The 57,312-nt window shown below is 69.9% G+C and carries 51 protein-coding genes (2 of these 51 only partly in view); 24 read left to right on the top strand and 27 right to left on the bottom strand.

Features of this window, described 5'->3' with window-relative positions; all coding sequences use genetic code 11:
• Both C6C15_RS16670 and C6C15_RS16675 read right to left on the bottom strand, forming a co-directional pair.
• Positions 1-417 carry the 5' end (the start) of an ABC transporter permease gene (locus tag C6C15_RS16670; protein ID WP_058631931.1) on the bottom strand. Its footprint begins 645 nt before the window's first position, so 417 of the gene's 1,062 nt are visible here — the first part of the coding sequence; it begins with the start codon at positions 415-417; its stop codon lies beyond the left edge, outside the window.
• Positions 418-427: 10 nt separating this feature from the next.
• Positions 428-2,011, bottom strand: coding sequence for an ABC transporter substrate-binding protein (locus tag C6C15_RS16675; protein ID WP_105950685.1), 1,584 nt, complete (start codon positions 2,009-2,011; stop codon positions 428-430).
• Positions 2,012-2,162: 151 nt separating this feature from the next.
• Between C6C15_RS16675 and C6C15_RS16680 the strand changes: the two genes are divergently transcribed.
• Positions 2,163-2,750 carry an Lrp/AsnC family transcriptional regulator gene (locus tag C6C15_RS16680; protein ID WP_234024180.1) on the top strand — a complete coding sequence of 196 codons (588 nt, stop codon included), beginning with the start codon at positions 2,163-2,165 and terminating at the stop codon, positions 2,748-2,750.
• A gap of 1 nt (position 2,751) precedes the next feature.
• Here the strand turns inward: C6C15_RS16680 and C6C15_RS16685 are convergent, their stop codons facing one another.
• Positions 2,752-3,111, bottom strand: coding sequence for a hypothetical protein (locus C6C15_RS16685; protein ID WP_231919542.1), 360 nt, complete (start codon positions 3,109-3,111; stop codon positions 2,752-2,754).
• Positions 3,112-3,176: 65 nt separating this feature from the next.
• Between C6C15_RS16685 and C6C15_RS16690 the strand changes: the two genes are divergently transcribed.
• On the top strand, positions 3,177-4,082 hold the full coding sequence (locus tag C6C15_RS16690) for a hypothetical protein (RefSeq protein ID WP_105950686.1): 906 nt from the start codon (positions 3,177-3,179) through the stop codon (positions 4,080-4,082).
• Positions 4,079-5,167, top strand: a complete 1,089-nt coding sequence (locus C6C15_RS16695) for a hypothetical protein (protein ID WP_105950687.1) — start codon at positions 4,079-4,081, stop codon at positions 5,165-5,167. Before C6C15_RS16690 ends, C6C15_RS16695 begins: the two co-directional genes overlap by 4 nt.
• 224 nt (positions 5,168-5,391) lie before the next feature.
• Here the strand turns inward: C6C15_RS16695 and C6C15_RS16700 are convergent, their stop codons facing one another.
• Positions 5,392-6,705, bottom strand: a complete 1,314-nt coding sequence (locus C6C15_RS16700; protein ID WP_105950688.1) for a glycosyltransferase — start codon at positions 6,703-6,705, stop codon at positions 5,392-5,394.
• A 63-nt stretch (positions 6,706-6,768) separates the two neighbouring features.
• Between C6C15_RS16700 and C6C15_RS16705 the strand changes: the two genes are divergently transcribed.
• Positions 6,769-7,407, top strand: coding sequence for a TetR/AcrR family transcriptional regulator (locus tag C6C15_RS16705; protein ID WP_105950689.1), 639 nt, complete (start codon positions 6,769-6,771; stop codon positions 7,405-7,407).
• Between the two features lie 4 nt (positions 7,408-7,411).
• Here C6C15_RS16705 and C6C15_RS16710 read toward each other — a convergent pair whose 3' ends face one another.
• Together C6C15_RS16710 and C6C15_RS16715 are read right to left on the bottom strand one after the other, a co-directional pair.
• Positions 7,412-8,158 (bottom strand): 3-hydroxybutyrate dehydrogenase, encoded by a 747-nt coding sequence (locus tag C6C15_RS16710; RefSeq protein ID WP_105950690.1) that lies wholly within the window; start codon positions 8,156-8,158, stop codon positions 7,412-7,414.
• A complete protein-coding gene (locus tag C6C15_RS16715) occupies positions 8,155-9,540 on the bottom strand; it encodes an MFS transporter (protein ID WP_060922062.1) in 1,386 nt (461 codons plus the stop codon). Before C6C15_RS16715 ends, C6C15_RS16710 begins: the two co-directional genes overlap by 4 nt.
• Before the next feature lie 103 nt (positions 9,541-9,643).
• Here C6C15_RS16715 and C6C15_RS16720 point away from each other — a divergent pair, with 103 nt between their 5' ends.
• Positions 9,644-10,555 (top strand): LysR family transcriptional regulator, encoded by a 912-nt coding sequence (locus C6C15_RS16720; protein ID WP_060922063.1) that lies wholly within the window; start codon positions 9,644-9,646, stop codon positions 10,553-10,555.
• A 7-nt stretch (positions 10,556-10,562) separates the two neighbouring features.
• Here the strand turns inward: C6C15_RS16720 and C6C15_RS16725 are convergent, their stop codons facing one another.
• From C6C15_RS16725 to C6C15_RS16750, 6 genes are all read right to left on the bottom strand, one after another.
• Positions 10,563-10,967 (bottom strand): arsenate reductase ArsC, encoded by a 405-nt coding sequence (locus C6C15_RS16725; RefSeq protein ID WP_105950691.1) that lies wholly within the window; start codon positions 10,965-10,967, stop codon positions 10,563-10,565.
• Positions 10,968-11,044: 77 nt separating this feature from the next.
• The gene (locus C6C15_RS16730) at positions 11,045-11,716 is read right to left on the bottom strand and encodes a hypothetical protein (RefSeq protein ID WP_105950692.1); all 672 of its coding nucleotides are present in this window, start codon (positions 11,714-11,716) and stop codon (positions 11,045-11,047) included.
• Between the two features lie 216 nt (positions 11,717-11,932).
• Entirely contained in the window at positions 11,933-12,379 is a 447-nt protein-coding gene (locus C6C15_RS16735) for a DUF779 domain-containing protein (protein ID WP_234024181.1), read from the bottom strand.
• Between the two features lie 14 nt (positions 12,380-12,393).
• Positions 12,394-13,944 (bottom strand): acetaldehyde dehydrogenase ExaC, encoded by a 1,551-nt coding sequence (exaC, locus tag C6C15_RS16740; protein WP_060922067.1) that lies wholly within the window; start codon positions 13,942-13,944, stop codon positions 12,394-12,396.
• A 171-nt stretch (positions 13,945-14,115) separates the two neighbouring features.
• Complete coding sequence (locus tag C6C15_RS16745; protein ID WP_105950693.1) at positions 14,116-15,438, bottom strand: GAF domain-containing protein; 1,323 nt, start codon at positions 15,436-15,438, stop codon at positions 14,116-14,118.
• Positions 15,439-15,517: 79 nt separating this feature from the next.
• Positions 15,518-16,084 (bottom strand): TetR/AcrR family transcriptional regulator, encoded by a 567-nt coding sequence (locus tag C6C15_RS16750; RefSeq protein ID WP_060922069.1) that lies wholly within the window; start codon positions 16,082-16,084, stop codon positions 15,518-15,520.
• Positions 16,085-16,154: 70 nt separating this feature from the next.
• Here C6C15_RS16750 and C6C15_RS16755 point away from each other — a divergent pair, with 70 nt between their 5' ends.
• The 5 genes from C6C15_RS16755 to treZ all read left to right on the top strand — a co-directional run bounded on the left by C6C15_RS16755 (position 16,155) and on the right by treZ (position 23,378).
• Positions 16,155-16,724, top strand: a complete 570-nt coding sequence (locus C6C15_RS16755) for a dihydrofolate reductase family protein (RefSeq protein WP_060922070.1) — start codon at positions 16,155-16,157, stop codon at positions 16,722-16,724.
• Between the two features lie 105 nt (positions 16,725-16,829).
• A complete protein-coding gene (locus C6C15_RS16760; protein WP_060922071.1) occupies positions 16,830-17,114 on the top strand; it encodes a hypothetical protein in 285 nt (94 codons plus the stop codon).
• A complete protein-coding gene (glgX, locus tag C6C15_RS16765) occupies positions 17,111-19,285 on the top strand; it encodes a glycogen debranching protein GlgX (RefSeq protein ID WP_060922072.1) in 2,175 nt (724 codons plus the stop codon). The genes C6C15_RS16760 and glgX overlap by 4 nt, the downstream gene beginning before the upstream one ends.
• The gene (gene treY, locus C6C15_RS16770; protein WP_105950694.1) at positions 19,282-21,630 is read left to right on the top strand and encodes a malto-oligosyltrehalose synthase; all 2,349 of its coding nucleotides are present in this window, start codon (positions 19,282-19,284) and stop codon (positions 21,628-21,630) included. The genes glgX and treY overlap by 4 nt, the downstream gene beginning before the upstream one ends.
• Complete coding sequence (gene treZ, locus C6C15_RS16775) at positions 21,627-23,378, top strand: malto-oligosyltrehalose trehalohydrolase (RefSeq protein ID WP_105950695.1); 1,752 nt, start codon at positions 21,627-21,629, stop codon at positions 23,376-23,378. The genes treY and treZ overlap by 4 nt, the downstream gene beginning before the upstream one ends.
• Before the next feature lie 88 nt (positions 23,379-23,466).
• Here the strand turns inward: treZ and C6C15_RS16780 are convergent, their stop codons facing one another.
• Complete coding sequence (locus C6C15_RS16780; RefSeq protein WP_105950696.1) at positions 23,467-24,894, bottom strand: CCA tRNA nucleotidyltransferase; 1,428 nt, start codon at positions 24,892-24,894, stop codon at positions 23,467-23,469.
• Positions 24,895-25,137: 243 nt separating this feature from the next.
• On the opposite strand from C6C15_RS16780, the gene C6C15_RS16785 reads away from it, so the two are divergent.
• The 9 genes from C6C15_RS16785 (at position 25,138) to C6C15_RS16825 (ending at position 35,490) form a co-directional block, all read left to right on the top strand.
• On the top strand, positions 25,138-27,699 hold the full coding sequence (locus C6C15_RS16785; RefSeq protein WP_060921351.1) for a purple acid phosphatase family protein: 2,562 nt from the start codon (positions 25,138-25,140) through the stop codon (positions 27,697-27,699).
• Between the two features lie 142 nt (positions 27,700-27,841).
• Entirely contained in the window at positions 27,842-28,867 is a 1,026-nt protein-coding gene (locus C6C15_RS16790) for an Lrp/AsnC family transcriptional regulator (RefSeq protein ID WP_158698582.1), read from the top strand.
• 115 nt (positions 28,868-28,982) lie between these two features.
• Positions 28,983-30,473: an aldehyde dehydrogenase family protein gene (locus C6C15_RS16795; RefSeq protein ID WP_105950698.1), complete on the top strand. Its 1,491-nt coding sequence runs from the start codon at positions 28,983-28,985 to the stop codon at positions 30,471-30,473.
• On the top strand, positions 30,470-31,228 hold the full coding sequence (locus tag C6C15_RS16800; protein ID WP_158698583.1) for a gamma-glutamyl-gamma-aminobutyrate hydrolase family protein: 759 nt from the start codon (positions 30,470-30,472) through the stop codon (positions 31,226-31,228). Before C6C15_RS16795 ends, C6C15_RS16800 begins: the two co-directional genes overlap by 4 nt.
• Positions 31,225-31,695, top strand: coding sequence for a DUF3830 family protein (locus C6C15_RS16805; RefSeq protein WP_105950700.1), 471 nt, complete (start codon positions 31,225-31,227; stop codon positions 31,693-31,695). Before C6C15_RS16800 ends, C6C15_RS16805 begins: the two co-directional genes overlap by 4 nt.
• 42 nt (positions 31,696-31,737) lie before the next feature.
• Entirely contained in the window at positions 31,738-32,820 is a 1,083-nt protein-coding gene (locus tag C6C15_RS16810; RefSeq protein WP_105950701.1) for an ABC transporter substrate-binding protein, read from the top strand.
• Complete coding sequence (locus C6C15_RS16815) at positions 32,817-33,644, top strand: ABC transporter permease (protein ID WP_060921346.1); 828 nt, start codon at positions 32,817-32,819, stop codon at positions 33,642-33,644. The genes C6C15_RS16810 and C6C15_RS16815 overlap by 4 nt, the downstream gene beginning before the upstream one ends.
• Before the next feature lie 2 nt (positions 33,645-33,646).
• On the top strand, positions 33,647-34,447 hold the full coding sequence (locus C6C15_RS16820; protein ID WP_234024182.1) for an ABC transporter permease: 801 nt from the start codon (positions 33,647-33,649) through the stop codon (positions 34,445-34,447).
• A complete protein-coding gene (locus tag C6C15_RS16825; protein ID WP_105950703.1) occupies positions 34,447-35,490 on the top strand; it encodes an ABC transporter ATP-binding protein in 1,044 nt (347 codons plus the stop codon). The genes C6C15_RS16820 and C6C15_RS16825 overlap by 1 nt, the downstream gene beginning before the upstream one ends.
• A 106-nt stretch (positions 35,491-35,596) precedes the next feature.
• On the opposite strand, the gene C6C15_RS16830 is transcribed toward C6C15_RS16825, so the two are convergent.
• Positions 35,597-36,445 carry a PrsW family glutamic-type intramembrane protease gene (locus C6C15_RS16830; RefSeq protein WP_105950704.1) on the bottom strand — a complete coding sequence of 283 codons (849 nt, stop codon included), beginning with the start codon at positions 36,443-36,445 and terminating at the stop codon, positions 35,597-35,599.
• Between the two features lie 83 nt (positions 36,446-36,528).
• Between C6C15_RS16830 and C6C15_RS16835 the strand changes: the two genes are divergently transcribed.
• A complete protein-coding gene (locus C6C15_RS16835) occupies positions 36,529-38,292 on the top strand; it encodes an alkaline phosphatase family protein (protein ID WP_105950705.1) in 1,764 nt (587 codons plus the stop codon).
• Between the two features lie 81 nt (positions 38,293-38,373).
• On the opposite strand, the gene C6C15_RS16840 is transcribed toward C6C15_RS16835, so the two are convergent.
• The 4 genes from C6C15_RS16840 to C6C15_RS16855 all read right to left on the bottom strand — a co-directional run bounded on the left by C6C15_RS16840 (position 38,374) and on the right by C6C15_RS16855 (position 42,202).
• Positions 38,374-39,024, bottom strand: a complete 651-nt coding sequence (locus C6C15_RS16840) for a dihydrofolate reductase family protein (RefSeq protein ID WP_060921341.1) — start codon at positions 39,022-39,024, stop codon at positions 38,374-38,376.
• A 73-nt stretch (positions 39,025-39,097) separates the two neighbouring features.
• Complete coding sequence (locus tag C6C15_RS16845; protein WP_060921340.1) at positions 39,098-39,571, bottom strand: GNAT family N-acetyltransferase; 474 nt, start codon at positions 39,569-39,571, stop codon at positions 39,098-39,100.
• A gap of 35 nt (positions 39,572-39,606) precedes the next feature.
• Entirely contained in the window at positions 39,607-40,665 is a 1,059-nt protein-coding gene (locus C6C15_RS16850) for an LLM class flavin-dependent oxidoreductase (protein WP_060921339.1), read from the bottom strand.
• A gap of 28 nt (positions 40,666-40,693) precedes the next feature.
• Entirely contained in the window at positions 40,694-42,202 is a 1,509-nt protein-coding gene (locus C6C15_RS16855; RefSeq protein WP_105950706.1) for a DUF7059 domain-containing protein, read from the bottom strand.
• Positions 42,203-42,298: 96 nt separating this feature from the next.
• On the opposite strand from C6C15_RS16855, the gene C6C15_RS16860 reads away from it, so the two are divergent.
• The 4 genes from C6C15_RS16860 (at position 42,299) to trxA (ending at position 47,567) form a co-directional block, all read left to right on the top strand.
• Positions 42,299-44,494 (top strand): DUF6049 family protein, encoded by a 2,196-nt coding sequence (locus tag C6C15_RS16860; protein ID WP_105950707.1) that lies wholly within the window; start codon positions 42,299-42,301, stop codon positions 44,492-44,494.
• Entirely contained in the window at positions 44,487-46,121 is a 1,635-nt protein-coding gene (gene murJ, locus C6C15_RS16865) for a murein biosynthesis integral membrane protein MurJ (RefSeq protein WP_105950708.1), read from the top strand. The genes C6C15_RS16860 and murJ overlap by 8 nt, the downstream gene beginning before the upstream one ends.
• Positions 46,122-46,200: 79 nt before the next feature.
• Positions 46,201-47,175, top strand: a complete 975-nt coding sequence (gene trxB, locus C6C15_RS16870; RefSeq protein WP_025102858.1) for a thioredoxin-disulfide reductase — start codon at positions 46,201-46,203, stop codon at positions 47,173-47,175.
• A 68-nt stretch (positions 47,176-47,243) separates the two neighbouring features.
• A complete protein-coding gene (gene trxA, locus C6C15_RS16875; protein ID WP_025102859.1) occupies positions 47,244-47,567 on the top strand; it encodes a thioredoxin in 324 nt (107 codons plus the stop codon).
• A 74-nt stretch (positions 47,568-47,641) separates the two neighbouring features.
• On the opposite strand, the gene C6C15_RS16880 is transcribed toward trxA, so the two are convergent.
• From C6C15_RS16880 to yidD, 9 genes are all read right to left on the bottom strand, one after another.
• Positions 47,642-48,166, bottom strand: a complete 525-nt coding sequence (locus C6C15_RS16880; protein ID WP_105950709.1) for a GrpB family protein — start codon at positions 48,164-48,166, stop codon at positions 47,642-47,644.
• 6 nt (positions 48,167-48,172) lie between these two features.
• The gene (locus C6C15_RS16885) at positions 48,173-48,508 is read right to left on the bottom strand and encodes a tryptophan synthase subunit alpha (protein WP_105950710.1); all 336 of its coding nucleotides are present in this window, start codon (positions 48,506-48,508) and stop codon (positions 48,173-48,175) included.
• Between the two features lie 9 nt (positions 48,509-48,517).
• The gene (locus tag C6C15_RS16890) at positions 48,518-49,966 is read right to left on the bottom strand and encodes a sugar porter family MFS transporter (RefSeq protein WP_199787673.1); all 1,449 of its coding nucleotides are present in this window, start codon (positions 49,964-49,966) and stop codon (positions 48,518-48,520) included.
• A 61-nt stretch (positions 49,967-50,027) separates the two neighbouring features.
• Positions 50,028-51,002, bottom strand: coding sequence for a ParB/RepB/Spo0J family partition protein (locus C6C15_RS16895; protein WP_060921333.1), 975 nt, complete (start codon positions 51,000-51,002; stop codon positions 50,028-50,030).
• Complete coding sequence (locus tag C6C15_RS16900; protein ID WP_105950712.1) at positions 51,002-51,925, bottom strand: ParA family protein; 924 nt, start codon at positions 51,923-51,925, stop codon at positions 51,002-51,004. Before C6C15_RS16900 ends, C6C15_RS16895 begins: the two co-directional genes overlap by 1 nt.
• A gap of 3,006 nt (positions 51,926-54,931) precedes the next feature.
• Positions 54,932-55,579 (bottom strand): 16S rRNA (guanine(527)-N(7))-methyltransferase RsmG, encoded by a 648-nt coding sequence (gene rsmG, locus C6C15_RS16905; RefSeq protein ID WP_105950713.1) that lies wholly within the window; start codon positions 55,577-55,579, stop codon positions 54,932-54,934.
• Between the two features lie 24 nt (positions 55,580-55,603).
• Positions 55,604-56,095, bottom strand: a complete 492-nt coding sequence (locus C6C15_RS16910) for a Jag family protein (RefSeq protein ID WP_105950714.1) — start codon at positions 56,093-56,095, stop codon at positions 55,604-55,606.
• Positions 56,092-57,162: a membrane protein insertase YidC gene (yidC, locus tag C6C15_RS16915; RefSeq protein WP_060921330.1), complete on the bottom strand. Its 1,071-nt coding sequence runs from the start codon at positions 57,160-57,162 to the stop codon at positions 56,092-56,094. Before yidC ends, C6C15_RS16910 begins: the two co-directional genes overlap by 4 nt.
• Positions 57,163-57,165: 3 nt before the next feature.
• Positions 57,166-57,312, bottom strand: partial view of a membrane protein insertion efficiency factor YidD gene (yidD, locus tag C6C15_RS16920; RefSeq protein WP_060921329.1) — the 3' portion only. It continues 204 nt past the right edge of the window; only the last 147 of its 351 coding nucleotides appear in the window; its start codon lies beyond the right edge, outside the window; its stop codon occupies positions 57,166-57,168.

Here is a 57,312-nt window from a genome sequence, read left to right on the forward strand (position 1 = left end):
CGCGGCGAGGGTGCCGAGCACGATGCTGACCGCGAGGCTGACGATGATCGCGCCGATCGCGATCTCGATCGTCGCGGGCACGGCGGTGGCGAGGTCGCTGGTGACCGGGCGTCCGGTCACCAGCGACGTGCCGAGGTCCCCGCGGAGCAGGTTCCCCATGTAGATGAAGTACTGCACGAACAGTGGCTGGTCGAGTCCGTTCGCCTTGATGAACGCCTCGCGCGTCGCGGGGTTCTGCGACGCGCCCTCACCGAGCGCGGCCGAGACCGGGTCTCCCGGCACCAGGTTGGTGAGCGCGAACGTGACGATCGTCACGCCCACCAACAGGAGCAAAGAGGTCCCGGCCCGCCGCAGCAGGTATCCGACGAGAGGCGAGCGGCGCCGCTGCGCCTGCCTCTGCACGGCCACTGTCGTCATGACGATCCGTTCAGCCGGCCGGCTGGATCTCGGCGATGTCCATCTCCCACACGGAGTTGTAGACGGCGCCGGACACGCTGGAGGCGGAGGAGATGTTGCGACCGGGGACGATCAGCGGCACGAACGGGCCCTCGGCCTGCATGGCCTCGGCGAACTCGGTGAAGGCCTCGGTGCGCTGCTCGGCGTCGGTCGCGGCGGCCGCACCGGCGGCGATGCCCGCGATCTCCGGGTTGGCCTCGGCCGCCCAGCCGGCGCGGAGGCCGACCTTCAGACCCGGGGCGAAGGGCAGGAAGTTCGCGGAGTCGGCGTAGTCCGGACCCCAGAACCACAGGCCGAAGCCCTCGGTCCCGTTGACGTACGCGTCGAGCTCGGTCGCGAACGGTGCCGGAGCGAGGTCGACCGCGATGCCGGCGTCCTCGAGCTGCGCCTGGATGCGCTCGGCGAGCGGGGTGAACTCCACGCCGCCGACCGGGTAGTCGTTCGGGAACTGGAGCTTGAGGGTCTGACCGGTGTATCCGGCCTCCTCCAGCGCGGCCTTCGCCTTGTCGAGGTCCTGCTCCACGCCGCTGTCGAGGGCACCCTCGAAGCCGGGCGGGATGACGCCGGTCGCCTGGACCGCACCGGCACCGGCGAGCTCGAGCAGCGCGTCGTAGTCGAGCGCGTAGCGGATGGCCTCCGCGATCTTCACGTTCGCGAGGTCGCCGCCGGCCTCGCCCTGGTTGAGCAGCAGGAAGATGGTCTGGCCGGAAGGCACCGAGTCGACGCTGATGTCGTCGCCGAGACCGGCGACCTGGTCGCCGTTGAGGTCCATCGCGACCATCGAGTCGCCGCCCTTGAGGTTGGCGAGCTGGGTCGCGCTCTCCGAGACGTTGCGCACGACGACGCGGCTGTAGGCCGACTCCTCGTCGCCGTTGTACTCGTCGTTGCGGGTGAGCACGACCTGCGAGCTGAGGTCGAGCGTGTCCAGCACGAACGGGCCGGATCCGGCGGACTCGCCGTCGAGGAAGCCCTGGGCGCTGTCGGAGCCGTCGGTGCTCCCGCCGTTCTCCATGACGACGTCGGCATTGACGATGCCGAGCGCCGGGTTCGCGAGGATCGCGGGGAGCTGCAGCAGCGGGGTCTCCGAGGTGAACCGGATGGTCTTGTCGTCGACCTCTTCGATCCTCAGGCCGCCGAGCAGGAAGTTGGGCTTGGCGTCTTCCATCCCCTGGATGCGCTGCAGCGAGAACACGACGTCCTTCGCCTCGATGGGCGAGCCGTCGGAGAACACGCGGTCGCCTTCGAGCGTGAAGGTGAACTCGGTCGCCTCGTCGTTCTGCTCCCACGACGCGAGGCCGGGGACCGGAGTGGACACGTCGGAGCCCTCGAAGTCGACGAGGGTCTCGTACAGCGCCTTCGCGATCATGTTGCCGGTCGGGTCGTACGTGTGACCCGGGTCGGTGGTCTCGATGGAGAACGCGGTGTCGATGACGAGGGAGTCGGACCCCTGGGACGACTCGGAGTTGTTCGCGGAGTTCCCCCCCGAGCAACCTGCGAGCGCCAGGAGCGCGACGGCTCCGAGCGCGATGACCGGCGTGATACGGCGTGACGACATCAGGGCCTCCAAGGGCGAGGAGTACATTCGGGTGCGGCCGCCACCGATGTGGACGACCGGGGATCAGATTCGCATCATATGCGACGATGTGTCCAGCAAGTGCGCGTCACACAGGCACGCATTGTCGAGAACCTCGGATGTGAGGAGCAATATGTCCAGCAAGGACGCGGATCCGTCGAAGCAATCTGGACGAAGTGCCGCCCCCTTGGACGAGACGGCGTACAGAATCCTCGATGTGCTGCGCGATAACGGTCGCGTCTCGATCGCCGCGCTGGCCGAGAAGGTGGGCATCTCGCGGGCCAGCGCGTACACGCGGGTCGAGTCGCTCGTGCACGACGGCGTCATCACCGGATTCAGCGCACGCGTGGATCAGGCCAAGGCGGGGCTGTCGATCGGGGCCCTCGTCTTCGTGACGGTCATGCCGCAGGCCTGGGCGTCGTTCCGGGAGCGGATCATCGAGATGCCGGACGTGGAGTGGTGCGCGATCACGACCGGGGAGCACGACGCGATGCTGCTCATCCGCGCGGTCGACGTGAGCGGTGTGCACGAGTTCTCGACGGGGGTCATCGCGCAGCTTCCCGAGGTGCGGACGGTGGTCAGCGTCGTCGTGCTCGACGAGGTCATCCGGCGGCCCTACCTGCTTCCCGGCGACCTGCCGGAGCGGCAGACGGAGGTTCCGCTCGGGATGACGCGATGGACGCCCGCCTCGCCGGGGCGGGACGCGCTCCCGCCGCGCTGAGTCAGGCGGCCGGGATCTCCTCGACGACGCTGAGCTGCGGGAGGCCGTGCATCTCGTAGTGCTCCACCAGGCGGATGCGGCCGTCCTCGGTCAGCTCCAGCTCGCTCTCGCCGTCACCGGTGACCACGGTGCCGTCGGCCCTGAGCACATGGACGAACGAGACCCAGATCGTGTCGCCGGTACGCGTACCCACGAACTTCCCGAAGGTGACCGTGTCGCCCTCGTAGCCGCCCCAGATCGCGCCGTCGCGTTCGAAGTACTCGAAGACGCTGGGGGCATCGGGATCGACGGCCGATGTCGTGGACGAGACCATGCGGAAGCGTCGGCCGTCGAGGGAGGGGAGAGTGGCGGTGGCAGTCACCCCTCGATTATGGGGGATCGACGGCCGCGGCTCGCGTCGTCGGACGCGGCCGGTACCGTGGTCGCATGGAGTGGATCGCAGACCCCGGCGTCGGCGCGTGGCTGCGGGAGACCCTCGACGACGGTCTGGGCAGCATGCACGCGGTCGTCCCCCGCGGCTTCCCCGCGTACGCCCGGATCTTCCATCCCGCCGCGGTGCGGGAGAGTCCCACGGCGGCGGATCCCGAGGTGCGCGTCAGCTGGGCGGACACCGCGGCCGCCTTCGGCACGACGATGCACGCAGAGGCGCAGTGGCACCGGATCGTGCGCACTCCCATCGACGCCGACTGGCGGACCCGCATCGCTCCGGACGGCCGCGAGTTCACGGCGCCGATGGAGGGCGCGCTCGACAGCGACCTCGTGACGGTCCTGGCCGGGCACCTCGCCGCCCACACCGCGACACCGGACGACGGGGTCGTCGCACTCTGGGAGGGGTTCGGCGGTCTGGTCGGCTTCTTCGGAGACGGGCCGTCCCGTGTCTTCCTCACGTTCAGCGAAGACCCGCACCATCAGGCGATGCTCGACCGCAGCACGCACGACCCCTTCAACAACGTCTTCCGGAAGCCCACCTGGCAGGACGGCATCCTCTCGCGCGAGATCTCCGAAGGGCCCCGGCTGCAGCTCCCCGGGCGCGACTACGTGCTGTTCTCCGGGGGTACCAGGGCCTTCGCGGATCCGGACTGGGTGCTCGGCGTGCCGTGGCGCGACCGGGTCGGCGAGGAGCACGGCTTCCCGCCCGCCGCTCAGAGCCCGAACATCCTGTGGCCCGCCGATCGCGCCTGGGTGATGGTCTCGGAGATCGACTACGACTCCACCATCGTGGCGGGCTCGCCCGACCTCATCCGCGCGATCTGCACGGACGAGCGGCTGGAGGCGAAGGCACTTCGCGAGGGCGCCGACCTCACGTGGGACGCCGACGAGGTCAACCGATGACGTCTCCGCAGGCGTCGGCGTCGTTCGATGCGCGGCCCCTCACCGACCCGGTCGACCCGGCCGCCGTCCGCGCCTTCACGGCGGAGCTCCGGTCCCGGCGGACGACCGGCATGGCGGTGTCGTCGATCATCGCCATCGTGGCCGTGGCGATCGCCGGGGTCGTGCTGCTCCCGATCCTCGCTTCCGTGGTGGTGGCGCTGGCAGCGAGCAGCGGCTCTCCCGCCGCAGCGGCGATCCCGCTCGTGCTCCTCTTGCTGGTGGCCGCGGGAGTGGGGGTCCTCATCTGGATGGGCGTCCGCAACGCGCGCACCGCCCGGTACCGCCTGCACCGGTTCGCCCAGGCCAACGGCATGACCTACGAGCCGCGCGTCGACGATCCACCGCTGCCCGGCATGATCTTCCACCTCGGCCGTTCGCGGCTGGCCACCGACCTGGTCCGCGGGGCGAACCCGCGCTTCGTGGAGTTCGGCAACTACCAGTACACGGTGCAGTCCGGGAAGAACTCGACGACGTATCGCTGGGGCTACGTGGCCGTGAAGCTGGACGTGCCCCTGCCGAACATCGTGCTCGACGCGAAGGGCAACAACGGCTTCGGCTCCAACCTGCCGGCCTCGTTCCAGCGGGCGCAGCGTCTGTCGCTCGAGGGCGACTTCGACCAGCACTTCATCCTGTACTGCCCTGACGGCTACGAGCAGGACGCGCTCTACCTCTTCACGCCCGACATCATGGCGCGCTTCATCGACAACGCCGCGCAGCTCGACGTCGAGATCGTCGACGACTGGCTGTTCCTCTACACGCCCCGCCGCGCCTCCACGCTCGACCCGGCGACCTGGGCGTGGCTGTTCGGGACGGTGGGGGCACTCTTGACCAAGCTCGACCAGTGGGCGCGGTGGCGCGACGACCGTCTCGCCGCCGCCACGACGCCCGGCGGCCACGCGCTCCCGTTCGCTCCGCCGGCCGGGATGATCACTCCACCGCCGGGTGTCGCGCCGCAGGGTCGGCGCCTCAAGCGCACGGGCACCTGGGTGCCGATCCTCGTGGTGATCGGATTCGCGGTCTTCTGGATGCTCAGCCGCTGGAACTGACGACGAACCCGATGTGGGGGTGGGTGCCGTTCTGGGGAACCGACGCCCACCCCATCCCCCCTCGGGATCGAAAGGAATTCGACGTTCCCTCCGCATTGACGGTTCGACCGTCCCGCCCGTGGTCAGCTGGGGACTGACGCTGCGTGGCGATACCCGGATGGTATACCGGCGGACGTTGCACCCGGTTGCGTTCATGCGCGGGAATGCACTTTCCCGCGCGGCGCTCAGCGGTGCATCGAGCTGTCGGCCGCGGCCCCGCTCGCGGTCTCCACGGCCAGGACCGCGTCGAGCGTCTGCCAGGCGCCCGCAGCGCGCATCGCCTCTCCGACCTGCCGCGCGCGATCCCTGAACGTCGGCTCGGCCAGCACCCGGCGCACGGCTTCGGCCACCTGCCCGGGCTTCGGCGCGTTCGTCCGCAGGTTGATGCCCACCCCGGTCCACCCGACTCGGGCGGAGACCTCGACTTTGTCCTCCGTCTGCCCCGCGACCACCAGCGGGACGTCGTGGGCCAGGGCCTGCTGCACCCCGCCGAAGCCTCCGTTGGTGACGAACACGTCGACCTCCGGCAGCAGCCGGTCGTAGGGCAGGTACTCGGCGACGCGGACGTTGGCCGGCAGCTCCGCCGGGAGCGCGTCGACAGGGCGCCCACCGGTGGAGACGACCACGAGGGCGTCCGTCCCAGCGAGCCCGGCGATGGTCGGCAGCACGAGCTGACCGAAATCGGCGTTGGCGATGGTGCCCTGACTGACGTGGATCACGGGCCGCCGTCCGTCCAGGTCGGACCACCACTCGGGCAGTGGCACGCTCGACGACGCCGCGGGCAGGGGTCCGGCGAAGTGCACGGACGCCGGGAGGTCGGAGCGCGGGTACTCGAACGCCGGCACCGAGAACTGCACGTACGCGTCGGCGCGGCCCGCCCAGTCGAGCACGAATCCGCCGAGATCGCGGCCGACCGCTTCGCGCGCCATGGCGTCGGCCTCCTTCTGCACGCCGCCGAAGATCACGCGCTCCGCCACGGTACGGAGGAAGGCGTTGCGCATCCGGCCGAGCGGCCCGCGCATCGGCGTGACTCCGAGCCCGAACGGGGCCGTGTCGACGCTGCGGGCGCCGAGCGGGAAGATCCCGAGGACCACGACTGGGGGCCGCTCGGCCTTCGGCAGCCGCTGCAGCAGCGCCGCACCGACGAACAGCGGTTCGGTGAGGACGGCGTCGATGCGGTTCCGCGCCAGCTCGGCGCGCACGGCGTCGAGCTGAGCCCTCCCCGGGCGGATGAAGAGAGTGCTCATGTCGAAGCGGAGGGCGGCCACCCCGGTGAGGCCTTCGCGCTCGGGGAACGCGCCGTTCGCGTCGTCGAGGTCGACGTCGGCCTCCGTCGGCAGCGGGCGGAACCGCGCTCCCGCCGCGGTCACCTGCTCCTCGTAACGGGTGCTCGTGAGGAAGAGGACCTCGTGCCCGCCCGCGACCAGGTGCCTGGCGACCTGCAGCAGCGGGAGCACATGCCCGTGGGCGGGGGTGCAGGTGAGGAGGTAACGGGACATGGCGGCTCTCTCGATAGGGTTGGTTGTACCGTTGAAGTATTCATCACCCTTTGAGGAAAGTCAATGACGTCGAGTGCACGCCCCTACCGCTCCGCCCTGCGGACCCGACAGGCCGAGGAGACCCGCGCGCGCATCGTCGCGGCAGCCGCCCGCCTGTTCGCCGCGCAGGGATACCAGGCGACGACGATCTCGGCGATCGCCAAGGAGGCCGGCGTCTCCGCGGAGACGGTGAAGACCACGGCGGCGAAGGCGGAGTTGCTCATCGCCGCCTTCGAGGTCACCTTCTCCGGCTCGGAGGCCGCCGAGACCCTCGCCGACACCGAGGCCGGCTCCGGGCTGACCACCCTTCCCGACGACGTCTTCCTCGACGCCGTCATCACGCAGATCGCCGCCGCGAACGAGCGCGGGCATGCCCTCTGGACGGTCCTCCTGGGCGCGGCGCTCTCCGACCCGGTCGTCGATGCCGCCCTGCAGCGCATCCTTGCGAACCGGGCGGCGGACTACCGGGGGTTCGCGGCGGAACTGCAGCGCCGGGGCATCGTCGACTCGGACCACGACGGCGACGCCCTCGCCGACGTGCTGTCGTTCCTGCTCTCACCGGAGAGCCACCAGCAGCTCGTCGTGCAGTCCGGCTGGTCGCCGGACCGCTATCGCTCCTGGCTGCGGAGCGCTGTGCTCGCCGCGGCCTCTCCGTCGGCGTGACGGCTCACCGCGCGGACCAGCCGCCGTCCATCGTGTAGCTCGCGCCGGTCACCATCCCGGCGGCGTCGGCGGCGAGCCAGACGGCAAGGCCCGCAACCTCCTCCGGCTCCACGAGGCGTTTGATCGCGGCTTCGGTGAGGAGCACCTTCTCCAGGACCTCGCTCTCCGGAATGCCGTGCACCCGCGCCTGGTCGGCGATCTGGCGCTCGACGAGAGGCGTGCGCACGTATCCGGGATTGATGCAGTTGCTCGTGACGCCGTGCGCGGCACCCTCCAGCGCCGTCACCTTCGACAGCCCTTCCAGGCCGTGCTTGGCCGCCACGTAGGCCGCCTTGAACGGCGAGGCGCGAAGACCGTGGACGCTCGACATGTTGATGATCCGCCCGAAGCCCCGCTCGTACATCCCCGGGAGTACGGCCCGGGTCAGCAGGAACGGCGCCTCGAGCATCAGCTGCAGGAGAAGCGAGAAGCGGGCGGGGTCGAAGTCCTCGATCGGGCTGACGTGCTGCACGCCCGCGTTGTTGACGAGGATGTCGGTGTCGAGGCGGAGTGCGGCCAGTGCATCGCGGTCGGTGAGGTCGACCTGCCACGCCTGCCCGCCGATCTCGTCGGCGAGGGCTTCGGCCGCGTCACCGTCGATGTCGGCGATCGTCACGCGGGCGCCCGCCTGCGCGAAGGCTCTCGCGCAGGCGGCACCGATCCCGCTCGCTCCCCCGGTGACGAGAGCACGACGTCCGTGCAGATCCGTCATGCGGCACTCGCAGCCGCGGTGCGTGCGTTCGTGCGGGCGGCATCCGCGTCGTCGATGGCCTGCAGGGACACGCCCTTCGTCTCCCGCAGCGAGAGCACCGCGATCGCCGTGACGATGCAGGCGAACACGATGTAGAGCGCGATCGGCAGCCAGGAGCCGAAGTCCCGGAGCCACTGGATCGCCAGGATCGGCGCCAGCGACCCGGCGAGGATCGCCGTGACCTGCGACCCCAGCGAGACGCCGGAGTACCGCATCCGCGTCGGGAACAGTTCGGCCATGACCGCCGGCTGCGGCGCGTACATGAACGCGTGGAAGCAGAGGCCGATGGTGACCGCGAGCACGATGAGCCCGGGGTTCAGGGTGTCGAACATCGGGAAGGCGAAGAAGGCCCAGGTCGCGCTGAGGATCGCGCCGGTCAGGTACACGGGCTTGCGGCCCCAGCGGTCGGCGAGCCGCCCCGCCTGCGGGATGATCGCGAAGTGCACGACATGCGCGATGAGCAGAGCGAGCAGCAGCTGACTGGTGTCGTACTCGTGGACGGTCTTCAGGTAGACGATCGTGAAGCTGACGACGATGTAGTAGACGATGTTCTCGGCGAAACGGAGGCCCATCGCCTGAACGATCCCGATCGGATACCGGCGCAGCACCTCGACGACGCCGTAGGAGGTGGCCTTCTCCGCCTCGACCTGCGCCTTCGCCTCCAGGAAGATCGGAGCCTCCTCGACGTTGCGGCGGATGTAGTAGCCGACGAGCACGATCACCGCGGAGAGCCAGAAGGCGATGCGCCAGCCCCACTCGAGGAACGCCGCCGAGCTCATCGCCCACGAGCTCACGAGGAGCACGAGCGTGGCGAGCAGATTGCCGACGGGAACCGCGGCCTGGGGCCAGCTCGACCAGAACGCGCGCGACCGGTCGGGGCTCTGCTCCGCGACCAGGAGGACGGCCCCGCCCCACTCGCCCCCGACAGCGAAGCCCTGGATGAAGCGCAGCGCGACGAGCATCGCGGGCGCCCAGTAGCCGATGCTCTGGAAGCCGGGGAGGCACCCCATGAGGAAGGTCGCGGCGCCGACGATGATGATCGTGGCCTGCAGCGTGGGCTTGCGGCCGAAACGGTCGCCGATCTGACCGAAGACGATGCCGCCGAGCGGCCGCGCGATGAAGCCGACCGCATACGTCACGAAAGCGGCGATGATGCCGTCGAGCGGCGATCCGGTGGCCGGGAAGAAGTAGGTGCCGAAGACGAGGCTGGCGGCGGTCGCATAGAGGAAGAACTCGTACCACTCGACGACGGTGCCGGCCATGGAGGCGGCGACGACGCGCTTGAGCTTCGAGGAGGACGGGGCGGCGGCGGGGTGACCGGAGGCGCGGGTGGGGGCGGTCATTTCTCTCCTTCGGTGTCGACGGTGACACATCCGTTCCAGTGTCGGCACCGGCTCGACTTGCAGCAATGCCCAGTGGCGCGCAGCGGCTGTGCATAATTGCAGCATGGATGCGGCGAAGAGGCCTCGTGCCGACGATCTGCTCGTGCTGCTCGCCGTCGCCCGCACCGGCCGGTACACGAGCGCCGCCGCACACCTCGGTCTCGATCACACGACGGTGGCGCGCCGCATCGCCGCCCTCGAGGACGCGCTCGGCGGACGGGTCGTCGCGCAATCCGCGTCCGGGTGGGAACTTACCGACCTCGGGCGCACCGCCGCCGAGACGGGTGGACGCATCGAGGCCGCGCTGTCCCAGCTCGACTCCGCCCCCGGCGAGACTCCTGACCCGATCGCCGGCGTCGTGCGCATGTCCGCCACCGACGGCTTCAGCGCCTACATCGCCGCCCCCGCGATCGCAGAGCTGCGCCGAGCACACCCACGGCTGACGGTCGAGATCGTCGCGGCCACGCGGAGGGCCGCCGAGCACCGCGCCGGGCTCGACCTGGAGGTGGTCGTGGGCGCGCCCCAGACCCGCCGCGCGCAGGCCGTGAAGCTCGGCACGTACACCCTCGGTATGTACGCCTCGCGGGACTACCTCGACCGGACCGGCACCCCGGCATCGCGCGCCGAGGTGGAGCAGCACCGACTCGTGTACTTCGTCGACTCGATGCTTCAGGTGGATGCGCTCGACCTTCCGCGCCGCCTCGTCCCCGGCATGCAGGACGGCCTCACCTCGACCAACGTCTTCGTGCACGTCGAGGCCACCCGCGCGGGAGCCGGGATCGGCCTGCTCCCCTGCTTCGCCGCGGACCGGCACCCGGATCTTGTGCGCCTGCTGCCCGAGGTCTTCGCCGAGAAGCTCCCGTACTACATGGTCGCGCGGCCCGAGTCGCTGCGGCTCCCCGCGGTCGCGGCGCTCGCCGAGGCCCTGCGTGCCCGCACGCGTGCCGCGAAGGCGATGCTCGACGGGGCCGGCTGAGCGCCGGTCAGAGCAGCTCGGACACGAGGGTTTCGATGCGGCCGCGGATGTCGTCGCGGATCGACCGGACGGCGTCGATCCCCTGGCCGGCAGGGTCGTCGAGCACCCAGTCCTCGTAGCGCGTGCCGGGGAAGAACGGGCAGGCGTCACCGCAGCCCATCGTGATCACGACGTCCGACGCCTGCACGGCCTCAGTCGTGAGCACCTTCGGCTGCTCGGCCATGATGTCGATGCCGACCTCCGCCATCGCCGCCACCGCGACGGGGTTGATCTCCGCAGCGGGCATCGACCCGGCGGAGCGCACCTCGATGCGGTCGCCGGCGAGGTGCCGGAGGAAGCCGGCGGCCATCTGCGAGCGCCCCGCGTTGTGGACGCAGACGAAGAGGACGGAGGGTCGGTGCGGTGCGTTCACGGGGCCAGCGTATCCCGTTCGAATCGCCTGATTGGCTGCATCTCCGGCCGAAATGGGACCAATCGGGCGATTCGAAGTCAGTACCCGTGCTCGACGGCGAAGTCGCGCAGGACGCCGTCGGTGCCGTCGCCGCCGAGGAAGGTCGAGGTCTGCAGCGTCACCGTCTCGGTGAACCCGTTCGGACCCGGCACGGTGATCTCCAGCGGATAGGTACCGCCGAACGCGGGGATCCGCGGCACCTTATCGCCATCCGCGAGAGCCCGGGCCGCGAGGAACGCGGCGCTGACGTCCACATCGTGGATGCGGTATACCGTGTCAGCGGGGAGGAGCTCGACGCCGCTCGCGTCCAGCCCGAAGTCCTCCTCGGAGGTCACGATGGCGTAGTCGTCCGCACCCCGTTCGTTCGCGCTCGTCCGTCGGAGCTCGACCGTGTCGGTGTGCTCGGCGCCCGCCATCTCGTAGGTGACGGTCGCAGTGCCGCTCTTCCCGTCCTCCGTCGCCGTCACGTCGTCGACGGAGAGGATCTTCGGCCGGTCCTCGATCTGCGTGTAGACGCCGCTCCTGGTGAGCAGTAGAGCGAGCGGCTGCTCGAAAGCCACCGCCGGGTAGAGGTTCTCGGCTGCGCTCTCCTCGTCCCCGGCGGCGAGGAGCGCGAAGACGAAATCGACGGAGGAGCGTACGCCGTCCTCTGCCGAGAAGAGCTCGACATCGGTCGACGACGGCGTCGGAGACGGCGGGGCGGCAGGCATGCAACCGACCAACACCAGGGCCAGAACCACGGCCGGGGCCAGGACGCTCGGCAGTCGTCTCCGGGGAGATCGGGACGAGCTCATGTGCACCTCGGATCGGACTCGGCGTCGTGGCCGGCCTTCCGCGGCACGGCTCCCCGAGCCTACGGAACGGGATCGGCGCCGATCAACACCGCGCGCCCATCGCTCCCCGGCGAACCGGCCGGCAGGGACGTGTCAGGCCAGGCCGAGGCCCGCCAGCTCGGCGGGGTCGAACATCCGCGAGCGGATGAGGAACCGCATCCCCGTCGGACCTTCGACGCTGAACCCGGCGCCGCGTCCCGGCACGACATCGATCGTCAGGTGCGTGAACTTCCAGTACTCGAACTGCGAGGCCGACATGAAGACCTCGACCGGACCATCGAGTCCCAGGTCAAGGGCACCGAGGAGCACGTCGCCGGGGCCGGTGAGGAACATCCCCACCGGGTAGCACATGGGCGCGGAGCCGTCGCAGCAGCCGCCGGACTGGTGGAACATGAGCGGCCCGTGCTGCGCGGTGAGCTGCCGGACGAGCGCGGCGGCGGGGTGGTCACCGCGACGCGGGCGGGCGTGATCGGACTGGCCATGAGACTCCTTGCGTAATGCCGGGGTGCGGGACGGCAGCTGCGGCCCGCCGTCCCGCACCCCAGCGTCGACGATCAGAAGAAGCCCATCGGGCCTTCCGCGTACGAGACGAGGAGGTTCTTCGTCTGCTGGTAGTGGTCGAGCATCATCTTGTGGTTCTCGCGCCCCACCCCCGACTGCTTGTACCCGCCGAACGCGGCATGGGCCGGGTACTGGTGGTACGTGTTCGTCCACACGCGACCCGCCTCGATCGCCCGGCCTGCGCGGTACGCGGTGTCGCCGCTGCGACTCCACACCCCGGCCCCCAGGCCGTACAGGGTGTCGTTCGCGATCGAGATCGCGTCGTCGAAGTCGTCGAACGAGGTGACCGAGAGCACCGGACCGAAGATCTCCTCCTGGAAGATCCGCATGTCGTTCGTCCCCTCGAACACGGTCGGCTGCACATAGAAGCCGTCGCTGAGGTCGCCGCCGAGGTCGGCGCGCTCGCCTCCCGTGAGCAGCCGGGCCCCGCCCTGCTTCCCAATGTCGATGTAGCTGAGGATCTTCTCCAGCTGATCGTTCGAGGCCTGCGCGCCGATCATGGTCGCGGGGTCGAGCGGATTGCCCTGCACGACCTTCTTCACACGCTCGAGGCCGTCGGCGAGGAACCCGTCGTAGATCGAGCGCTGGATGAGGGCGCGTGACGGGCAGGTGCAGACCTCGCCCTGGTTGAGCGCGAACATCGTGAAGCCCTCGAGCGCCTTGTCGTAGAACGGGTCGCTCGTGGAGCGGGCGACGTCCTCGAAGAAGACGTTCGGGCTCTTGCCGCCGAGTTCCAGGGTGACGGGGATGAGGTTCTGCGAGGCGTACTGCATGATGAGGCGGCCGGTCGTGGTCTCCCCGGTGAAGGCAACCTTGCGGATGCGCTTGTGCTGGGCGAGCGGGGCGCCGGCCTCGATGCCGAAACCGTTCACGATGTTGACGACTCCGGCCGGCAGCAGGTCGCCGATGATGTCGAACAGGAACAGGATCGACGCGGGCGTCTGCTCCGCGGGCTTGATGACGATGCAGTTGCCCGCGGCGAGCGCCGGCGCCAGCTTCCACACGGCCATGAGGATCGGGAAGTTCCATGGGATGATCTGCCCGACGACGCCGAGCGGTTCGTGGAAGTGGTATGCGACGGTGTTCTCGTCCAGCTGGCTGATGCCGCCCTCCTGCGCGCGGAGCACCCCGGCGAAATAGCGGAAGTGGTCGATCGCGAGCGGGATGTCGGCGGCGAGGGTCTCCCGCACGGGCTTGCCGTTCTCCCAGGTCTCGGCGACCGCGATCTCCTCCAGGTGCTGCTCCATCCGGTCGGCGATGCGGTTCAGGATCACGGAGCGCTCCGCGGGGCTGGTCTTGCCCCAGGCGGTGAAGGCCTTCCAGGCGACGTCGACGGCGCGGTCGATGTCCTCCACGGTGCCGCGGCCGACCTCGGTGAAGGGCTTGCCGTTGACGGGACTGATGTTCTCGAAGTACTGGCCCTTCGCGGGCTCGACGAACTCGCCGCCGATGTAGTGGCCGTAGCGGGGCCGATAGTTCGCGACCGCTCCGGGCTGCCCGGGGGCCGCGTAGGCGAGGGACACGTCTTCTTCGACGATGGTCATGGGGGTCTCCTTCGACGGGGGCGCCGCGGCGTCGATGCCACGGTGTTCCCTCGACGCTAGGCCGTCGCCCGTTGCACTCCCGCTGCGCAACGTTGCAGCCGGTTGCACCCCGTTCGAATCGCGCACTGTGCTGCATCCGCGGCCGAAATGGGGCCAATCGGGCGATTCGAATCAGGTGAGGCGCTCGATCCGGGTCACGAGGCCGGCACGACGCGGCGAGCGCGCCGGCAGCATCTCCAACGCGAGCCGCAGCACCTCCGCGTCCTCACTGCCCTCGGGGGTGTCGGCGTAGGCGAGCAGCACGTCCAGACTCGCCCCCGACAGCATGACCTCCCGCAGCGCCGCCCGGACCGAGTCACGGAACTCCTCCACGCCGGGTGAGGCCGACTCCGGCAGCACCGGCCCCCGATACGCCGTCAGAGCGACCCGGTGCGCCCCGCGATCCAGGAGGGAGAGCACGTCGTGGGCGTCGGTCTCCAGCGGCACCGGAAGACGATAGGGGCGGGACTCCGGCACGAGATCGGGGGCCGCCCGCTCCAGGACCTTCCGCAGACGCACCATCTCCGGCCGCAAGGTGTCCGGCGAGACCCCAGGGCCGTAGACGAGCTCGGCGAGTCGGTCGGCGGAGAGTCCCTGGCGGTGCACGGCCAGCATCAGGAGGATGGCGGCGTGCCGGGCGCTGAGCTCGGTGACCGCCTCCTCGTGCGCCGACACGGTCTCCAGCCGGGCGCGGTCGCGTCCGAGCACGTGCAGTCGCGCGCGGGCGAGGGGTTCCGGCGGCGTCCTGCCGGGCAGTCGTCGAGCCGGAGGCTCCGCCCGTCTCTGCATCCGGGCCACGAGGAGCTCGGACTCGACCGCTCGCGCCGTCGCGTCGACGAGCAGCCGGGCCTGCGGGGTCACCACCTCCGGTCCCCCGGTGATGTCGATCACGCCCAGGACCCGCTGCGTCTCCGGGTCGCGCACGGGCGCCGCGGTGCACGACCACGGGTGCACCAGTCGGTTGTAGTGCTCGGCCCCGCGGATCTGCACCGACCGTTCCAGGGCGAGAGCGGTGCCGGGGGCGCTCGTGCCCACGGCGTCCTCCGCCCAGTTCGCGCCGGCGACGAACCCCATGCCCTCGGTGAGGGACCGCAGCTGCGCGTCGCCCTCGATCCACAGCAGGCGCCCGGCCTGGTCCCCGACGGCGATCACGACCCCCGAGTCCTCGGAGTCGCCGGGAAGCAGCAGCGCGCGGATCATCTCCATCGCGGAGGCGAGTGGATGGTCCAGGCGATAGGCGTCAAGCTCGTCCTCGTGCAGATCGAGCGGCGGCAGCCCCTCCGGGCCGACGCGGCGACGCCAGGACCGCTCCCACGACTCACGCACGAGCGGACGCACCTCGCGGAGACGGTGATCGTCGAGATTCCCGGCGATGAGCTCCTCGTGCGCACGCTCGACGAGGAGGCGAGACGCCGTCGGCGACGCCTCCCGCGGATCGTGCCACGTCGCAGACACGCGTTCTCCGTTCCTGGAGCCGGGAGCGTGCCCTCAGTGTACGAGCAGGATCGACCGGGCGGAACAGCAGCGGCGGCGGTCAGGGCAGCAGCCCGGCCACGAGATCGTCGATCACGTCGTCGGTCGAGGTCTCCGGGTCGATCGGGGTGGTGAGCCGGTCGAGCAGCAGACCATCGATCGCGTAGTGGAACAGGGCGATCTCCCGCCGACCCCCGGGGAGACCCGCCGCGACGTTGAAGGCGACGTCCGCATCGAAGCCGGCACGCTGCCAGGCCCCGAGCACGGCGGCGAGTTCGGGACGACGAGCGCTCTCGAGCCGCAAGGCGAACAGGGCGAGGGTCACGTCGCGATCAGCCGTGAGGCGGCGCACGATGTCCCGGATGTAGTCGGCGAAGAGCTCCCGGCTCGGCGTGATCTCGGCCCTCCGCTCCAGGTCCTCGGGCGTCGGAGCCAGGCGTTCCCCGATGCGGTCGACGAGACCCTCGATCAGCGCCTCCCTGCTGCGGAAGTAGTTCGACGTCGTCCCCGCGGGGACGTCCGCCTCGGCGTCGACCGCGCGGTGTGTGAGCCCCCGGGATCCCTCGCGGGCGAGCACCGCCAGCCCCGCATCCGCGATCTGCCGTCGTCGCGGCTCATTCCTCGCCATGCCGCCACCCTAGCGCAATCACTACGACTGTTGTACTCTCAACCGCAACAGATGTAGTGATTGGAGAACGATGCGAGAGCTCGTGTACTACGCAGCGGTGACCCTGGACGGGTTCATCGCCGGGCCGGACGGGGAGTTCGACGCCTTCCTCGTCGAGGGCGACCACATGGACGGCATCAATGCCCGCTTCGCCGACACCCTGCCGACCGTGGCCGCCGAAGCCCTCGGCATCCCGCAGCGCAACGACGTGTTCGACACCGTGCTGATGGGCAGGAACACCTACGAGGTGGGCGGGCTCGCGAGCCCGTACCGGCACCTGCGGCAGATCGTCTTCAGCCGCACCCGCACCGCCGCGGCCGAGAATCTCGAGGTGACGGCGGAGGACCCGGTGCAGGTCGTGCGGCGCCTCAAGCGCGAGGAAGGCGGCGCGATCTGGCTGTGCGGCGGCGGCTCTCTCGCGGCGACGCTGGCCGACGAGATCGACCGGCTCATCCTGAAACGGCAGCCGCTGCTCTTCAGATCCGGGATCCCGCTCTTCGGCGACCGCCCCTATCGTCCGGAACGGTTCGATGCCGTGGAGACGACCCCCTATGAATCGGGCGTCGTGGTGACGGAGTACGTGCGACGGCGCGGGGAGTGATCCTGCCGTCAGCGGGTGCGTAGCCGGTCGAGGCCCGGATGGCAATACCGTTCTCGAATCCGTTCCCGGTTCCTATCGTGGTCCCATCACGAGTCAGGAGGCGCCATGAACGTCCACACCCCCACCAGCACTGGCTCCTCGCAGCGCGCCGACGCGGCCCACCCCGCCGCGACCGAGCCGGCCTGCGAGCGGATCGACTTCGACCGGTACGTCGTCGCGCACGACGCTCCCGTCGGATACATCGAGGTCGTGCCGCCGCTCTATGTCTGCTACCTCGGACACCCGTATCCTCGGGCTGTGGAGATCGCTCAGGTGTACGACTACGACCATGCCGTCAGCATCGTCAGTGCCATGGCCGCGGGTTCGCGCGACCACGCCCTCGCCGGATGAGCCGGGAGGTCTGGCCCGGGTCCGCGTACCCGCTGGGGGCCACCTTCGATGGTCAGGGCACCAACTTCGCCCTCTTCAGCGAGGGCGCGGAGCGCGTGGAACTCTGCCTCTTCGACGCGGACGGCACGGAGACACGGGTGCCGCTCACGGAGGTCGACGCGTTCGTCTGGCACGGCTACCTGCCCACGGTGCAGCCGGGACAGCGCTACGGCTACCGGGTGCACGGCCCCTACGACCCGGCCCAGGGACAGCGGTTCAACCCGAACAAGCTGCTCCTCGACCCGTACGCGAAGGCCGTCGCCGGCGACATCGACTGGGGTCAGTCCCTGTTCGGCTACGACTTCGGCGACCCCGATTCCCGGAACGACGACGACTCCGCGGCCGCGATGGCGAAGGGCGTCGTCGTCAGCCCGTTCTTCGAGTGGGGCGGCGACCGGCCCCTGAAGACGCCGTACGCCGACACGGTGATCTATGAGGCGCACGTGAAGGGGCTCACCCAGCGGCATCCCGAGGTGCCGGAGGAGCTCCGCGGGACCTACGCCGGCATCGCGCATCCGGCGGTCGTCGAGCACCTCCAGCGCCTCGGCGTCACCGCCTTGGAGCTGATGCCCGTGCACCAGTTCGTCAACGACTCGGTGCTGCAGGACAAGGGCCTGTCGAACTACTGGGGCTACAACACCCTCGGCTTCTTCGCCCCGCACAACGCCTATGCCGCCGGTGGTCAGGACGGCCAGCAGGTGCAGGAGTTCCGCGCCATGGTGCGCGCGCTCCACGAGGCCGGGATCGAGGTCATCCTCGACGTGGTCTACAACCACACCGCGGAGGGCAACCACCTCGGCCCGACGCTCTCGATGCGCGGGATCGACAACGAGGCGTACTACCGCCTCGAAGAGGACAAGCGCTACTACACGGACTACACCGGCACGGGCAACAGCCTGAACGCGGGCAACCCGCACGCCCTGCAGCTGCTCATGGACTCGCTGCGGTACTGGGTGACCGAGATGCACGTCGACGGCTTCCGCTTCGACCTCGCGGCGACCCTCGCCCGCGAGTTCTACGACGTCGACCGCCTGGCAGCCTTCTTCGAACTCGTGCAGCAGGATCCGATCGTCTCCCAGGTGAAGCTCATCGCCGAGCCGTGGGACATCGGACCCGGCGGCTATCAGGTGGGCAACTTCCCGCCGCAATGGACGGAGTGGAACGGCAAGTACCGCGACACCGTGCGCGACTTCTGGCGCGGTGAGCCGCAGGCACTCGGCGAGTTCGCCTCCCGCCTCACCGGCTCCGCCGACCTGTACGAGCACTCCGGCCGGCGCCCGGTCGCCTCCATCAACTTCGTGACCGCGCACGACGGCTTCACGCTGCGCGACCTCGTCTCCTACAACGAGAAGCACAACGAGGACAACGGCGAGGACAACAACGACGGCGAATCCCACAACCGCTCCGACAACATGGGCGCGGAGGGGCCGACCGACGACATCGACATCAATCGCCGCCGCGCGCGTCAGCAGCGGAACTTCCTGGCGACGCTGCTGCTCTCGCAGGGCGTGCCGATGATCTCCCACGGCGACGAACTCGGCCGCACGCAGCACGGCAACAACAACGGCTATGCGCAGGACAACGAGCTCACCTGGATCGACTGGGAGGCGGCCGACCTGCCGCTCGTGGAGTTCACAGCGGCGGTCGCACGACTCCGGCACGACCATCCGACCTTCCGCCGCAGCCGCTTCTTCGACGGACGACCGGTCGCGGACGAGGACGGCGAGCGCATCCCCGACGTCGTGTGGCTGCGACCGGACGGCGCCCGCATGACCCCGGAGGACTGGGACTCGGGCTTCGGCCGCTCGGTCGGCATGTTCCTGAACGGTCGCGGGATCCGCGAGAACGACCGGCGAGGGCGACCCGTGGAAGACGTGAACTTCCTCGTCTACTTCAACAGCGGGGACGAGCCCGTCGACCTGGCTCTTCCCGACGACCGCCACGGCGCGGAATGGCTCGTCGCGGTGGACACCGCCGGCGAGCTGGGCGATCGGAACCTCCGGGCCCGCGACACCGTGCCGCTCGAGGGCAAGGCCATGCTCGTGCTGCAGGAGATCGACGGCGAGCCCGTCGACACCGACGACTCCGTCGACGCCTCGCTCCGTGCGCAGAGCGAGCAGGCCGCCTCATGACCGACCGGCCTCTGTCGACCTATCGCCTCCAGATCAGCGGCAGCTTCCCCCTCGAAGCGGCGGCCGATGTGGTCGGCTACCTCGCCGAGCTCGGCGCGTCCTGGGTGTATCTGTCGCCGCTGCTGGCGGCGACGCCGGGTTCGAACCACGGCTACGACGTGGTCGACCACGCGCGCATCGATCCGGACCGAGGGGGCGAGGACGGTCTCGTCCGGTTCGCCTCGGCGGCGCGCACGGCCGGCCTCGGCATCCTCGCCGACATCGTCCCCAACCATGTGGGCGTCGCGGTGCCGCGGCAGAATAGATGGTGGTGGGAGGTGCTGCGACTCGGCCGGAAGACCCGTCATGCCGCCGCCTTCGACATCGACTGGGCGGCGGGCGACGGACGCCTCCTGCTCCCGCTGCTGGGCGCGAGCCCGGAGGAGGTCGTCGCCAACGGCGAGCTCGACGTCGACACCACCCCGGCCGCCGATGCGCCGGACGGGGTGCTGCGCTACTTCGAGCATGAACTGCCGCTCGCCCCCGGCACGGCGGCGCTGGCCGACGACCTCCCGGCACTCCTGGCGGCCCAGAACTACGAGCTGCGATTCTGGGAGGACCAGAACACCGATCTCACGTACCGCCGATTCTTCGCGGTCTCCGAACTCGCCGGCATCCGGGTGGAGCGCCCCGACGTCTTCGCGGAGTCGCATCGGGAGATCCTCCGCTGGCTCCGGACCGGACTCGCGGACGGGCTGCGGGTGGATCATCCGGACGGCCTCGTCGACCCCGGCGCGTATCTGGAGCAGCTCGCCGACGCGACAGGGCGCGCGTACACGCTCGTGGAGAAGATCCTGGAGCCCGGCGAGGCCCTGCCCGCCTGGTGGCGGACCGACGGCACGACCGGATACGACGCGCTGGCCGAGCTCGATCGTCTGTTCGTCGACGCGGAGGGGGTGGCCGCACTGGACCGCCTGGACGCCCGGCTCCGCGCGGAGACCGGCCTCCCGGACGCGCTCCCCTGGCACGACCTCATCCACGACACGAAGCGGATGATCGCCGACACGCTCCTGGCCGCCGAGGTGCGCCGGCTGGTCCGCACGCTTCCCCACGGGATCGTGCACGCGGACGACGCACTGGCGGAACTCCTCGCCTGCTTCCCCGTGTACCGCTCCTATCTCCCGGAGGGCCGCGAGCACCTGCGCGCCGCCTTCGCGGAGGCCCGTCGCCGACGCCCCGACCTCTCCGCCGCCTTCGCCGCGCTCGAACCGCTCCTGGTCGAGCCCACCCTCGAGGTCGCGCAGCGGTTCCCCCAGGTGAGCGGCGCCGTGATGGCGAAGGGCGTGGAGGACACCGCGTTCTACCGGTTCACCCGGCTCGGAACGCTGACCGAGGTCGGCGCCGACCCGTCGATCCCCGCCCTGTCGGTCGAGGAGTTCCACGACGCACAGCGGGCACGACTGGCGGCCTGGCCGTACTCGATGACGACGCTCTCCACGCACGACACGAAGCGCTCGGAGGACGTGCGGGCGCGCCTGTCCGTGCTTTCGGAGATCCCGGAGCGGTGGGGCGAGGTGCTGGCGGAGCTGCGCGCCGTCGCGACCACCGGACACGGCCCCCTCGACGCGCTCATCTGGCAGGCTGCCGTCGGCGCGTGGCCGCTGCCCTCCGACCGGCTCCTCGCCTACGCCACGAAGGCCGCGCGCGAGGCCGCCGAGCGGACCACCTGGCAGCATCCGGACGCGGCCTTCGAGGAGGGTCTGGCCGCGATCGCACGATCCGTGGAAGGTGACGCCGCGCCGATCCTCGACCGGTTCGTGGCGGAGATCGTCGATGCCGGCCGTTCGAACTCCCTCTCCGCCAAGCTGCTGCAGCTCACCGGTCCCGGCGTGCCGGACGTCTACCAGGGCACCGAGCTCTGGGACCTCTCGCTCGTCGACCCCGACAACCGTCGACCCGTCGACTTCGCTCTGCGCGCTCGGATGCTGCGGGAGCTCGACGCGGACCACGCTCGCGGTGTGGTCCCCCCGATCGACGACTCCGGTGCCGCCAAGCTGCTGGTGACCTCGCGGGCCCTGCGACTGCGGCGGGACAACCCGGAGCTCTTCCGCTTCTACCGGCCGGCCGTGGTCGAGGGTGCGGCCGCGGACCACGCCGTCGCCGTGCACCGCGGCGGCGCGACCGCCGTGGCCACGCGACTGCCGGTGACGCTGGCGCGCCGCGGCGGCTGGGGTGACACGGTCCTGATGCGCCCGGAGCTGCCGGGGACCGACCTCCTCACCGGTCGGCGGATCCCGCCGGGACCGGTGCGGCTGGCGGAACTGCTCGACACGTATCCGGTCGCCCTGATCGAGCTGGCCCAATGATCTCGGTGTGGGCGCCGCGGGCGAGTCGTGTGCGGGTGCGACGCCTCGACGACGCGGGCACGACCGTGGAGGAGCGCGAACTCACGGCCGCGACGGAGGGGCACTGGACCGCCGACCTCGCCCTCGCGGACGGTGAGCGCTACGGCTTCCTGCTCGACGACGGCGACGACCTGCGCCCGGACCCTCGCTCGCGGCGGCAGCCGGACGGCGTGCACGGCGCCTCGGCGGCGTTCGACCCCGCGGCCTTCGCCTGGACCGATGCCTCCTGGACCGGACGCCAACTCGCAGGCGGGCTGATCTACGAGCTGCACCTCGGCACCTTCACGCCGGAGGGCACGCTCGACGCGGCGATCGGCCGCCTGGCGCATCTCGTCGAGCTCGGCGTCACCCATGTCGAGCTGCTTCCCGTCAACGCCTTCAACGGCTCCTGGAACTGGGGATACGACGGCGTGCTCTGGTACGCGGTGCAGGAAGAGTACGGCGGCCCCGCGGCCTACCAGCGCTTCGTCGACGCCGCCCACGCGCACGGGCTCGCCGTCGTGCAGGACGTGGTCTACAACCACCTCGGCCCGAGCGGCAACTACCTCCCCCTCTTCGGTCCGTACCTGCGCGAGGGCGAGACCAACACCTGGGGCGACTCGGTGAACCTCGACGAGCCCGCGGTGCGGGAGTACATCCTCGACAACGCCCTGATGTGGCTGCGCGACTTCCACGTCGACGGACTCCGGCTCGACGCCGTGCACGCCCTGCACGACCGGCGGCCCGTGCACCTGCTGCGGGAGCTCTCCGAACGGGTGGACGCCCTCTCCGCGCAGCAGAACCGGCCGCTGACCCTCATCGCCGAGTCCGACCTCAACGACCCGACGCTCATCCTGCCGCGGGAAGCCGGGGGCTACGGACTCACGGCGCAGTGGTCGGACGACTGGCACCACGCCGTGCACGTCGCGCTCACCGGGGAGACCGCCGGGTACTACGCCGACTTCGCCGCGGCCGAGGCGGTGGCCAAGGTGACGGAGGGCGGGTTCTTCCACGACGGCACCTTCTCGTCCTTCCGGGATCGTCCGCACGGGTCCCCGATCCCCGCCGAGGTGCCGAGCTGGCGGCTGGTGACCTTCGCGCAGGACCACGACCAGATCGGGAACCGCGCGGCCGGGGACCGGCTCTCCGCCACCCTGTCCCCCGATCGGCTCGCGGTGGCCGCCGTCCTCACGCTGACGGCCCCGGGCACCCCGATGCTCTTCATGGGCGAGGAGTGGGGCGCGACGACACCCTGGCAGTTCTTCACCGCCCACCCGGAGCCGGAGCTCGGCCGCGCGGTCGCCGAGGGCCGCACGGCGGAGTTCGCCCGCATGGGCTGGGATCCGGATGCGGTCCCCGACCCCCAGGATCCCGACACCTTCCGCCGCTCGCACCTCGACTGGGCGGAGGCCGAGGCGCCGGTGCACGCGCGCCTGCTGGCGCTGTACCGCCACCTCGCACGACTGCGGCGAGCCCGACCGGAGCTCACCGACCCGGACTCCGCGCACACGACGGTCGAGGTCCGGGAGACGGACGGCCGCCCCGAGCACCGCGTCTACCGCATCGATCGCGGAGGAGTGTCGGTGCTCGTGAACCTCTCCCCCACCCCCGCCTCGTTCGCGGTCCCCTCGACGGCCGAGATCCTCCTCACAACCCTCCCGCTCGCCTCCCCGTCGCGCACCCTCACGTCCCTGACTCTCCCCCCGGACGCCGCCGCCATCATCAACTGAGGTCGACCCACCCCTCTGCGGTCCTCCCGGCCCTCTGCGTGCGTGCGTAAGGGGCCGGGGTGCGCGGAAGGGGGTGGGTCGGCAGGAGTCAGCCGCGCGAAGCCCACCACTCCCGGAGACGCTGCTCCGCGACGTCCTCGCCCAGCACGCCCTCATCGAGGCGCAGATCGAGGAGGAAGCGGTACGCCTCGCCGACCTCCCGGCCCGGAGAGATGCCGAGGACCTCCTGGATGCGGTTGCCGTCGAGCTCAGGACGGATCGCGTCGAGCTCCTCCTGCTCGCGGAGCGCCGCGATCCGGGACTCGATGTCGTCGTAGGCGGCGGCGAGCCGGGCGGCCTTGCGCTTGTTCCGCGTGGTGACGTCGGCGCGGGTGAGGATGTGCAGGCGCTCCAGCAGGTCCCCGGCATCGCGGACGTAGCGGCGCACGGCGGCATCCGTCCACGCCCCCTCCGCATAGCCGAAGAACCGCAGATGCAGCTCGATCAGGGTCGCGACGGCATCCGTGGTCGCCGAGTCGAAGCGCAGGGCCTGCAGCCGCTTGCGGGCCATCCGGGCGCCGACGACGTCGTGGTGGTGGAAGGTCACCGCGCCGCCAGGCTCGAGCTTGCGCGTGCGGGGCTTGCCGATGTCGTGGAGCAGAGCCGCGATCCGCAGCGGCACGTCCGGCGCGGCCCCGGGGTTCCTGGCGTGCTCGAGCGCGATGGCCTGACTGAGCACCGTGAGGGAGTGCTCGTAGACGTCCTTGTGGTGGTGGTGCTCGTCGACCTCGAGCTTGAGGGCGCTGACCTCGGGGAGGAACTCCTCGATGAGTCCGGTCTCGACCAGCACCCGGATGCCGCGGACGGGGTCGTCGGTCTGCATGAGGCGCACGAGCTCGGACTGCACGCGCTCCGGGCTCACGATCTTCAGGGTCTCGCGGAGCTCGGTGATCGCCCGCTCCGTGTCCTCCTCGACCGTGAAGCCGAGCTGCGCGCTGAACCGGGCGGCACGCAGCATCCGGAGCGGGTCGTCGCCGAACGACACCCGGGGGTCCGTCGGTGTCCGCAGCACGCCCGCCACGAGGTCCTCGACCCCGCCGGTCGGGTCGACGAGCTTCACCGCGGGCACCTGGAGGGCCATCGCGTTGACCGTGAAGTCGCGGCGGACGAGGTCGCCGTCGATCGAGTCGCCGAACTCCACCGTGGGCTTGCGCGTTACGCCGTCGTAGCTGTCGGCGCGATAGGTCGTAATCTCGACCTGCTCGCCCCGCACCCGGGCGCCGATGGTCCCGAAGGCCCGGCCGATGTCCCAGTGCGCGGAGGCGACCGGCTTCACGATCGCGAGGATCTCGTCCGGCGAGGCGCTCGTCGTGAAGTCCAGGTCGTGCGTCTCGCGGCCGAGCAGCGCATCGCGCACCGGACCGCCGACGACGGCCAGCTCGAAACCGGCTCCGTCGAAGGCCTCCGCGAGGGTGCGGACGACGGGATTCTCGGCGAGCGCGCCGAGACGGGCGAGGCCGTCGGCCATGTTGAGCATGGGTTCCAGCGTACCGGCCCGCTTTCCACCCCTCCCGGCCCGGGCACGACTTCGGAGCTTCCGGCCGACGCGCCGGCTCCGAGCCGGTACCCCCGGCGTGTCACGGGCGATCTCCGAAGCTGTGCCCGCCTGCGCCCCGTTCACCTCCCCGTCGCCTCGATGTCAGACCTCCGTCATCCGGCTCCGCTGGGCTGGGGACGCCCCGTGCGGCTGAGCACGGACACCCACCCACGAAGGACAGACATGACCTCCCCCACCCCTGCGGTGCGGTGGCGGCGTCGCGGACTGACGTCCGTCGCGCTGCTCGCCGTGCTCGGCGGCGCCGTCGTCGCCCCCGCGGCCCTCGCCGCGCCCGACCCCGAGGTGCCGACCGGATCGCTCGTCACCGGCGACACGCCCTGGCACTACCTCGACGACGGCTCCGACCCGTCCCCCGCCCCGGCCGCGCTGCGCGACTGGACCCTGCCCGCCTACGATGACAGCGCGTGGAAGACCGCACCCGGCTCGTTCGGCGCCAAGAGCGGGGCGCTCGCCCCCGTCGGGCCGCACACCCCGAAGACGCTCCTCAACCACTACCTCGACGGCTCGGCGGCGCCGACGGTGCCGACGTACTTCTTCCGCACGACATTCGAGTTGGAGGCCGGGGTCGCCGACCAGGTCGCCGCCCTGCAGAGCACCGTCACCTTCGACGACGCGCTCATCGTGTGGATCAACGGCGAAGAGGTGGCCCGCTACGTCGACGGCCGGATCACCGACACGACAAACGTCGAGTACGCCGGCGACTCCAACGGCGACCCGCTCACCAGCACGTTCAGCGCCGAGGGCGACCTGCTCCGCGACGGCACGAACACGATCGCCGTGTCGCTGTTCCAGGACCGCGCGTCGAGCTCCGACATCTACTTCGACATGTCGTCGCTCACCCTCGTGAAGGCCTCCGACCCCGGCACGCCCGTAGTCGCCCCGCCGACCCGCGTCATCCTCACCCCGACCGAGAAGCCGGAGGTGTCGCAGTCGTTCTCCTGGCTCGCCGGTGACGCCTCGCACACGGTCGGCCAGGTCGAGATCGGCCTCGCGACCGGTGGTGCCACCCGCACGGTCGACGCATACGACGCCGGTGTGGTGAACGGCAACCCGAACAAGCACTTCTCGGTCACGGTCACCGACCTCGCCCCCGCCACCGCCTACCGCTACCGGGTGGGTCTCCCCGGGAGCTGGAGCGACTGGTACGAGTTCCGCACGGCGGACCCGAAGGCGAGCGACTTCCAGTTCATCTACTACGGCGACGCCCAGATCGGTCTCGACACCACCTGGCCGAGCGTCGTGAAGCAGGCCGAGGCGCAGGCTCCTCGCTCGATCGGCTCCGTCCACGCGGGCGACCTGATCAACACCTCCAGCAACGAGAACGAGTGGGTCAACTGGTTCAAGGGCATGAAGGACTCCGCCGTGCGCACCAACGTGATGGCCGCTCCGGGCAACCACGAGTATTCCGGCGACAAGCTGCTCACGGCCTGGAAGGCCGCGTTCGAGTACCCGCACAACAACCCGTCGACGAGCTCCATCGGCGAACTCGCGAACCTCGCGAAGGGCGACTCCGAGGTCGCGCAGCAGTACCGCGCGTTCTTCGACCACTGGAGCTCGTTCGCCGCCGAGACCGCGTACTACACCGACTACCAGGGCGTTCGTTTCATCACCCTGAACGCGACCCGCGATACGACCTTCCTCACCCCGGCGGGGCTCCCGTCCTGCACGGGCGCGGAGTGCCCGTCGTCGCAGATCGGCACCCTGTGGACGCGCTTCCAGGCCGCCTGGCTCGACCTGCTGCTGCAGAACAGCCCGTCGAAGTGGAACGTCGTCACGTTCCACCAGCCGGTCTTCTCGGCCTCGGCCGGTCGTGACGAGCCGGTGCTCCGCGCCGAGTGGCTGCCCGTCTTCCAGCGCAACGACATCGACCTCGTGCTCATGGGCCACGACCACACGTACGCCCGCGGCTACGTGAACACGGATGCGACCGAGACCCCCGGTCTCACGACGGGCCCGGTCTACGTCGTGTCGAACTCCGGCGCGAAGCATTACGACCTGGAGACCCCGGAGAAGAACGTCTGGACCAACAACGGCGCCACCCAGGTGCTGCGCGGTCAGGGCGTGACGACGTACCAGGTGATCGACGTCTCGAAGAACCAGCTCGTCTACCGGTCGTACCTCGCCGAGAAGCAGCCGGACGCCACGACCGACCTCCCCGTCGGCGCCGTCTACGACACGTTCACCGTGACGAAGTCCGACGCGGGTGAGAAGTGGGTCACCGAGGCCGGTGTCACCCCGCCGGTCACGGAGGAGCCGGAGCCGGAGAAGCCCGCGACGGTCGGACTGGGCGCGTCCTCGGTTGCGGCCGGCGGCACGCTCGCGGTGTCGGGAAGCGGCTTCGCGGCCGGCGCCGAACTCGCGCTCGAGCTGCGATCCGATCCGGTCTCGCTCGGTACGGTCACGGTCGCGACCGACGGCACGTTCTCGCGCACCGTCACCATCCCCGCCGGCACCCCGGCCGGCACCCACACCCTCGCCGTGATCCTCCCCGACGGCACGGAGGTGACGGCCTCCCTCACCGTCACCGCGGCGGCCGGGGGCGGAGCGGTCGTCCCCGATGAGAGCGACTCGGGTGGCGCGACCGACGGCGACCTCGCGACGACCGGTGCCGACAGCATGCCGTTCGTCATCGGGGCCATCGTGCTGCTCGCCGCCGGCCTCGGCCTGTTCGCCCTGCGTCGCCGCCGTGCGACAGCGGTGGTCGAGACGACGGAAGCCGGGTAACCCGGTCGTCTGTCCCTCCACGGGCGCCACCGGTCCTCCGGCGGCGCCCGTGCCGTCTCCCCCGGCTCTCGCCTCGGACCGTGCACCGGTCCCTTCCGGGTCTGGGATAACCTTCACGTGCCCGACCCGCGAAGGAGAACCCGTGCCCGCGAACGATGCCCTGGCCGATGAGACCGATCGGATCGTCGCGGCGGCCCTGCAGGTGAACGGCCGCGCGTCCTGGGGCGAGATCGCCCGCGTGGTCGACCTCCCGGAGCGGACGGTCGCCCGCCGCGGACAGCGTCTCCTGGACCGCGGGCTCGTGCGCGTCTCGACCTACGTCGACCCCGCGCGCGTGCTCCATGCGCGCGCCGTCCTGTTCCGGATAACGACCGAACCGCATGCGCTCTGGCACGTCGCCCGCACCCTCGCCCGTCGTGCCGATGCGTCGTCCGTGTCGGTCCTCGAGGGCAGCAGCGACATCGCCGGCATGCTCCTCCCGCACGACGACGCATCGATCCGCGAGCTGCTCTTCACCGACTTCCCCGAGGTGGAGGGCATCGCGTCGATCAACGTCACCACGGTGCTGAAGTTCTTCCGCTCCGGGCACGACTGGCGGGTGGGGGTGCTGTCCGACGAACAGGTGCGCATGCTGGACGAGTCCTCGGGATCCGAGGTCGACCCGGCGGACGCCTTGAGCGAGGACGAGGAAGCGCTGATCCGGCTCCTGCTGAAGGACGGACGGATGCCCGTGGCGCAGCTCGCCCGCGCGCTCGGACTGAACGTCACCACGACGCGTCGACGGATGGAATCCCTCAACCGCCGCGGGCTCATGCACCCCCGCACGGAGATCGTCCCGAGCCTCTTCGGCCTCGGGCTGGAGGCACTCGTGTGGCTGCGGGTGCCGATGGATCGGCTGGAGAAGGTGGGATCCGCCCTCGCCGCCGCCCCCGAGGTGAAGTTCATCGTCGCGACGACGGGCACGTCGCAGCTCCTCATGAACGTACTCGTGCGCGACGCGGACGAGTTCTACGAGTTCCTCACCGGTCCCGCGGTCGCTGGCCACGACGGGCTGGAGGTCGTGGAGTCGCTCGTCGTCATCACTCCGGTGCTGCGCGGGTCGCTGATCGTGGACGAGGCGCCGGCGGCGCTGGCGCAGGACATGCCGACGGGAGCCATCCGCTTGTAGGCCGATTCTGTTACGGACGTGTAAAGAAATGGCGAGATCGTTCGCATTGCCTTGACGTGATAGCGAAATAGAGCGAGTATCCCTTCCAGGGCCTTCACCCCTGGAGAGGACGATCGTGTTCACGGCAACTGGAGACGACTGGGCGGACCGCGCGGCGGCACTGTCGCTGCACACCCGCATGTTCATCGACGGCTCCTGGGAGGACGGGACCGCCGAGCCCCTCGCACCGATCAGCCCCCGGGACGGCCGGGCTCTGCCCCCGATCGCGGCCGCCTCCGCCGCCGACATCGACCGCGCGGTCCGCTCCGCCCGTGCCGCGTTCGACGCGGGCGTCTGGTCGCGCATCGCCCCCCGCGAACGCGGCCAGCTGCTGATCGCCTTCGCGCAGAAGATCCACGACAACGCCGAAGAACTCGCCCTCACCATCTCCCTCGAGATGGGCAAGCCCGTGCGCGAGGCGCTGCAGACCGAACTCCGCGCGGTCGTGAACTGCTTCCGGTGGTACGGCGAGGCCGCAGACAAGGTGCTCGACGAGCTCCCCGTCACCGCACCGAACAGCCTCGCGCTCGTCACCCGCGAACCGGCCGGCGTCGTCGCCGCGGTCGTGCCGTGGAACTTCCCGCTCACGATGACGGCCTGGAAGCTCGCCCCCGCTCTCGCCGTCGGCAACAGCGTCGTCCTCAAACCCGCCGAGCACACCACCTTCTCGGCCCTGCGCCTGGCCGAGCTCGCCCACGAGGCCGGCATCCCGGCCGGCGTGCTGAACGTCACCCCCGGCGCCGGCCAGGTCGCCGGCCGCGCACTCGGCGAGCACCCCGACGTCGACGTCGTCACGTTCACCGGCTCGCCCGAGGTCGGCCGCCGGTTCCTCGGCTACGCCGCCGCGTCGAACGGCAAGCGCGTGTGGCCGGAGCTCGGCGGCAAGACGGCGAGCCTCGTGCTGCCGGACGCCGATCTGGAGCGGGCGGTCCGGGCAACGGCCGACGGCTGCTTCTACAACCAGGGGCAGATGTGCACGGCCTCGTCCCGGCTGCTCGTCCCCCGCGCGCAGTACGACAGGGCCCTGGAGATCGCCGCCGAGGTCGCCCGCACGAGCCTTCCCGCAGACCCGTTCGACGTGTCCACGTCGATGGGGGCGATCGTCAGCGAGAAGCAGCTCGCCGGGATCGCCGGGTTCGTCGAGCGCGCGGAGGCCGAGGGCGCCGAGCTCGCGGCCGGGAGCGCCGAGCGGTTCTCCGCCGTCGACGGCGGCAGCTACTTCGCCCCGGTCGTGCTCGGCGTGACCCCCGCGCACGAGGTGGCGCAACGCGAGGTCTTCGGCGCCGTGCTGTCGGTCATCGCGTACGACGACGTCGACGACGCCCTCGACATCGCCAACGGCACCGAGTACGGCCTCGCCGCCGCGCTGTGGAGCACCGACCTCAACGCCGTGCACACCCTCTCCCGGCGGCTGCGGGCGGGTGTCGTCTGGGTCAACTGCTTCGAGGAGGGCGACATGACCATCCCCTTCGGCGGGGTCAAGGGCTCCGGCTTCGGACGCGACAAGAGTCTGCACGCGATGGAGAAGTTCACCGACCTGAAGACCACGTGGATCGAGCTGTCGTGACCCGCCCGCTCATCGGCATCACCACCTGGCGCCGCGCCATCGACACCGACCTCGGCACGGGCCGCCCCGCGCACAGCCTCGGCACCGAGTACGCCACGCCCATCGAGGCCGCCGGCGGCGCCGTCGTGCTGCTGCCGCCGACCGCCGGTGTCGACGAGGTCCTCGATCGGCTCGACGGGCTGGTGCTCTCCGGCGGGGAGGATCTGCACCCCTCGCACTACGGCGCCGAGCCCCAGGACGGGAAGTCGTACGACTCGGCCCGCGACGGCTACGAGATCGCGCTCGCCCTCGGTGCCCGGGAACGCGGCCTGCCGGTGCTGGCGATCTGCCGCGGGCTCCAGGTCTGCACCGTCGCGTTCGGCGGCTCCCTCATCGTCGACATCCCCGCCACGGCCGACCATCACCCGGTGCGAGGAGCAGACGAGCAGCTCTCCGCCCGGCACGCCGTCGCGTTCGCGGAGGACAGCAGGCTCGCCGCGCTCTACGGGACGACGACGCGGACCGTCAACACCATCCACCACCAGTCCGTCGACACCCCGGCCCCCGGGCTGCGCCCCGTCGCCTGGGCTCCCGACGGCATCGTCGAAGCCGTCGAGGCGGACGACGACTGGGCCTTCTGGGCGGTGCAGTGGCACCCCGAGAAGATGACAGCCCCCGAAGAGGCCGCCGAGGAGCGCCCGCTGTTCGCGGCGTTCGTCGCGGCCGCCCGTGAACGCGCAGCGGAACCGTCCGCTGGCCAGAAAGGAACACGATGACCAAGCAGGTCTTCCTCGAGTACGAGAACGGCGTCCGCGCCGTCGCCACCCTGTTCGAGGACCTCGCTCCTCGCACGTGCGAGGCGATGTGGGGCGCGCTGGAGAAGCCGGTCACCATGCAGGCGATGCACGCGATGTACGCCGGACCCGAGGTCATGGTCGCCCTTCCCGAGGAGGCCCAGAACTTCGACCCCGAAGCCGTGCCCGCGGAGAACCAGCAGGTCGTGCCCGCACCGGGTGACCTGCAGTGGTACTGGCAGCGCCCCATGCAGATGGGCGGACTGCCGTTCGAGTGGTACGAGATCGGAGTCTTCTACGATCGTGGTGCCCGTATTCTCGGCCCCCTCGGATGGACACCCGTCAACATCTGGGCCGGCATCACCGAAGGACTCGCGGAGTTCGCTCAGGAGAGCGCCGCGATCCGCATCGACGGAGCGAAGCAGCTCACCATCGGACGCCTGGTCTAGGCGTCCACCCCCCGTGCTGGACCCATCCCGAAGGAGCAGTGCATGAACACCCGCAGAATCCTCACCGCCGGCGCGCTCGTCGCCACCGGTGCCCTCGTCCTCGCCGGCTGCGCGTCCGGCGACGGCGAGTCCTCGTCCGGTGGTGACAAGGAGTTCGCCGGCGAGACCCTGGTCGTCACGTCGTTCGGCGGAGACTGGGAGAAGGCCTTCATCGAGGCCGTCGTCGACCCGTTCGAGGAGGAGACCGGAGCGAAGGTCGAGCTGATCACCCTGTACAGCGCCGATGCCCTCGCCCAGGTCACCGCCCAGAAGGCGAGCCCGCAGATCGATGTCGTGCACTTCTCCGGCGGACAGGAGTTCACCGCCGCGGAGCAGGGCCTCATCGCCCCGATCGCCGCCGACGACCTGTCTGCGTCGGGAGACCTCATCGACATCGCGACCGCCGGCCTCGAGCGCGGGGAGGGTCCGGTCATCCAGCTCGCGCCCATCGGGCTCGTCTACAACACCGAGGCCGACGCCCCGGCGCCGACGTCCTGGGAAGACCTCTTCGACGACGCCTACGCCGGTCACGTCGCCCTGACGGACTTCTCGAACACCTACGGGGTGCTGTCGATGCTCCGGGTGGCCGACGCGCTCGGGGGTGGCATCGAGGACCCGTCCGCGGCCATCGCCGACCTCGGGGCGCTGGCGTCCTCGGGCGATGCGATCGTCGTCCCCACCTCGCCGGACCTGCAGACCGCCTTCGCCCAGCGCGGCACCTGGCTGGCCCCGTACGCGATGGACTACGCAGGCACCCTGCAGGACGCGGGTCTCCCCGTCGAGTTCATCGTCCCGGAGGAGGGCGCCACCGCGTCGCTCATCACGGCGAACGTCGTCGAGGGCCGGGACAACCCCGAGCTGGCGACGCTCTTCATCGACTACGAGCTGCGCCCCGAAGCGCAGGCCGTCTTCGCGGAGAACATGCGCTACTCCCCCGTCAACACGAAGGCCGAGCTGTCGGACGAGGCGGCCGAGGCTGTGCTCACCGGCGACGAGCTCGACGACGTCGTGGTCTACGCCCCGGGAGACATCGCCGCGTCGCGTCAGGCGTGGACCGATGAGTGGAATGCGCTGATCACCAAATGAGCGTCCGAACCCGTAAGGAGCCCTGGCTCCTGCTCCTGCCGGCGATCGTGCTGCTCGCGCTCGCCTTCGTCACCCCGGTGGCCGGCATGCTGCTCATGAGCGTGCAATCGCCGGCAGGCGGGTTCACCCTCGACAACTTCACTCGCTTGTTCGCGAGCGAGTATCACCTCCAGGCGGCGCTGCGATCGCTCCGCCTGGGGGTGATCCAGACGGTGATCACCCTCGTCATCGCCGTCCCGCTGTCGTACATCATGGCGCGCGCCGGCTCGAAGGTGCGCTCCTTCCTCCTCATCGTGGTGATCCTGCCGCTGATGACGAGCGTCGTCGTCCGCACCTTCGGCTGGGTGGTGCTCATGGGGCCGTCCGGCCTGATGATGCAGATCCCCGGCGCGGAGTTCCTCGTCGGCGGCACGCAGGGATTCCTCGGTACCGAGACCGGCGTCGTGATCGCGATGGTGCAGGTGCTGCTGCCGTTCGCCGTGCTCAGCATCCTCGGCGTCATCTCCGGCATCCGTCCGCAGCTGGAGGAGGCCTCCCGCACCCTCGGCGCCGGATTCTGGCGCACGCTGCGGCACGTCGTGCTGCCGCTGTCGGTGCCCGGCATCGTCGCCGGCGCCTCCCTGGTGTTCGTGCTATCGGTGAGCTCCTTCATCACCCCCCGCTTCATCGGCGGCTCGCAGATCCCCGTGTTCGCACAGACGATCTACGTCGACGCGACCACCAACCTCGACTGGGCGTTCGCGGCGGCGCAGGCCGTGCTGCTGTTCGCGGGCGTGATGCTCGTGCTCGCGGCCACGTCCCGGCTCGGGAAGCAGAAGGTGTGACCATGGTCCGTTCCGTCCCGATCCTCGGCCGTATCCTCGCCATCCTCCTCGGCATCATCGTGACGCTCTACATGCTCGTCCCGTTGCTCGTCGTCGCCGGTGCCTCGGTGGGAGAGAACCGCTTCCTCACGTTCCCCGGACAGGGCTTCACGCTCGACTGGTACGTGGAGGCCCTCACCTCCGACACCTACCTTGAGCCGTTCCGCCTGAGCCTCGTGGTGGGTGTGTCGGTCGCGATCCTCGCCGCCTCCATCGGTACCGCGGCCGCCCTCGCGCTGACGCGGTTCCGCGTTCCGGGAGGCGCGGCGATCCAGGCGCTGCTGATGTCCCCGCTGACGATCCCCACGATCATCCTCGCGATCGGCGCCCTCTCCATCGCCTCGCTCACGATCGGCTCCCCGAATGTGGGCGTGCTCATCGCGATCCATGTCGTCATCGCGATCCCCTACGTCATGCGCACCGTGACCGGCGTGATGACCCGTGCCGACCACTTCACCGAGGAGGCCGCGCGCACCCTCGGCGCCGGCACCTGGAACCGCTACCGCCTCGTGGTGCTGCCCATCGCCCGCCCCGGCATCGCGGCCGGAGCGTTCTTCGCCTTCAACATCTCGTTCGACGATGCGGTCATCGCCCTCTTCCTGCGCACCCCGCAGCTGGAGACCCTGCCCATCGCCATCTACGGCCAGCTGGAGTTCAGCACGTCGCCCACCGTGGCCGCCGTCTCGACCCTGATGGTCCTGCTCACCGTCGTCCTCATGATCGTCCTCGAACGCATCATCGGCCTGGGAAGGTTGTTCGTCTGATGACAACGCTCACCATCACTGCACTCACCAAGGACTTCAAGGGGACGAAGGTGCTCAAGGGCATCGACCTCTCGATGCGGTCCGGCGAGTTCGTCTCGCTCCTGGGCCCGTCGGGCTGCGGGAAGACGACGCTCCTCCGCTGCATCGCCGGGCTCGAGTCGCCCACGAGCGGCACGATCGAGATCGCGGGGCAGGACGTCACGAAGCTGCCGCCCGAGAAGCGTCACCTCGGCATGATGTTCCAGAGCTACGCGCTCTTCCCGCACATGAGCGTCGCCGAGAACGTGCGCTTCGGGCTGCGGATGTCGGGCGAGAAGTCGAAGGCCGAGCAGAAGGAGCTCGCTGTCCGGGCGCTGGAGCGTGTGCAGATGGGCCACCTCGCCGATCGCATGCCCGCGCAGCTCTCCGGCGGACAGCAGCAGCGCGTCGCCCTGGCCCGCGCCATCGCGTTCGAGCCGCGCGTGCTCCTGCTCGACGAGCCGCTGTCGAACCTCGATGCGCGTCTGCGCGAGGACATGCAGGTCGAGCTCAAGGAACTGCACCGAACGCTCGGTCTCACGACGGTGTTCGTCACGCACGACCAGGAGGAGGCGATGAGCCTCTCCGACCGCATCGTGCTCATGAACGGCGGGATCATCGAACAGGAGGGCGCGCCGGCGGAGCTGTACAGCGCCCCGCTCACCACCTTCGCCGCCGACTTCATCGGTGCCGCGAACCTCCTTCCCGCCACGCGCTCCGGCGCGATCGCGACCCTCGACGGCACCGCCGTGCAGGTCCCGCTCACGGGCGCCGGGCCGGACGGCTCGGGCGAGGTCGTGCTCCGGCAGGAGGATCTGCATCTGTCGCCCGCGGCGGGTCCGGGTGCCCCCGTCCCGGTCGAGGTGATCGCGCACGTCTACCGCGGCGCCGACGTCGTCTACATCGTCGAGCTCGCCGGGCGCCGTCTCCGCGTGGTCCGTCCGCGGCACGAGGACCCGCTCCCCGAGGGCGCGGCCGGTCTCGGCTGGCGCGACGGCGCCGTCCTCTGGATCCCCGCCGCCTGAACCACCCCGCGCACAGCTTCGGAGACCAGCCCCGACGCGCCGTGCGACAGCCTCGCACGACCGCGTGTCGGCCGCGATCTCCGAAGCTGTGCCCCGTCCGGGCGGCTCAGACCCGGCGACGGGTCAGCACGAGACGGAGGGTCACGGCGAGGACCGTCGACACCACGATCCAGCCGAAGGCCGTGCCCAGGGACGTGAAGAACGAGGCCTGATCGGTGGCGCCGGACACGTTCCCGTAGTTGATCGCGCCGTGGGCCGCGATCGCCACCAGGAGTCCGGCGAGCGCGAGGAGCGGGCGCGACCAGGCGCGCCGGGCGTCGAGAGCGAGACCGAGCGCCGCCCCGGTCCAGATGGTGAGCGCGGCATGGGTGGGGAACGTCAGGGTGCGGACGATCCAGGTCGCGATGCCGGAGCCGGGATCGTTCGCCGCGATCTCCGCCGCGATCGCGGAGGCGTCCTCCACGGCTGCGAAGCCCACGCCGACCAGTGCGCCGACCATCGCGCCGAAGAGCACGCCGCGCAGGCCGAGGCGTCGTGCGAGCAGAAGGACGAGCAGCACGCCGAGACCCTTTCCGATCTCCTCCACGATGGGCGTCAGCACCCACATCGTGGGGACCGCCTCACGCACGATGCCCTGGTCGTCGACATAGATCGCCTGCTCGGACGACCACGCGCCGATCGCGGCCGCGAGGAGCACGGCGGCACCGGCGCCCCAGGCCACGGCGAGCAGGGACGACGCCCATGACCGCGCACGCCGCGGAGCGATCCAGCGGGCGGCGAACATCGTCACGGCCGCCGCGGGCAGGACGGCGGCGAGACACAGGAGGAAGACGGGGCCGGTTTCGATCGTGAACAGCACGATCGCGAGTGCCAGCGGGAGGAGGAAGGCGGCGAGCACCACGGGGCGGCGAGCCAGGAACGGGACGGTTTCGGAGGGGACGACCGCGGAATGCACTCCCCGATCCTTCCAGACCCGTTCCGCGACATTCCTGGGATACCGGAATGCTGAGTGGGCTCGCCCGGCCGTAGGATCGCGGCATGGTCGACGACGACACCCCCTCCGACGCCTCTCCCCGCGACCCCTCACGGCGCGGATTCTTCGCCGCGGGCGGTGCCGCCCTGGCGGGAGCGGTTATCGGGGGCGCGGGAGGGGCGGCGATCGGAGCCTCGGTCGCCGGAGCCGGCAGCCGGGACGGCTTCGCCGATGACCCGGATCCGTTCGCCGCACTCACGCCCCGCTCGGAGCCCGGCTTCGATCACATGGTCGTGGTGATGGGCGAGAACCGCTCCTTCGACAACCTCCTCGGCTACCTCTACACGGCCGAGACGCTGCCGGCGGGCGAGACCTTCGAAGGTCTCGCATTCGGCACCCACAGCAACACCGCCCCGGACGGCACGGTGGTGGAGGCGCACGTCTACCGGGGCGACACGGACCGCATCATGAGCCTCCCCGATCCGGACCCGGGTGAGGAGTACCCGCACGTCAACACGCAGATCTTCGGCACGGTCGATCCGAAGACCAACGCGGACCTGTTCGTCGACGAGATGACCACGCCCTTCAACGCCCCCACCCACGGCGAGAAGGCGACGATGTCCGGTTTCCTCAAGGACTACATCATCAACTTCCGCCGACTGCGCGACGGGAAGGAGCCGAGCCTGGACGAAGCGCGGCACATCATGGGCTCGTTCTCGCCGGAGATGCTCCCGGTGCTCTCCACCCTCGCCGCCGAGTTCGCCGTGTTCGACCATTGGTACGCGGGAGTGCCCTCCCAGACCTTCTGCAACCGCTCCTTCTTCCACGCCTCGACCTCGCACGGCTTCGTGACGAATCAGGGTGGCGGCGGCTACCGGAAGTGGCTCGACGCCCCGGCCGCACCGACGGTGTTCAACCGCCTGGAAGACCGCAAGGTGAGCTGGCGGATCTACATCGACGAGCTCCAGCTGGTCTCCTTCACGGGGATGCTGCATGCGGCGGTGCTCGAGAAGTACTGGCGCACGGATCATTTCGGCACGATGGAGGACTTCTACGCCGACGCGAAGAACGGCACCCTCCCGGCCTACGCGTTCATCGAGCCCCGGATGGTCTACGACCACAACGACTTCCATCCGCCGTTCGGGAAGCCGCGGGAGAGCGTGGTCGACGGCGAACCCGTGTTCGACAGCGCCATCTCCGATGTGCGGGCGGGCGACCGGCTCATCCACGACGTCTACGAGGCCGTGCGCACGAGCGCGACGCCCGGCGGCTCGAACGCCGTGAACACCCTGTTGCTCATCACCTTCGACGAGCACGGGGGCTGTTACGACCACGTGCCTCCGCCCGCGGCCACGAAACCCACGAAGGACACCGGTGCCGGGGAGATGGGCTTCACGTTCGACCGGCTCGGTTGTCGCGTCCCGGCGATCGCGGTGTCGGCGTACACGCGGCGGGGCACGATCGTCCACGACGAGATGCACCACGGGTCGGTCACGGCCACGCTGTCACGCCTGCACGGCCTGGAGCCGCTGAACGACCGCGATCAGTCGGCCAACACGCTGCTCAACGTCGTGAACCTCGACAAGCCGCGGCACCCGGCCGACTGGCCCGTCACCACACCCGCGTACACGCCGCCGAATCCCGAGGGCGGCACCCCGCAGCCGAACGAGGCCGATCACCTCAAGCCGCTCACGCCTCCCGCCCGGGGGCTGCTCGGGCTCCTCCTCGCCCGCTACGGCGCGGCGGGCGAGAAGGAACCGGAGACCTTCGCCGACGCGTACCGGCTCCTCCACGAGCACGGCGAGGAGCTGTTCGGCCCTCCGCTCTGACAGCGCACTTCCGCACGAGGTCGCAGAGTCTCCGGGAATGCCCGCGACCTCGGTGCGATTCTGCGACCCCGCGCCGGTGACTCAGCCCTCGCGGGAGAACGTGACGTGGGTCACTCCGGACTCCGCGACCTCGGACGTCACGCGATAGCCGGCCTCGAGACCACGCAGGTCGTCCCACAGCCGGATGCCGCTGCCGGTGAGGATGGGGGTGATGCCGACGTGCAGGTCGTCGACGAGCCCGGCGCGCAGGAACTCCCGGACCGTGGTCGCCCCGCCGCCGACGCGCACGTCACGTCCTCCGGCCACGGCTACGGCTTCCCGCAGCGCCTCCTCCGGGGTCGCGGAGAGGAAGCGGAAGCTCGTGCCGTTCGCGAACTCGATCGGCGGGCGCGGCGTGTGCGTGAGGACGAACACCGGAACCTCGAACGGCGGCTCCTCGCCCCACCAGCCGCGCCACTCCGGGTCGTCCGGGTTCGCGTGGAGCCCGAACATCCCGGCGCCCATGATCTCGGCGCCGATGCCCTGGAAGTACTGCGCCGCGTACTTCTCGTCCACCCCGGTGGTGCCCGCGCCGCTCGTGTCGTGGAAGACGCGCTCCTGGAAGGTGCGGGTCGCGGTGTAGGCCGCGGTGAGGCGTCCCCAGTCCTCGCCGAAGGGGTTCTCCGGGGTCTGATCGGTCGTCGTGGCGAAGCCGTCGAGGGTGATGTTGAGGTCGACGCGCACGCGGGTCATGGTGCCTCCGAAGCGGTGGGGACGGGCGCCGGTCGGCGCGCCGTCCCCAGCGTCGGGCGTCACGCGGCCCCTGTCAAGAGGCCCCGGGATCTCCCGGAAGCGCCATGTGGATGGTCGGGTAGGGACGACCGTCGCCGTCGAGCGCGCTCCGACCCACCTCCACGAAGCCCCGGCTGCGGTAGAACCCGCGCGCGCCCGGGTTGTCCTCGTTCACATCGACCCTGACCACGGCCTGATGGGCGACGACCTCGGCGAGGAGCACGGAGCCCACACCGCGGCCGCGGAGGGCATCGGAGACGAAGAGCATCTCCAGCCCGCCGTCGTGGACACCCGCGAACCCGACGGGAATCCCGTCCTGTTCGGCCACGGTGAGGGTCACCGCGGGGAAGTAGTCGGACGCGAGATGCGATTCGATCCGGGCGAAGTCGGCCTCGTCGAGGAAGTCATGCGTGGCACGAACGGCACTGCGCCAGATCTCGACGAGTGCCGCGTACTCCTCTTCCCCTCGACACGGCCGAATGATGAGCGGGGCACTTCCTGCGGACATGGATCCGACACTATCCGCCGGACCGCCGTGCCGGATCAGGCCACGGGGTCGCCCTGGACCGGACCCTCCGTGTTGGGCTTCCACCCGAGGGCCGGCGCCACGTGCTCCGCGAACGCCTCGAGCACATGGAGGTTGTACTCCGGCCCGAGCTGGTTCGGGATCGTCAGCATGAGGGTGTCCGCGGCCATGACCGCCTCGTCCTGTCGGAGCTGCTCGATGAGCACATCGGGCTCCGCGGCGTAGGTCTTGCCGAACGTGGAGCGGAACCCGTCGATGATGCCGATCTGGTCGGCGTTCTCCTCGCTGCGCAGCCCGAAGTAGGCGCGGTCCATGTCCGACACGAGCGGGAACACGCTGCGGCTGACCGAGACCCGCGGCGACCCGGTGTGACCGGCCTCGCGGTAGGCGGAGCGGAACAGCTCGATCTGCTCGCGCTGCAGCTCGTGGAACGGCTGCCCCGTGGCCTCGGTCACGAGCGTCGAGCTCATCATGTTGAGCCCCTGGCGTCCGGTCTCCTCGGCCGTGGCACGCGAACCCGAGCCCCACCAGATGTGGTCGCGCAGCGTGGGCGACTGGGGCTCGATCGCGAGGTACTGTCCCGCGCCCACCATCCGGGGGTCGCCGGGGGCGAGGCGCTCGCCGTCGATGGCCCGCAGGAAGATCTCGAACTTCTCCCGCGCGAGCACGCTGCCGCGCTCCGGGTCCTCCTCGTCGCGGAAGCCGAAGGTCTCGTAGCCGCGCAGCGCCGTCTCGGGTGACCCACGGCTCACGCCGAGCGCGATCCGGCCGTCGGCGATGAGGTCGAGCGCGGCGGCCTCCTCCGCGAACTGGAACGGGTTCTCGTAGCGCATGTCGATCACGCCGGTGCCGACCTCGATCCGCTCGGTGCGCGCGGCCATGGCCGTCAGCAGCGGCATCGGGGACGCCGCCTGGCGGGCCCAGTGGTGCACGCGGACATAGGCGCCGTTGACGCCGAGCTCGTCCGCGCCCTCCGCGATCTCGATGGTCTGCTTCAGCATGTCGCCCGCGGTGCGGGTCGCCGAGCCGGGCACGTCGGCATAGTGACCGAACGAGAGGAATCCGAAAGCCTTCATGGTGTATTCGAACGCATGGAAGCCGGGACTATTCCCCCGGGAGGAGGAAGCCGTCGAGCACGAGTTCCCGGATCCGCGGCTCGAGCTCCGCCCACAGTTGCGGGAAGGGCACCTCGAAGAGGTCGGCGAGGGCGGGGGCGATCTGCAGCACCTGGAGCTCGCCGTCGCAGGCGCCGACGAATCCGGCGAGCGCAGGATCCACTGCGACCGTCCGCGCGAATCCGCCGCCCTGACGCAGCTCGATCACGCTCGGGTCGTCGTTGCCGGGAAGCAGGTGGCGCGCCTCCGTGACGTCGGGGGCCACGACGAGGGTGTCCGGCAGTCCCCCGGCGAGCGCATCGTGGGCCGCGAGGCCGAGACCGAGCGCCGCCCCCACGTTCGCCACGGTCTGCGAGACCCGCTCCGACCGCCGCAGCGGCTCCCCCTGCCCCCGGCGGAGCAGCACGTAGCCGAAGCCGATCGCGGTCACGCCCCGCGCCGCGAAGTCGTCGAGCCACGCGGTCAGCAACGGAGTGAACGCGGCGTCGCGCGGCGTGATCCCGCCGTCCCTGATCCACAGCTCCGCGTACGCGAGGGGGGACAGCTCCTCCCGCTCCACCACCCACAGGTCGAGGTCGGCGGGCACCCACGCGTCCAGCCGGGCGAGGCCGGTGATCCCCGTGCGGGACTCCCAGTTGCCGAGAAGCTGGGCGATGCCGCGCGGGGTGAGGTGGGCCGGTGCCGTGCGCACGAACTGCTCGACCAGCGCGTCGCCGACCAGACCGCCGTCGCGGTACTCGTAGGCGGGGACGCCCTCCGTTCGGGGGGTGATCACGAACGGCGGGTTCGAGACGATGAGGTCGAACGCCTCCCCGGCGACGGGCTCGAACATGCTCCCGTGGCGGAACTCGATGTTCGTGACCCCGTTGAGCTGCGCGTTCAACGCGGCGTAGGCGAGTGCGCGGTGGGAGACATCGGTGGCGACGACCCGGCCGGCCCGCCGCGCGACGAGGAGCGCCTGGATGCCGCAGCCCGTGCCGAGGTCGAGCGCACGATCCACCGCGAGCGGCACGACCGTCTCGGCGAGCGTGCGCGAGGCCCCGCCCACGCCGAGGACGTGATCGGCCGGCAGCGGACCGTCGAGGGCGACCTCGTCCAGATCGCTGGCGATCCACCACTCCCCGACACCGTCCTCGTCGACGAACGACTGCGGGCGCAGCAGCGCGACCGGGATCACGGAGTCGGCGTCGATCGTCGCCAGGCCCAGCGCCTCCAGACCGTCCACGCCGAGGGTGGGCAGGGCGCGCTCCACCGCCGCTCGGGGCTGGGGAAGCCCGAGCACCAGGAGCCGCCCGAGAGTCGCGAGCACGCCCTCGTCCCCGGCGATCGCCCGCAGGATGGGTTCGCGCAGGCCACGGCCCAGTGCGTCGTCCGCCTCCTCGCCCCAGAGCTGTCGCAGCGGCTCGGATCGGAGGTCAGCAGCATCCAGATCAGCGGCGAGCGCGGCGCTGCGGAGCGGGTCGGGGCCGGGGGCGGGGGTGTCGGACACGGCCGTCACTCTACGCGTCTTCAGGGTTCTCCTCTGTCCGGCCTCCTAGAATCGCAGAGTCAGTACTCACGATCCGCCTCTCCCCGGCGTTCGAGGAAGACCTTCATGACCGCGATCACTCCCGAGACGGGCCTCCGCGCGCGCGTGCGCCGCCTCGCGGCGTTCGTGGTCGCCGCCGGCGTCTGCGCCATCGGTGTCGCCGGTCCCGCTGTGGCGGCCGACCAGCCAGCCGCCGACGACGATCAACGGGTCGAACTGCATGTCACGGCGGGCCTGCGCGGGACCGTCGCCCCGGGGACCTCGACGTCGGCCGTGGTCACGATCGACAACCGCACCGAGGCGGAGCTCTCCGCGGGCCGCGTCGAGATCGAGCTCGGCAGCACGCCACTGACCGACGACGACGCCGTCACCGAATGGTTGGACGAGGGCCAGGCCGCGGGTTCCTTCCTCCCCCTCGGAGAGGAGACCACGAAGCCGGCGGAAGCGGGCGGATCCGTCGGCACCACCGTGTTCGTGCCGCAGGAGACCCTGAAGCCGTTGAAACCCGGGGTGTACCCGCTGCGGGCTGCCCTGAGCGAAGCCGGCACGAAGGATGGTGAGGGGCAGCGCACCACGACCTGGGACACCACCGCGACGAGCGTCCTCGTCGTCACCTCCGGCCCCACGAGCCCCGTCGGGGTCATCGTGCCCATCACCGCCACGCCGACGGGCGGCGCCCTCCTGAGCGCCGAGGAGCTCACGGAGTTGACCGCCCCGGACGGCGACCTCACCGCGCAGCTCGACGGCGTGGCCGGGACGACGGCGGTGCTCGCGGTCGACCCTGCCATCCTCACGTCGATCCGCGCGCTGGGCACCGCCGCCCCCTCGGCGGCGACCGACTGGCTGCAGCGGCTCGACGAACTCCCCAACGCCCGTTTCGCCCTGCAGTTCGGCGATGCCGACCTCACGGTGCAGGCGCAGGCCGGTCTGCCCGAGGCGCTGGCACCGCTGCCGCTGACCTCGCTGCTCGATCCCGCGGCGTTCCCCCAGCAGCGAGCCGTGACACCGACGAGCACTCCCGGCACCACCGCAGAACCGTCGGCGACGCCGACCGACGGACCGGCTCTTCCCACCGACGAGGAGCTCACGGAGATCGAAGGCGCGATCCCGGGGATCGTCTGGCCGGAGAGCGACCTCACAGAGGCCGACCTCGCGGCGTTCACCGGCTATCTGGGCCGCCCCGCCACGACCATCGTGTCGTCTGAGACCGTCGGCGACAAGAGTGCGGCCCATGCGACAGCGGACGGTCAGGACCTGCTCGTCACCGACGCCGCCACGTCGGCCGCACTGTCTGCTGCGGCGACAGAATCCGCCTCGGTTCCCCGCCAGGGGCTGTTGGCGGAAGCGGCCGCGCGGCTCTTCCTCGCCGGCGCCCGGGCCCCCGGCGCTCCGATCCTCATCGGCCTGGAGCGCGACGAGAACCGCTCCGCGGACGCCCTCCGCGACGCGATCTCGGCAGCCGACTCGATCGGCTTCGAGCTCTCGACGGTGCGGGCGGCTCCCGCCGCCTCGGTGAGGCTGCCCGAGACGGCCGCGGCGACCCGGGCGTCCGACCTCACCAATCTCCTCGCCGACGAGCGCTCCCTCACAGCCTTCGCCACCGTCCTCAGCGACCCCCTCGTGCTGCTCAGCCCCGAGCGGATCCGGATCCTGCGGACCATCGCGGTCGGATCGTCCGCGGAAGCCTTCGCCGAGAAGGTAGCGGCACATCGCGCGCGCACCGCCGAGACGCTCGGCGCCGTCAGCATCCCCGACTCCAGCACCATCCAGCTCCTCACGGCCAACGCCGACCTGCCCATCGCCGTGCGCAACGACCTCCCGTGGCCGGTGACGGTGCGGTTGTATGCCGCCCCCACCGATCCGCGCCTCGAGGTGACGCCCGTGATCGACGTCGCCGTGCAGGCGAACTCGACCACGCGGGCGAAGGTGCCGGTGTCGGCCCGTGTCGGCAGCGGCGAACTCGATCTGCGCCTCAGCCTCACCAGCCCGACCGGGGTGCCGATCCAGTCCGAGCAGACCGTCCGAGTCGCGGTGCGCGCGGAGTGGGAGACCATCGGCCTCGTCGTCTTCGGCGGACTCGCCGTGCTCCTCATCGCTCTCGGAGTGGTCCGCACGGTGCGTCGGAAGCGCCGGGAGGCGATCGAGGAGCAGGCGGTCGAGGCGGCCGTCGAGGAACTGATCGAGGAGAAGGAGGCGGAGGCCGCGGTGCAGGAGCGTCTCGACGGCCCTGAGGCCCCTTCCGCGAAGGAGTCGCGTGACTAGTCTCGGGCGCGCCAGCGCCATCATCGGCGCGGGCACCCTGGTCTCCCGCGTGACCGGGCTGCTGCGCAGCATCGTCCTCGTCGGTGTGCTCGGCTCCGTCGCCTCCGAGGCCGCTGACGCCTTCACCTACGCGAACCAGTTGCCCAACAGCGTCTTCTCGTTGATCTCGGTGGGCATCCTCACAGCCGTCATCGTGCCGCAGATCGTCAAGGCCACGGCGGATGCGGACGGCGGCAACGCGTTCATCTCCAAGCTCTTCACCCTCGGTACGGTCGTCCTCGTCGTGGTCACCGGTATCGCCACGGCCTGCGCACCGTGGCTCGTGCACATCGTGGCCGGTCGTGCGAACCCGGAGCTACTGGCCCTCGCCACGGCGCTGGCGTACTGGTGCCTCCCGCAGATCCTGCTGTACGGCCTGTACGCAATGATCGGCGAGGCGCTCAACGCCCGCCGCATCTTCGGGCCCTTCACGTGGGCGCCGGTCGTCAACAACGTCGTCTCGATCATCGGGTTCCTGGCGCTCGGCGCCCTCTTCGGACCCGTGCCCACGCGCGCGGCGGAGTGGACGCCGACGATGATCTCGCTCCTCGGCGGGACCGCGACCCTCGGCATCGCCCTGCAGGCCGTGGTGCTGCTGGTCTTCTGGCGTCGTACGGGGCTGGCTCTGAAGCCGGACTTCCGCTGGCGCGGCGTCGGGCTCGGCACGGTCGGCCGCCTCGCCGGATGGACCTTCCTGATGGCGTTCGCGAGCCTGGCTGCGGGGACCCTGCAAGGCTTCATCGTCAGCGAGGCGGCGGGACTCGAGGCCTCGGCCACGGTCACGACCAACGCCTGGCTGATCTTCATGCTCCCCTACTCGGTGATCGTGCTGTCGATCGGCACCCCCTACTTCACCCAGATCAGCGAGCACGCCGCGAGTGGCCGGGACGACGAGGTCCGCAGCGACATCTCCCGGAGCATCCGCACGCTCCTCTTCTTCATCGCCGCCGCCGTCGCCGCCGTGGCCGCCGCCGCCGTTCCGGCCTCGCGGGTCTTCACGAAGGACACCGAGTTCGTGACCGCCGAGGACGCGGCGAGGTCCGCCGCGCTGGTCCTGCTCTGCTACCTGCTCAGCCTGATCCCTCTGACCGTTCTCTTCATCGTCCAGCGCACCTTCTACGCCTACGACGACACCCGCACCCCGTTCTGGTTCACGATCGTGCAGTGCACGCTCATCGTGGCCACCGCCCTCCTCGCCTGGGCGCTGTTCGAGGCCGAGGTGCTGCCGCTGTCCCTGCTGGCCGCCGCCGTCGCCCTGGGGCAGTCCGTGGCCAGCATCCTGCAGACAGTCCTGGCCGTCTGGCTCCTGCACCGGAAGATCGGTGGTCTGGGAGTGCGCTCCTGGCTGGCCGCCGTGGGGCGATTCGGTCTGGCTGCGGTGCCTGCGGGCCTCGCCGGCTGGGGCGTGTTCGTGCTGAGCGGAGGAGCAGACGGGTGGATGATGGGCAGCGCGATGCTCGGTGCGCTCGGCACCGCCGTCATCGGACTCGTCGTGGTGCTCGTCTACGTCGCGATCCTCGCGGTCTTCCGCGCCCCGGAGCTGAAGGCCGCCGGCGGGCTCGTCCGCCGCTTCCTGCCCGGCCGCTGACGCGGGAATGCCCCGCGGTTACCATGGGTTGAAGCAGTCGGACGTCTTTCGACGGCACCGCCTTTCTAACGGAGATCACATGCGTCAGGTCATCATCATCGGCTCCGGCCCCGCCGGATTCACGGCTGCCATCTACGCGGCGCGCGCGAACCTGGAGCCGCTCCTCATCGCGAGCTCCGTCGAGGTCGGCGGAGAGCTCATGAACACGACCGAGGTGGAGAACTACCCCGGCTTCCCGGAGGGCATCCAGGGCCCCGAGCTCATGGCCAAGTTCCAGGAGCAGGCCGAGAAGTTCGGCACCGAGGTGCTCTACGACGACGTCACCGAGCTCGACGTCGCCGGTCCCGTCAAGAAGGTCACCCTCGGTTCGGGCGCCACCCACGAGGCGAAGACCATCATCTACGCGACGGGTTCCGCCTACCGCAAGCTCGGCATCGAGGGCGAGGAGCGTCTCTCCGGCTTCGGTGTCTCCTGGTGCGCCACCTGCGACGGCTTCTTCTTCCGTCAGAAGACGATCGCCGTCGTCGGCGGCGGCGACTCGGCGATGGAGGAGGCCACCTTCCTCACGCGCTTCGCGGACAAGGTGTACGTCATCCACCGCAAGGACACCCTCCGCGCCTCGAAGATCATGCAGGAGCGTGCCTTCGCGAACGAGAAGATCGAGTTCGTATGGAACAGCGAGGTCGTGGAGATCCTCGGCGACAACGCCGTCTCGGGCGTGCAGCTGCGTTCCACGGAGGACGGCTCGCTCCGCGACCTGCCCCTCGACGGCCTGTTCATCGCCATCGGCAACGACCCGCGCACCCACCTCGTCCACGAGAAGCTCGAGCTCACGCCCGAGGGAACGATCTGGGTCGACGGTCGCTCCTCGCGCACGTCGGTCCCCGGTGTCTTCGCCGCCGGCGACGTGATCGACCCCACCTACCGCCAGGCCATCACGGCTGCCGGGACGGGCACGATCGCAGCCCTCGACGCCGAGCACTTCCTCGCCGACCTCGAGGACTCCTCCGTCGAGGTCCCCGCGGCCGAGGCCGCTGAGGTCATCACGGCCTGACAACGGCCGGGAACACTTTCCCCCCGCCCGTTGTTGCAACAGGCGAACCTCGAACAAGGAGAACTCTGATGAGTGCAAAGGCAACGAGCCAGGCGACCTGGGAGCAGGACGTGCTGCAGGCCGATGGTCCCGTGCTGGTGGACTTCTGGGCCGAGTGGTGCGGTCCGTGTCGTATGGTCGCGCCGGTGCTGGACGAGATCCAGTCCGACAACCCCGACAAGATCACCATCCTCAAGCTCAACGTGGACGAGAACCCGGAGCTGGCCATGAAGTACCAGATCACGTCGATCCCGGCGATGAAGGTCTTCCAGGGCGGAGAGGTCAAGACGACGATCATCGGCGCCAAGCCGAAGTTCGCCCTCGAGCAGGATCTCGCCGCTTTCCTCGGCTGATCCCCCACGACCACGAGAAGGGCCGCACCTCCGGGTGCGGTCCTTCTCGCATTCCCGGGGACGCCTGCGCCCGGTCAGCGCTTGTCGTACACGTCCACGGGCTCGAGACCGCGCGCGGCCCGGGCGCTGTTCACGATCTCCTGGATGACGGCCGTCTTTCCCGCGTTGTAGGAGGACACCCCGTCCGCCGCCGCCCGCGCTGCGTCGTGCTTGGCGCGCTCGTATCGCTCCGCGTCTGCCCGATGCGCGCGCAGCCAGTCCCGCAGCAGACGCTGGGGCGCGAGATCCCACTCCGCGACAGGGAAGAAATGCGCGATGGCGAGGCGCTCCCCCGCCGACTCCCGGATCATCACCGGATGCGTGCGAACCCCGCTGCCGATGCGCCAGCCGGCCTCCTCCAGTGCGGAGCTCCGGTCGCCGAACTGCTCCCCTGTCTCCACGCGCACCGCGAGGTCGATGACCGGCTTCGCGCTCATCCCGGGAATCGCGGTCGAGCCGATGTGCTCGATGATCCATTCCTCGGCCCCGGCGGCGCGGATCGATGTCGCGAACTCCTCGAACCGCTGCGGCCACGACGGATCATACGGAACGAGGAGCATCGGTCGTCAGGACGCGTCGGCGATGCGGGGATCCCAGCGGCGGTGGCGCTGCTTTTCGTCCAGAAGCCCCCAGACGGCCGGTGTGAGCTCCGGGTACTCGAGGGCGATCTGCCGCAGCACGCGGTAGTGTCGTGCGGCGTTGGGTCGCACACCGTCATTCGCCGCGATGTTGTCCGCACGGAGCAGGTACACGATGAGTTCGTCGACGCTGGGCAGCTCCTCCATGAACTCCCAGGGGTCCTCACCGCCCAGAAGGCGCTCCTGGACGAGGACGGCGAGTTCGTCCGACGCCTCGGCGCGCAGCACTTCCAGGCTGGCGCGACGGGGGACGGATTCGGTCATCCCTCCAGCCTACGCGCGTGCGCGACGGGGTCGGCGCTCCACCTTCGCATCCTCGCTCATGTCTTCGAGCTCGCGGCCCTTGGTCTCCGGCACCTTGAAGAACACGAAGAAGAACGACAGCAACGCGAAGAACGCGTAGAAGCCGTACGCGAACGTGAGGCCGATCTCGGCGAATGCGGGGAACGTCGTCGAGATGAAGAAGTTGGCCACCCACTGCGCCGCCGCGGCGACGGCCAGAGCACCGGCACGGATCGAGTTCGGGAAGATCTCGCCCAGGAGCACCCACACCAGCGGGCCCCAGCTCGCACCGAAGAACACGACGAAGCCGTTGGCGCAGATGAGGGCGACGGTGGCCCAGGGGTCCGGGAGCGTCGCGGTTCCGGAGGCGTCGAGCGTGCCGAACGAGAAGGCGAGCGCCATGAGTCCGAGGGTCACCGTCATGCCGACCGAGCCGACGAGGAGCATGATCCGACGACCGACCCGGTCGACGAGGAGGATCGCGACGATCGTGACGACGATGTTCGTGACGGAGGTGATGACGGACGTGAGGAGGGCACTGGATTCGTCGAAGCCCACCGACTGCCACAGCGTGGTGGAGTAGTAGAAGATGACATTGATGCCGACGAACTGCTGGAACACCGACAGGAGGATGCCGACCCAGACGATCGGCTTGAGTCCGAGCCGGCTTCCCCGCAGGTCCCGCAGCGACTCCGAGCGCTCCGTGTCGATCGTGCCCGTGATCTCCTTGATCTTCGCTTCGGTGTCGATCGTCCCCGTGACGGTCTGGAGCACTTCCGCGGCGCGCTTCACCTCGCCCTTGCGGACCAGATAGCGCGGGGATTCTGGCAGCCGGAGCGACATCAGCCCGTAGACGAGCGCGGGGATGGCCGCGACCATGAACATCCATCGCCACGCGGTCAGGCCCCACAGCGGCTGGTCGGCCTCCCCCGCGATGCCCGCGAGCAGGGCGTCGGACAGCAGTGCGGCGAAGATGCCGAGGACGATGGCGAGCTGCTGCAGCGATCCCAGGCGCCCTCGGATCGCTGCCGGCGACACCTCCGCGATGTACGCGGGTGCGATCACCGAAGCCGCACCGACACCGAGGCCGCCGATCACACGCCAGATGATGAGATCGACGACGCTGAAGGCGAGGCCGGAGCCGATCGCCGAGACGAAGAACATGGTGGCGGCGACCACCATCACGGGGATGCGACCGAACTTGTTCGAGACGGGTCCTGCGAACCAGGCGCCCACGGCGCAGCCGATCAGGGCCGACGACACCGCGAAGCCCTTGAGGCCCGTGCCGAGATCGAATCCGGAGACGTCTCCGGCCAGAGCGTCGACGGCGCCGTTGATCACCGCGGTGTCGAATCCGAAGAGGAATCCACCCAGAGCCGCCGCGATACTGACGGCGATCACGCGACGCTTGATGGTGGCTGGATCAGCTGGTCTGGACATGGCATCCCCCTCGCATCGTCAAGATGACGCGAGTCTATGCCAGCCCCGACCAGGGGCGGGGTCACCGCGCGGAGCCGTACCCTTCTTCGCCCAGCTCCTCGAGAATGCGGTTCAGATCCTGGATCGATGCGAAATCGATCGTGACCTGGCCTTTTCGGGCACCGAGCGAGATCCGGACGCGCGTGTTGAGCCGGTCTCCGAGCTTGCCGGCGACCTCGTCCAGGTAGGCCCGCCGCGCACCCGGCGTGGGTTTGGGAGTCTTCCCTGCGGACGGCTGCGACTTGGCGGCTTCCTCCGTCGCGCGAACGGACAGGTCTTCGTTGACGACCTTGTCCGCCAGACGCTGCATCGCCTCCGGCGAGTCCACGCTGAGGATCGCGCGGGCGTGCCCGGCGGTCAGCACGCCGGCGGCCACCCGCTGCTGCACCGGCACCGGCAGCTTGAGCAGGCGGATGGTGTTGCTGATCTGGGGACGGGAGCGCCCGATGCGCGTGGCCAGCTCCTCCTGGGTGATGCCGAAGTCGTCGAGGAGCTGCTGGTAGGCCGACGCCTCTTCGAGGGGATTCAGTTCCGAGCGGTGGAGGTTCTCCAGCAGCGCGTCACGCAGGAGATCCTCGTCGGCCGTGTCGCGGACGATGGCGGGGATCGCCTCGAGTCCGGCCTCGCGGGCAGCCCGCGTACGCCGCTCCCCCATGATGAGCTCGTATTCGCCGTCGTTGTTCTTCCGGACGACCACCGGCTGCAGCACGCCGAACTCACGGACGCTGTGCACGAGTTCCGCGAGGTCCTCGGGGTTGAAGTGCGTGCGGGGCTGCCGCGGGTTGGGGACGATCGCCTGCGGGTCGACCTGGATCAGGTGGATCCCCGGCACCGCCTCGAGTTCGGTCTCGGGCGCGGCGTCGGCGCTCGTGGAGGGAGCCTCGGGGGTCGGAGCGATCTTCGCGCCGGGGAAGAACACGTCGACGGGACGTTCGGTCTGGTCCGCCGTCGGGATGAGGGCGCCGATACCGCGGCCGAGTCCAGTGCGCTTCGCCATTATCTCTCCTTGCTCTGCGTCTGTCGCGACGCGATTTCGACGGCGGCCTCGCGGTACGCGATCGCCCCGGCGGACTGACCGTCGTAGGCGATGACCGTCTGGCCGAAACTGGGGGCTTCCGACACACGGACGGAGCGCGGAATCACGGTGTCCAGCACCTGCGAAGGGAAGTGGGACCGCACTTCCTCCGCCACCTGCTGGGCCAGCCGCGTCCGTCCGTCGAACATCGTGAGGAGGATGGTCGACAGATGCAGACCCGGGTTGAGGTGCTTCTGGATCATCTGGATGCTGCCGAGCAGCTGGCTCAGACCCTCCAGCGCGTAGTACTCGCACTGGATCGGGATGAAGACCTCGTTCGCGGCGGTGAAAGCGTTGATCGTGAGCAGCCCGAGGGAAGGAGGGCAGTCGATGATGACGAAGTCCACCGGATGGTCCGCGAGGTAGTCCTCCAGAGCCCGACGGAGGCGGTGCTCTCGCGCCACCTGCGCGACGAGCTCGATCTCAGCGCCGGCGAGGTGGATGGTGCTCGGCGCACAGAAGAGATTCGGACTCTCCGGGCTCGGCTGCACGATCTCCGCGAGGGGGAACTCGTCGATGAGGACGTCGTAGACGCTCGGGGTGTCGGCGTTGTGGGGCACCCCGAGGGCCGTGGAGGCGTTCCCCTGCGGATCGAGGTCGATGACAAGGACCTTCGCGCCCAGTCCCGCCAGCGCGGATGCGATGTTCACGGCGCTGGTGGTCTTACCCACGCCGCCCTTCTGATTCGACACCGTCAGGATGCGGGTGTCGCCACTGAACTCAACGGAGACCCCTTCCAGCGCGCGGCGCCGGGCGGAGAGATCCGCGATTTCTCGCGCGAGGGGTGTATCCATCCCGAACGACTCGTTCGACGATGCCTTCTCGGACTGTTTCACGTGAAACATCCACTCCTTTCGGGGCCGCGTTCCACTCTAATCGCAGGGACGGACCTCGCATCACCGGCACGACCAGGCAGCAGGATACGTGCCTCGCGTACCTCGTCCGCCGGATGGCCCGCAGGACGCAGAACTTGGACGTTTCACGTGGAACGCCTGGTTGCACTCCCTCCTGCAGATCGGCCTCCTTGCCTCACTTCTCTGGCGTGTCGTCCGGGGTAGCGGGCGGAATTGGCTTCGTCATCATCCGTGTCCCAGGGTCACGTCGGGCGGCACGCCCGCCTCGGCCAGATCGAGGACATTCCTCCCCGTTCCGTCGTCCTTCCACGCCGTCATACAGCCCGGAGTCCGTAAGAGCCCTGGCTCCGGGTGCCCGCGATGGGCGCTCCGCCACGCGCGGGCTCGGCTTTTGCGCGCCGCTCCCCCAAGACAGGACGGCCACCACGGGTGGCACGCCGCCAGACGAGAGCGCCCACGAGGCTTCCTTGTCCGTGTCGGAGCGGCCCCCTGCACCCGTCCAGCTCACCTGCACCATGCCATCATCGTGTGAGCCTCCGCACGACCCTTGGTCGGCCCCAGGCACTCGGCGTAGCCCGCGTGCGCCGTGGTGCTCCGTCCGCGCCTGCCTCTACCCGTCGCTGCCGTAGGGAGTCGCACGCGGCGCACGCCGGCCACCCGGCACGCGGGATCCACCGGTCCGCTGCTCTTCGTGCGTGAGGACCGCCGATGAGTCCACACTCTCGGCCCTGTTTCACGTGAAACGCACCGCGGTCCTCCATCTTCAGCCGAACGCGAACTCCGTGTCGCTGGGTGCCGCAGGTGGTTCAGTAGGCCCACCTGGTGCGAACTTTCTGGAGACCGGGAGCGGTGGCGCCCGCTGGAGTGCGCCCTCCATGCCGTGGCGCAATCGAGAAGCTCGGCACCAGCGTTCGCCAGGCGCGGCCCGGATCCTCCGCGACACCCCCAGAACGATACGCGGGTGACTGTGCGCACGTCGTCGAGCTCACGGCCACCGGTCGGTGCTCGGTCACGCACGAGAACTCCACGCGGTCCGCCAATCCCTGAGAGCACACCTCCTTCATTCCCCGTCGCCGGGATGCTCGCTGTCGCCTACAACCAGACAATCCGACAGCCCACGCCGAACCCTTCACTACAGGGGCACCCGCACCCACGAACGACCGCGTTCCAGCCGCCGCATAGATGGAGAGCGCCACCGTGAGTGCGACGCAACCCACGACCGATCACCAAGACTGACGCCCAGAAACCACCTGACTGTCATTGGGCCCGGCTTCGTCAGATCACGCAACCGCCCTGACCGCCGCAGGCTCACCCTGAACGACGTTCCGGGGAGACGGCGGTACGGAACCCGACGCTCGGCTCCGCGCGCTGCGATCCGTGGCCGTCGTCGCCGGGGAGCATGGGACGCCGAGCGTGGATAGGGACGCGGCTGCTCCCCCACTGCCCACGTGCTTCCATAGCGACTGAATCCAACCGTTTCTCGTGAAACCGCGGAACGACGCCGGACTCTCGGCTCTGCGCGCTGCGATCCTGGTTGAGCGCTGCCGCCCAGCATCAGGCCCTCTCCTAGACAAGGAGACGGCTGTCTCCCTGCCAGCGGTGCTCGCGCGGCGGCTGGCGGCCAACGTTTCACGTGAAACAGCGGTACCAGCCCGACGCTCTGCCCTGCGCGGTGCGCTCCCTACCAACTCCGCTACGCAGCTTCAAACACTGGGCTCGAGTAGCAAGACGATCGCCTTACGCACCGAGAGTGCTGCGCCCGGGTAACTGTCGCCACCGTTTCACGTGAAACCGCCGCACGGCTCCCGATGCTCGGCCCTGCGCGCGAATCTCTTTAGCCAATATCGCCTCGCAGCCGTACCTACTGCCCTCGGGCAGTGAGCCGAGATCTCCGCTGAACCCCAGCGCTTGAACCCCAGCTGCATTCAGCTGCCCTTTCACGTGAACGTCGGCGGCGTCTCCTCCTCAGCGCACCGAAGGGGTCGGACGCCAGAAGCTGCGCCTACCCACAAGGCGTCGCCGTCCGCCTACCGTGCCGCCCGGACATTTGGTCCGCCGCAGTCGCTACACGTCGTCGCCGTTGTTTCACGTGAAACGGACCAAAGCCGACAGGTGGCAGCCGAAACGGCCCACAGCCCTCTCGTCAGTGCATCCGGGCGGCCGAGCACAGCCAGTCGTCCGCCCGCCATCGCGAGTACGCGCTGAGCGGGGCAGCGTTGCCACCCGACCTCGCATCGGGGCGCTGCCATCCGGATGGGGGCCCACAGCACATGGAGCCAGGCGTTCGTGACGAGCGGTGTCGCCCCGGTTCGCGGATATCGCCTGGGCGCTGCCGGGCCCTACTCATGCAGGCACCGAAGCCTTGACTTGGTAGCGCCCGGAAGAAAGGGCATCACGGCAGTCACCGCGCGGACGTCGCCCCATCCCAACGGTCGACGGACACGGCCCACCCCTCAACCTCACGGGTGCCATCGCCCCGTTGGCCCATCCGCGTTCACGGCACCCACTGACGAGCCCGGAGAAAGACGACTGTCGAAGCATCGGCGCACGGCAGTGTGACGATTGCCCACTCCCCCTGCGTCACGTTCCTATCCCCCGGACGATACAAGGCTGCAGACGAGAAGCTGTTTCACGTGAAACAGCTCGGAGTGCGCCGCAAGGAAATCTGCCGTAGATCAGCCGAAGTGCAGGGTCCACTCGCGCGATGCAGAGATCGGACCCGTCCGTTCGCCTCAGCGCATCCCAGCCCAGCGCGTCGACCCGCGGTGTGAGTCCATCGATGCGACGACAGGACGAACCATGGTGGGCGCCGGGAACGACGACAGCTCCGACTTCGATCCGGACGAACACAGCCGCAGCTGAGCGGCCTCCGTGACGTGCTCGCACGACATCTCGCCGTAGAGACTGCCTTCCCGGCGACGTATCGACGGCGCCGGGAACATGGGTGCACGGTCGGACCACGGGTCAGCCCCCCTTTTCACGGGAAGCGGCGACTCCTCAGCGCACGGAGGCGCGGACGACCCGCGTGGTCTCCGGGAGCAACCCCTCACCCAGCACTTCGACCCGAACATCCGCGAGCTTGAACTTCGCGATCTGCTTCCGTGCCGCTTCGATCTCGTTCGCGGCGTTCATCCCCTTCAACAGGGCCAGCTCCCCACCATCGCGGACCAGGGGCGCTGTCAGAGGGATCAACGTCCGCAATGCGCTCACCGCACGAGCCGTGACGACATCGAAGGCGCCCTTCGCACGCACGTCCTCGGCACGCGCGCGGAGGATGGTGACGTTGGTGAGTCCCAGGTCATTCACTTGCTCAGTCAACCAACTGATCCGGCGCTCCATCGGCTCCACGAGGGTCCACGACACGTCGGGTCGCGCGATCGCGAGTACCAGACCAGGAAGTCCGGCTCCGGACCCGATGTCCGCGACGGAGCCGTGGAAGAGGGGCGCGGCGATCGCGCTGTTCAGGATGTGACGGGTCCACAACCGGGGCAGTTCCAGCGGTCCGATCAGGCCCCGCTCCTCCCCCTCACGCGCAAGGGATTCTGTGAACCGTCGAGCGAGCTGCAGGCGCTCCCCGAAGATCTGGGCAGCGACTGCCGGCTCCTGCTCGACGGTCTTCTCGCCGGGATCCTGCGTCTCGGACACGTGCCAGAGCTCGCCTTCCGTGTGTCAGTGCCGACGCAGGACCGTGTGGCGGTCCGCGCCCTCGCCGTACGACTCGGAGACGAGCCCGCGCTCGGCGGCGATGTCGTGGACTAGCTTGCGCTCATAGCTCGACATCGCCGGCAGCGAGGCCTGCGACGAGCCCTCATCGAGCTTGGCAGCCGCCGCCTCGACCAGGGTCACGAGCTGACGGCGCCGCGCGTCGCGGGATCCACCGATGTCGAGGATGAGGCGCGAGAACGAGCCGGTCTTGTTCTGGACGGCGAGACGCGTGAGCTCCTGCAACGCCTGCACCGTATCGGGAGCGGAGAGCAGCGCGAGCCCGTCACCCTCGGCCTCGACCGAGACGTAGGCACGACCCTGACGGACGTCGAGGTTCAGATCACCGTCGATGTCTGCGATGTCGAGCAGCTCCTCGAGGTAGTCCGCCGCGACGTCCCCCTCGTTCTCGAGCTGCGCCACAGTGGGCTCTGTGCTCCCGGCCACGACCTCACTCATGACGCGTTCCCCTTCTTCTTCGCACGCTTCTTGCCGACCGGCTGCTGCCGCTTGGGTGCCGCCGCCTTCGCCTTCTCGGCCTCCTCGAGCAGACGCTGCTGCTCGGCCTCGTAGGCAGCCATCGGGACGACCTTGCCGGAGGAGTCGATCGCCTTACCCTTGCGGGCGAGCCGCTCTTCGCGGGCCTTGGCCGCTTCGGAACCGGGAGTCGGCATCTCACGGATGACGAGGAACTGCTGACCCATCGTCCACAGGTTCGAGATGAACCAGTACACGACGACGCCGAGCGGGAAGAAGACACCGGAGAAGATGAATCCCAGCGGCAGAACGTAGAGCATGATCTTCTGCATCTGGTACGCCTGGCCGGTCTTGGCCTCCGGCGAGAGGTTCTTCGAGATGATCTGCAGCTGCGTGAAGAACTGCGACGCGATCATCAGGACGACCAGGGTGATCAGGATGATGATCGCCGTGACGTTCTGGGCCTCGATCGCGTTGCCGAGGTTCTCGTGCAGGGACGCGACCCCGAAGAGCTTGGCGTCGTAGAACTCCTGCGTGAGTTCCGCGCTCAGCAGCCCGACACCGCCGACGCCCTGCGTCGCGTGCTTGCTGACGTCGCTCAGCACGCTGTAGAGCGAGAAGAAGATCGGCATCTGCACGAGCAGGGGCAGACAGCTCGACATCGGCGTCGTGCCGTGCTTCTTGTACAGCGCCATCGTCTCGCGGCTCATCGCCTCGCGCGAGAGCTGGTCCTTCTTGCCGCGATACTTCTCCTGGACTTTCCTCAGTTCAGGAGCAATTTCCATCATCTTCCGCTGGCTCTTGATCTGCTTCACGAACAGCGGGATGAGCGCTGCACGGACCACGATCACGAGGCCGACGATCGAGAGGACCCAGGTGATTCCGGAGGCCGCAGGGAGACCGACGGCCGTCAGCAGCCAGTGCCAGGCGACGAGGATGAGCTCGACGACCCACTTCAGCGGCCACAGGATCGTGCCGAGCAGGTCGAATCCGCCGGATGCCGGTTCCGGGCTGGGGGTGGCACTGGCGAACAGAAGGTCAAGACCCACCGATCAGTCCTTTCGGGAGGGGACGACGAAACCGTGTGCGGTCAGGTCGTAGCGGAAGTGTCGATGCGGTGTGACGTCGTCGACGCCTCCGCGAGACCAGGGATTGCAGCGGAGGATGCGCCACGCCGAGAGCAGAGCCCCCCGCACGGC

It is taken from the genome of Microbacterium sp. str. 'China' (assembly GCF_002993305.1).
GTDB lineage: Bacteria > Actinomycetota > Actinomycetes > Actinomycetales > Microbacteriaceae > Microbacterium > Microbacterium paraoxydans.

Excerpts from the sequence above, each read along its gene's own strand:
- C6C15_RS16850 (WP_060921339.1), bottom strand. The coding sequence starts at position 40,665 with ATGAAGGCTTTCGGATTCCTCTCGTTCGGTCACTATGCCGACGTGCCC.
- C6C15_RS16900 (WP_105950712.1), bottom strand. The coding sequence starts at position 51,925 with ATGTTTCACGTGAAACAGTCCGAGAAGGCATCGTCGAACGAGTCGTTC.
- treY (WP_105950694.1), top strand. The coding sequence starts at position 19,282 with ATGACCGACCGGCCTCTGTCGACCTATCGCCTCCAGATCAGCGGCAGC.
- C6C15_RS16680 (WP_234024180.1), top strand. The coding sequence starts at position 2,163 with ATGTCCAGCAAGGACGCGGATCCGTCGAAGCAATCTGGACGAAGTGCC.
- C6C15_RS16805 (WP_105950700.1), top strand. The coding sequence starts at position 31,225 with ATGACCAAGCAGGTCTTCCTCGAGTACGAGAACGGCGTCCGCGCCGTC.
- C6C15_RS16755 (WP_060922070.1), top strand. The coding sequence starts at position 16,155 with ATGCGAGAGCTCGTGTACTACGCAGCGGTGACCCTGGACGGGTTCATC.
- C6C15_RS16730 (WP_105950692.1), bottom strand. The coding sequence starts at position 11,716 with ATGCCTGCCGCCCCGCCGTCTCCGACGCCGTCGTCGACCGATGTCGAG.
- C6C15_RS16880 (WP_105950709.1), bottom strand. The coding sequence starts at position 48,166 with ATGCTCCTCGTTCCGTATGATCCGTCGTGGCCGCAGCGGTTCGAGGAG.
- C6C15_RS16910 (WP_105950714.1), bottom strand. The coding sequence starts at position 56,095 with ATGAGTGAGGTCGTGGCCGGGAGCACAGAGCCCACTGTGGCGCAGCTC.
- C6C15_RS16710 (WP_105950690.1), bottom strand. The coding sequence starts at position 8,158 with ATGACGGATCTGCACGGACGTCGTGCTCTCGTCACCGGGGGAGCGAGC.
- C6C15_RS16825 (WP_105950703.1), top strand. The coding sequence starts at position 34,447 with ATGACAACGCTCACCATCACTGCACTCACCAAGGACTTCAAGGGGACG.
- C6C15_RS16700 (WP_105950688.1), bottom strand. The coding sequence starts at position 6,705 with ATGTCCCGTTACCTCCTCACCTGCACCCCCGCCCACGGGCATGTGCTC.
- C6C15_RS16845 (WP_060921340.1), bottom strand. The coding sequence starts at position 39,571 with ATGTCCGCAGGAAGTGCCCCGCTCATCATTCGGCCGTGTCGAGGGGAA.
- C6C15_RS16810 (WP_105950701.1), top strand. The coding sequence starts at position 31,738 with ATGAACACCCGCAGAATCCTCACCGCCGGCGCGCTCGTCGCCACCGGT.
- C6C15_RS16785 (WP_060921351.1), top strand. The coding sequence starts at position 25,138 with ATGACCTCCCCCACCCCTGCGGTGCGGTGGCGGCGTCGCGGACTGACG.
- C6C15_RS16890 (WP_199787673.1), bottom strand. The coding sequence starts at position 49,966 with ATGTCCAGACCAGCTGATCCAGCCACCATCAAGCGTCGCGTGATCGCC.
- C6C15_RS16760 (WP_060922071.1), top strand. The coding sequence starts at position 16,830 with ATGAACGTCCACACCCCCACCAGCACTGGCTCCTCGCAGCGCGCCGAC.
- C6C15_RS16695 (WP_105950687.1), top strand. The coding sequence starts at position 4,079 with ATGACGTCTCCGCAGGCGTCGGCGTCGTTCGATGCGCGGCCCCTCACC.
- C6C15_RS16835 (WP_105950705.1), top strand. The coding sequence starts at position 36,529 with ATGGTCGACGACGACACCCCCTCCGACGCCTCTCCCCGCGACCCCTCA.
- C6C15_RS16840 (WP_060921341.1), bottom strand. The coding sequence starts at position 39,024 with ATGACCCGCGTGCGCGTCGACCTCAACATCACCCTCGACGGCTTCGCC.
- C6C15_RS16895 (WP_060921333.1), bottom strand. The coding sequence starts at position 51,002 with ATGGCGAAGCGCACTGGACTCGGCCGCGGTATCGGCGCCCTCATCCCG.
- treZ (WP_105950695.1), top strand. The coding sequence starts at position 21,627 with ATGATCTCGGTGTGGGCGCCGCGGGCGAGTCGTGTGCGGGTGCGACGC.
- C6C15_RS16750 (WP_060922069.1), bottom strand. The coding sequence starts at position 16,084 with ATGGCGAGGAATGAGCCGCGACGACGGCAGATCGCGGATGCGGGGCTG.
- C6C15_RS16705 (WP_105950689.1), top strand. The coding sequence starts at position 6,769 with ATGACGTCGAGTGCACGCCCCTACCGCTCCGCCCTGCGGACCCGACAG.
- exaC (WP_060922067.1), bottom strand. The coding sequence starts at position 13,944 with ATGACCATCGTCGAAGAAGACGTGTCCCTCGCCTACGCGGCCCCCGGG.
- trxB (WP_025102858.1), top strand. The coding sequence starts at position 46,201 with ATGCGTCAGGTCATCATCATCGGCTCCGGCCCCGCCGGATTCACGGCT.
- C6C15_RS16715 (WP_060922062.1), bottom strand. The coding sequence starts at position 9,540 with ATGACCGCCCCCACCCGCGCCTCCGGTCACCCCGCCGCCGCCCCGTCC.
- glgX (WP_060922072.1), top strand. The coding sequence starts at position 17,111 with ATGAGCCGGGAGGTCTGGCCCGGGTCCGCGTACCCGCTGGGGGCCACC.
- C6C15_RS16690 (WP_105950686.1), top strand. The coding sequence starts at position 3,177 with ATGGAGTGGATCGCAGACCCCGGCGTCGGCGCGTGGCTGCGGGAGACC.
- C6C15_RS16780 (WP_105950696.1), bottom strand. The coding sequence starts at position 24,894 with ATGCTCAACATGGCCGACGGCCTCGCCCGTCTCGGCGCGCTCGCCGAG.
- C6C15_RS16885 (WP_105950710.1), bottom strand. The coding sequence starts at position 48,508 with ATGACCGAATCCGTCCCCCGTCGCGCCAGCCTGGAAGTGCTGCGCGCC.
- C6C15_RS16815 (WP_060921346.1), top strand. The coding sequence starts at position 32,817 with ATGAGCGTCCGAACCCGTAAGGAGCCCTGGCTCCTGCTCCTGCCGGCG.
- C6C15_RS16675 (WP_105950685.1), bottom strand. The coding sequence starts at position 2,011 with ATGTCGTCACGCCGTATCACGCCGGTCATCGCGCTCGGAGCCGTCGCG.
- C6C15_RS16860 (WP_105950707.1), top strand. The coding sequence starts at position 42,299 with ATGACCGCGATCACTCCCGAGACGGGCCTCCGCGCGCGCGTGCGCCGC.
- C6C15_RS16720 (WP_060922063.1), top strand. The coding sequence starts at position 9,644 with ATGGATGCGGCGAAGAGGCCTCGTGCCGACGATCTGCTCGTGCTGCTC.
- trxA (WP_025102859.1), top strand. The coding sequence starts at position 47,244 with ATGAGTGCAAAGGCAACGAGCCAGGCGACCTGGGAGCAGGACGTGCTG.
- C6C15_RS16820 (WP_234024182.1), top strand. The coding sequence starts at position 33,647 with ATGGTCCGTTCCGTCCCGATCCTCGGCCGTATCCTCGCCATCCTCCTC.